This window comes from Acinetobacter sp. GW821-FHT09D10 (genome assembly GCF_059416285.1).
The window spans coordinates 57,672-115,342 of the sequence record NZ_JBWKOW010000008.1 but is presented as its reverse complement, the minus strand read 5'-3'; the positions used below and the strand labels follow the sequence as shown (position 1 = coordinate 115,342).

Below are 57,671 nucleotides of genomic sequence, written 5' to 3'. Positions count from 1 at the left end.
GCCATTAACACGATCGCTCCTCACTGGGATGGCAATCAGGTTTGGTTTATTACAGCAGGTGGTGCATTATTTGCTGCATGGCCAATGGTATATGCTGTAGCTTTCTCTGGTATGTATTGGGCATTACTACTGGTTTTATTCGCCCTTTTCTTGCGACCAGTCGGCTTTGATTATCGTTCCAAACTTGAAAACACTAAATGGCGTAATTCTTGGGACTGGGGCCTATGCATTGGCGGTGCTGTTCCAGCGCTTGTGTTCGGTGTAGCCTTTGGTAATTTGTTTCTAGGCTTACCTTTTGGTTTAGATGACACTTTACGCTCTGAATATACTGGCAGCTTTTTTGCTCTTTTAAATCCGTTTGCATTAGTTTGCGGTATTGTCAGTCTTTCAATGCTCTGTGCCCACGGCGGTGCATGGCTCATGTTGCGTACAGACGATGCTTTAAAGCAACGCTCTGCAAAAGCAACTCAGATTATGGCAATGATATTTCTAGCTTGTTTTCTTGTTATTGGAGCATGGCTGTATTTTGGTCAAATACCCGGTTATAGCTATGCAGTAGCCATTGATCCAAATGCTGCACTCAACCCTTTAGCAAAAGAGGTCGTTACCAATAGCAACCCAGGTTGGATGAACAATTACAGTACCTATCCAATTACTAAAGTTGCCCCAGTTCTTGCAATATTAGGCGCAATCATTGCAATTATTGCAGCTTCAAAAGCAAAAGCAGGCTTAAGTTTCACTGGTACAAGTTTAATGATTGTAGGAGCAATTTTAACCGCAGGTTTTGCACTATTCCCGTTCTTGCTTCCATCTAGTATTAATCCTAATTCTAGCTTGACGATGTGGGATGCTGTGTCAAGCCATCTTACTTTAGGCGTTATGACTGTAGCTGCTGGCATTTTTGTACCACTCATTTTGATCTATACCAGTTGGTCTTATTACAAAATGTGGGGAGTCATTACCAACAAACACATCGAGTCAAACTCGCATAGCTTGTATTAAGGAGAAGCAAATGTGGTATTTCGCATGGATCCTTGGCATTTTGATGGCATGTTTTGCAGGTGTACTCAGTGCACTTTATATCGAGCACCATCAAAACTTAGATGAGGAATAAATCATGGCAAAAGCAATGACAGCATCAAATCATCGAAAAGTTCAAGCATTCGCAATGGCCCTTTCATTTCTGTTGGCATTGCCTCTTGCTGCAATTTTGCTGGTTTACCCTTCACTCATGTTAGATGCAAACGGACACTATAATCATAGTCAACTCATGTTGGTGATGATCGGTATTTCTGGTGGCTTTATTTATGGAGTGGGTTTTGTACCAAACTTCTGGTTATGGAAATGGTTGTTTAGTCCATGGTTAGCATGGCCTCTCATGCTTTTAGGCTATTACATCTGGTTTCTAACCTAAATGAAAAAAGACCTCATTTGAGGTCTTTTTTCATTTCAATCAATTTAATAGGTACCATTGGTACCCCTACATTTGCTTCAACTGGATATGCCTGTTCATTACCCGTTTTCACATATCCACGTCTTTCATAATAAGCAATCAACTCTGAACGTACATCTAGCACATACATTACGGCATTGACCAGACAAGGAACTTCTTTCAATGCATATTGCTCCGCATATTCTAAAACAGAGCGACCCATTCTCATATTTTGAACATGAGGATCTATACAGAACGTCCCAACCTCAACCTGATTGTTTTCAAATGTAAGTCCAATGCATGCAACAATTTTGGAAGAGTTAGTTTCCCCTACCAATAATGTCGAATTCGAAAGTTGTAGCTGTTCTTCTAATTGGTGCTCTGTAATACGTTGCCCTTTTACAAATTCAAGCTCAGTTGTCCAACTTCTGCCTTGTTGTTCTCGATAAGACTTATTAATTAAATCTACGAGCTGTGGAATATCAGCGAATTGAGTTAAACGAAAATTTAAATTAATCATAAAATATACTTAGGCTATTTATAAAAATTCTAAAAATAAAGCTGATATTAAATCGGCTTTATTTTAAATAGCAATTGATTAATTTGATTGTTCAGCTAACCATGCCATAAATTTTTGACGCTCAGCTTTAGAAGCTTTCTGCCAAGTTTCTACCAAACGCTGATCATTGGTTTGTGCCACACCAGTTACTGGCATAGATGTTGGAGTGGGTACCACAACTTGAGTAGATGCAGGTTTGGCCGATGCATACACTGCTTCAGGCTGTGGTTTAGATGATTTAGTCGTGAAGTCAGTTACTTTACCCAACAAGCCAGTTGCAAACCATGGTTTTGCTTCATTGTTTGCGCCCGTTTGTTTCACAATTAATTCATTATTTGCACTGTACAAAGCAACTGTTGGTTGTTCAGCATATTTTTTCGCATTTTCAAAGTCCTTAGGGACATCTACCATTGAAAGTTTATAAGTTTTCCCATCTTGCAATGCAGGTGTTTGAATTGTGACTACACCAGATTTAACAATGTCATGCTCGCCATTTAAATGTTCAAAATATTCTTGATATCGTACGCTTAAGCTGGTTTCACCCGCATCGACTTTATAGTTATTTTTAGATGAACGAAATAACCCAGAATTGACTTCTTGACCATTTACCGCAAGGATTACAATTTCCTCTGGTGCTGTAATTGTAACTGCTGAAAATACTGAACCACTGAGTAATAAACCAATTGCAGCAACACCTAATCTTAAAGTCATCTGTTTCTTTCTCTGTATTTGATAAGCTATTAAATCATGAGCAATATGCAATATGATTGTGACTATTTTATGACAGTGCAGTTATTGGCTAATTTTCAGATTTATTATTTTTAAAATATATATTTGAATTTCATCAGTTTCCGTTTTATTTAGTCATTGCATTAATTCTCAAAACGTAAAAAAAGAGCACCTAAATAGGTGCTCTTTTTAACTTTCAATTAGTTGAAAGTTTTGAAACGATCAGCATCATTAATAAATGCTTTTTCGCCTGCTGGTGCTTCAACTGAACCAAATACTAATTGAGCACGTAATTTCCAAGTTGCAGGCACATCAAATGCTTCAGCTGCTTCAGCATCAACAATCGGGTTATAGTGCTGCAAAGATGCTCCTAAACCAAGCTCTGAAAGCGCAGTCCAAGTTGCAAATTGAGCAATCGCACTTGAATGTTCAGACCATACTGGGAAGTTATCTGCATATAATTCGAATTGCTCTTGTAAATTTTTAACAACAGCTTGGTCTTCATAAAATAAAACCGTACCAGCACCCGCTACAAAGCTATCAATTTTTGTGTTTGTACCAGCAAAAGCTTCTGCAGGAACAATTTTACGTAATGCTTCACGAACTAAATTCCAGAATTTAGCATGAGATTCACCATATAATGTCACCACACGTGAAGATTGCGAGTTAAAAGCTGAAGGGCTATGTTTAACCGCCTCACGAATTGTCTCTTCAATTTTAGTGCGATCTAATGCAACATTTTTACCAATTGCATAAATAGTACGACGGTTTTTAATTTTATCTAAGAAAGTAGACATTTTGTTATTTCCTACCTATTTGATTGACCATGGGCCGTTGTTTGGGAATGAATACAGTGTATTGAACTCATTTTTTATAATCAGCATTAAAAATATGACAGTTCGTTTTATTTTCGCAACAATAAAAAAAGATATAGATATAAAAAAGCTTCACCATTTAGTGAAGCTTTTTATTGCTGACAACCAATTATTTATCAGTTTCAAACAGCGCAGCGACAAATGATTTAGCCGAGAATGGTCTTAAATCATCAATTTTTTCACCAACACCAATAAAACGAATTGGCACATGAGTACGGCTTGCAATATTAAAGAGCACGCCCCCTTTCGCAGTTCCATCTAACTTGGTAATTGTAATACCAGTTAAACCCACAGTCTGGTCAAACTCTTGCACTTGGTTAATCGCGTTTTGCCCTGTACCAGCATCTACGACTAACATAATTTCATGAGGTGCAGTCGCATCAATTTTTTGCATAACGCGCTTAACTTTTTTAAGTTCTTCCATCAGGTTGCTTTTATTATGTAAACGACCTGCTGTATCTGCGATTAATACATCAATTCCCTTAGCACGAGCACTCTCAAAAGCATCAAAAATAACAGAGGCACTATCAGCTCCGTGACCTTGGGCTACAACTGCGATATCGTTACGTTCACCCCAGATTTGTAATTGCTCTGTCGCTGCAGCACGGAATGTATCACCAGCAGCCAACATCACTTTTTTACCTTCACCTTGCAAACGTTTCGCTAATTTACCAATAGTTGTGGTTTTACCAACACCATTTACCCCAACCATTAAAATCACATAGGGTGATTTGTTAGGGTCAATATGCAAAGGCTTAACACGTGGAGCCAACAAAGCAACCAACTCTTCTTGTAAAGCTTTATAAAGAGAGTGGGAATAGATCAAATCACCACGAGCAGTTCGCTCTGTTAAATTGGTAATGATCGTTTTAGTTGCCTCAACACCAATGTCTGCAACTAATAATTGCTCTTCGACTTCTTCGAGTAATTCATCGTCAATTTCCTTTCCACCGATCAGAATATTGACCATTCCATCAGCGAAATTACGACGAGTTTTGGTTAAGCCCTCTTTCATCCGGCCAAAAAAACCAGATTTTGGTTGTTCAACCGCTGTTTCTGTTGAAGCCGATTCAACTTTGGCTACTTGAATGTTTTCTTGTGATTTAATAGCAGATTCAACGATGGGAACATCGATAGCAGGTAAATTAGGTAATGTGACATCGTCATCACCGATCTCAGCATCTATCAAGAATTTATTTTGCATATTCGATTGTTGCTCCATGCGGATTCCTTGAAAAGCAGCGCGTTTAAAAAGAGAAAGTTTAGCATAAATTCAAAATTTTGCCTGCCACAATAGTGCTCAAAAAGCTTTGGAAACCAAGATTTAGCCTGATTAACCCAATTACTGAGTATCTTCCTGAGCGAGTGCCGGATATTGCTTAATATGAGCACCCTCAAATTGGTAAGCATGCATTAACTTTAAATACTCAGCTCGATGAATTTCTGACTGAGCTATAAGCAACTCAGCCATGTCTTGAGTTCTTGGATAAGTAGCCTGATGAGAAAGTTGTACAATTCGTTGATATTGATCCGGACTAATAGGCCGAAGTAATGCTAAATATGACAGCACAAAAATACAGCCAATGACAATAACCACAAACAGGTTAAAACATTGATCAACTTTTAACTCAGACTTTAATTTAAGAAAATTTTGTTTGAATATGAGCATGACCTACCTCGAATTAGTGTAGTGTAGGGTTCAATGCACATAAGCACAAGATCAAACATCCAGTAAGGTTAATAATCGTACCTTACTGGATAGTATGCTTAACTTATTAGTGAACGAATGACAGAAAAGTATAAAATTGCCGCAATAATCACTAAGACTAAAAACATAGCAAAAATACTTAACCCTTCTTCTGCATCTGCTGGATGCAACTCATCTTCATCAGCAATTTTTCGAAGCTCCCCATCATAAACTTGATAAAACCAGTTTTTTTGGGTGGGTTCTAAATGTCCTGCAAAATCAAATACCCTTTTGCGCTGCGCAAGACAATAATCCCCTAAATGGATTTCCTGATGAAAGATAGCTTCATCTAATAATTTACGGTGATAATGGGCCAGTTCTATGATTTGTTCCTCTTTAGGCGGAGTATCAAAAACAAAGCCATCGATTGTATTTGTCATATTTTATTCTCCTTGTCTTTTATTCTCATATTGATTTTAATCAAAATTATTTGTGAATAATGTTTAATCATGTATCCTAATAGTGAACTAAGCGATATGCACTAATAGTTGACAAATCCATCAATTTGTAATATTAGTTTAATAATTCTAAGTTAAATTAATTTAAAGGCAGTGGCCTTTAGAAAAAAGTAATCATAATTACAATAAGGAGTTTTCTATGATTCAACGTATCTCTCATCATGATTTAGAACATGCATATGCAACTGCAGTAAACACAATTCATTCTCAAATGAACTTTCAAGATGCAGTTACACAGTTAGAAGAAGTTGCTCGCGCTGGGCACGGTAAAGCTGCTCTATTCTTAGCAGAATTGTATTATCAAGGTTTCCGTGTTGAACGTGACTCACTTAAAGCACAATATTGGCAAAAGTTAGCCACAATGCAAGCATAAAGAAACGTCACTTAGGTGGCGTTTTTTTTATGCCTGTAAAAAGTCCAATACAAATTTTAATAAACTAGGCACTTTGTTTGCCTTACGCTTCGCCAAAGCTTTAGTCGCTTTGTCTGGCTCAGGTGGCCTTTTTTTAGCTGTGAATATTTGTTTACGATTTGATACCTGTTTAAACTGAAATGTCATCTATTTTTTCTATAATAAGCAAGACAAGTTAAGAACCATTAAATTGACAATGAATAGTTTAAGCAATCTACAACCGGTTTCAAAAGACTTGATGATTAAGATTTATATTTTAAGAACCATGATGTACTGCGGAGTTCTTTGGGGATTATTTCATCAAGGTTGGGCAATTAAATCGGATCAGGAAGATTTTATTTTTCCTTTCTGGCTCAATGGATTGCAAGCTCACCGCTACGCCAAAGAACATTGGCCACATTACAAACCAAGAAGAATCACCCCCAAAGATTTTCATGAATCTTTATTACCCACATTAACCAGACTCAACGTTACACCAGCTTTGTTTAATTCTTCTCACAGGAAGTTGAAATTATCTACTCAGCAAATGCATCATTTCTTTTTTAAACATCCGAACTGGCAAGAAGCCTAAAGTTTTCTTTAGGTTCTTAACCACTATATAGAATGCTTTTTGAACGCTTGAGTGTAAAACTTGTATTTGAATGACTATCAAGTCTTTGCATTTTTATAAAATCAAGCTAATTTAAAACAAAATGATAAAACACGGGATAGAAGAAATGACAATCGTTGCACAAGTAATCAAAAACAAATCAGAGCAAGATATTTTTACAATTTCTCCAGAAGCCACTGTCCTTGAAGCCATTAAAATCATGGCTGATAAAGGAATCGGTGCATTAGTCGTAGCCGATGGTGAAAAAGTTGTCGGAATTTTATCTGAACGTGACTACACGCGCAAAGTGACGCTTATGGAACGTTCTTCATATAGCACTACAGTCGCTGAAATTATGACATCTAAAGTACTTACTGTGAGTCTAAACAACACAGTTGAAGAGTGTTTACAGTTAATGACAGATCGCCACTTACGTCATTTACCAGTATTGGACAATGAAAAATTAGTTGGTTTTATCTCTATTGGTGACTTGGTAAAAGCAGCAATGGAAGATCAGAAAAACTTAATTGAACAGTTAAAGCAGTATATCTCTGGGTAATGCTTTGAAATAAAAATGGGCACATTAAGTGCCCATTTTTATACTAAAACTTAAAGATAACTATTAATCAAAGCAACTAAACGCTCTAACAAATCATCGGCCTGCGCTTGAGTCATATTAATAGGCGGTAATAGACGGACTACCGAACCTGCTGTAACGTTGATAATAAGCTTATGTTGATCACGAGCAATAGTAACGAGTTCAGCACAGTCTTTAGGTAATTGAATACCAATCATCATACCAAAACCACGCACTTGAACATTCTTGTTAGCTAACTTTGCACGAAGTTGATCAACGATATAGCGTCCTACTACCGCCGCATTTTCTACAGCATTCTCTTTTTGAATTGTATCAATGACTGTATAAACCACACGAGAACCTAGTACAGTACCGCCATAGGTAGAACCATGACTACCAGGTCCCAATAAACCAACAGCTTTACCTTGTGTCATTACAGCACCTACAGGGAAGCCATTTCCAAGTCCTTTCGCAGTCGTCAGGACATCAGGCACAATGTTGGTGTGCTGATATGCAAAATATTTACCAGTACGCCCGTTACCTGTTTGAATTTCATCTAGCATCATGAGCCAGTTATGCTGATTACAAATATTGCGAACTTCTTCAAGATAGCTAAAGCCTTGAGGAGCGGTATTAATACCACCCTCACCTTGAATTGGTTCAATCAAAATTGCAACAATATCTGGATGCTGCAATGCAGCTTCTTGAATTGCTTCTACATCACCAAATGGCACACGAATAAAATCATTCACTAAGGGAGCAAATCCATCTTGTACTTTTTTATTACCCGTTGCTGAAAGTGTTGCCAACGTACGACCATGAAATGATTGTTCTGCCACAATAATCTTTGGCAAACGTACACCTTGTTGGGTACCAAATTTACGAGCAATCTTAATCGCACCTTCATTTGACTCAGCACCACTGTTTGAAAAGAAGATCTCTTCCATGCCAGAAACCTCAGCAAGCTTCTGAGCAGCGGCAGTTTGCCAAGGGATTTCAAATAAATTACTTGTGTGCACAAGTGTTGCAGCTTGTTCAGCAATTGCTTCTGCAATGACTGGATGTGCATGACCTAAACCACATACAGCAATACCAGTTAAGGCATCTAGATATTCTGTACCATCTTCAGTATATAGATATGCCCCTCGGCCTCGTACAAAACTGATCGCTTGGCGACCATAAGTAGCCATTAAGTGTGATGGTTGATCAGGTTGTATTGGAGCTAGGGTAATATCAGTCATAACGAACTCTGTCTATATGAGGTTTTAAGAAGGGTTTATATAAACAAAAACTGGCTCTGATGAAAAGTCTCATCAATCATTTATCTAAAATTTCGTCCGCTTTTCGCTATCACTTCGGTTTATACAATAAAATATTGAAGATTCAATGCAACTTTAAGTAATCAGGTGGTTTGCAAAGCGATGTAAACACCCCCTATAATGCTGCTAGATTAGTTGAGGATCTATTTATGACTGAACAAGCACGTGATACTGAAGCGTTAATCCGCGATCAAATTGCGAAGCATCCCGTTTTACTTTACATGAAAGGCACTCCACAGTTTCCACAATGTGGTTTCTCTGCACGTGCTGTAGAGGCGCTCAGTCAAATTGGTCGTCCATTTGCATATGTAAATATTTTGGAAAATCCTGATATTCGTGCAATCTTACCAGCAATTGCGAATTGGCCTACATTCCCGCAACTTTGGGTAAATGGCGAACTTATTGGCGGTAGCGATATCATGCTTGAAATGTTCCAAAATGGTGAATTAAAACCATTAGTTGAACAATATAGCGCAGCGCCAGAAGCGTAAATAATAAAAAAGCCAATCAATAGATTGGCTTTTTTATGCTCTCAACTTTAAAAATCGCTCACTCCAACATAGCGGAATAAACCCTCCACACCCAAATCAGATTTTAAAACAATCAGATTCTCATAAGGTGTCGTAGTTAGAGCTTCAAAAATATTCATATTTGGATCTTCGTGTAACTCATCCACACTCTGATTCATGCACTCTTCAAATCGATCTGCAACAAATTCGAATCCCAAATCCATAGCAATAAATAAAGTATGTTCACATGGCTGAACGTATTGTTCTTGTGCCCAGTCAATTATCGCTTGTTTGCAAAATGGGCACTCAATATTCGTAGAGGCATCGTTAAGTTCTATCAATTGATAAGGCATTAGATTTGAAAAGTAGAGAAAAATATAGTGTAGAAGAAATTGATTAATAGTTCTATAGACAACCCACAAACCCAATTAAAACACACACATTAAAATTACAACGTAATTACAGTATAATTTCAAATTTATCTCCAGTAATTAGATAATGAATTTATCTCCTGCTTACAAAAAATTTAGTATAAGAATTATCGTTGCAAAAATAATAATGTAAAATCATGGTTGTTGCAGAAATAGGATATTTTAATGCTCACTGATCTTGATGATTTTTATTGTTTTGCTCTCGTTGTTGAGCATGGTGGCTTTAGTGCTGCTGAGCGTGTAACGGATATACCAAAATCAAAATTAAGTCGTCGTGTGTACAGCTTAGAAGAAAACTTAGGCGTTCGCTTAATCCAACGTAGCTCTCGTCATTTTGCCGTTACAGATATTGGAATGGATATTTATAGACACGCTCAAGTCATGATGAATGCTGCACAAGCTGCTCATGATTTGGTTGATCATTTAAGTATTCAACCTAGAGGTGTGGTGAAGGTTAGTGTGCCTGTAGATATTGCTCAAAATCAACTTCCTAAAATCCTACCTGCTTTCTTAAAAAAATATCCTGAAATTCGTTTGCAACTTATGGTCAGTAACCGCCGAGTGGATGTCATTAATGAAGGGATTGATATCGCTTTACGTGTTCGCTCAAAACTAGATGACGATCCGAGTTTAGTTCTTAGACAGTTTGCCCTTATAGAACAAAGTTTATTCGCAAGTCAGGCATATTTAAATGAGTTTGGGGATATAAAAAATCCAGAACAGCTCAGTGAACATCGCATTTTAAGTTTATCTGAAGAACATCTTGATCAACAATTCATTTTGCATGGACCTGACAATCAACAAAAGAAAATCAAAGTTAGCCCGATTGTAATGGGCACAAACATACACATGTTGGCTCAATTGTCTAGTCAGAACTGTGGTATCGCATTATTGCCAGAGAGTGCAGCAGAAGATTTCCTGAAATCTGGGCAACTTCTACAAATCTTACCAGACTGGAAAGCGCCTCATGGAATATTACATGCTGTATATCCATCACGCCGAGGATTACTACCTGCTGTTCGAGTATTCATTGACTATTTAGTAGAACATCTTTCTGAGCGTTAAAATAAAAAAGTTCGATGAATTATCGAACTTTTTTTATATTTTTTAAATTGCAGGATAATTTCCCACACCTTTGGGCCATGGTGTTAATAGTTCAAAGCCAGTATCTGTTACTGCAACCATATGTTCCCATTGAGCAGATAACGAAAGATCTTGAGTAATGACTGTCCATCCATCATTTAACTCTTTCACTTGCGGCCTACCTGCATTCACCATAGGCTCAATGGTAAAGACCATTCCTTTCTTCAACACCAAACCTTGCCCACGCTGCCCATAGTGCAAAACATTGGGTTGTTCATGATAGACCTTACCGATCCCATGCCCACAATATTCTCGAACAATACTATAGCCTTCTCGGTGAGCAACCGATTGAATAGCATAACCAATATCACCTAATGTAGCTCCAGGCTTAACAGTATGAATACCTGCAACCATCGCTTCATAAGTTGTATCAACAAGTTTTTTTGCTTGTGGATTTACATTACCCACAAAATACATGCGGCTCGTATCACCAAAATAACCATCTTTAATTATTGCGACATCAATATTAATAATATCGCCATCTTTTAAGATTTTATTCGGCGATGGTATTCCATGGCAAACAACTTCATTGACTGAAGTGCATATCGTTTTTGTAAAACCGTGATATCCCACATTAGCAGGAATAACTTTTAAATTATTTACAATATAATCATTACAGAGGTTATCTAAATATTCAGTAGATACGCCTGGTTTAATATAGGCCTCTATCATTTCTAAAACTTGCGCAGCCAAGCGTCCAGAAACTCTTAATTTTTCCAGATCTTGTTCAGTTTTAATGGTAACAGTAGAAGCTCTCATTCAATTCTATCCTCGCAGACAAGAAACATGCCCGTCCCTACAAAACCTAAGGTAATTCAAAATATTTTAGGATGAATATAAGTCAGACCAAAAGCCTAAAATGCTTAAATATCCAGCATTCACAGTAAAAATTTATCTTTTTATTCTTACATATTTTTTATAAAAAGTCAGAACTTAAAAAGAAGTTCTTTTGTCCTTTTAATGGCTTTTCAAGCACATACTTTAACCAAACAATCGCGTATAACACCTTATATCGTTTTAACCACCCGAAAAAAAGCTTTTTCACATAAATTAGCGCTTGAACATGATTACTTTTGCTCTAAAATTCCTTCTTTTTTATTCACTTTTAATTTATGCAACATCTTCGCACTGGAGATATTATTGCCTTAGGTTTTATGACCTTTGCCCTTTTTATTGGGGCTGGCAATATTATCTTTCCTCCCATCGTCGCTCAACAAGCTGGTGAACATGTCTGGTTAGCTGCACTAGGCTTCTTGATTACGGCTGTCGGCTTACCTGTAATTACCATTATGGCTCTCTCTCGTATGCAGGGATCCATTGAAATTATTAGTTCTCCCTTAGGGCGAGTAGCAAGCCTGATTTTAACTGTTGTTTGTTATCTATCAGTCGGACCTCTATTTGCTACCCCACGTACAGCTACTGTTTCTTATGAAATTGGTTTTTCCTCTTATTTTGGAAACTCAAGTAGCAGTCTTCTAATCTATAGTGCAATCTATTTTTCATTTGTAACTGTAGTTTCACTCTATCCAAACAAGCTTTTGGATACAGTTGGACATGTACTTGCACCACTAAAAATTATCGCTTTAGCAATTTTAGGAATTGCGGCGGTCATGATTCCTGCGGGTTACGTTCCTGCACCAATTAATCATTACGTTGCGTCTCCTGTTTCCGAAGGTTTCGTAAATGGCTATCTCACCATGGATACCTTAGGTGCTTTGGTATTTGGTATCGTTATTATTCAAGCGATTTATTCTCGTGGTGTAACCGACAAGAAGCTAGTAACTAAATATGCAATTATTGCCAGTCTTATTTCAGGTGTTGGTCTTACTTTAGTTTATTTAAGCTTGTTCAAATTAGGTTTAGGTAGCCATGAAGTAGCACCAAATGCAGCAAATGGCGCAGTAATTTTACATGCATATGTTCAACATGCTTTTGGAAATATGGGTTCATTATTCTTAACTGGCCTCATCTTTTTAGCATGTATGGTTACAGCAATTGGCTTAACTTGTGCGTGTGGTGAGTACTTTGCTCAGTTAACGAAATTACCATATAAGCTTTTAGTCTTTATTTTAGTTGGTTTCTCTTTCATTATTTCGAATCTTGGCTTAACTAAACTGATTGCTATTTCAGTACCTGTCTTAAGTGCAATCTACCCACCAGCAATTGTGGTGATTATGCTGAGCTTCTTTTGGAAATTTTGGCACAAACCTTCTTTTATTGTCGGTTCAGTAACGAGTATTGCTTTAATTTTCGGTATTATTGATGGTCTTAAAGTTGCAGGTTTCAGTGATTATTTACCTGAATTTCTTCAACATTTACCTCTAAATGAACAAAACTTAGCTTGGTTGATCCCATCTTTAGTTGTTCTTGTAATTACCGTAATTATCGACAAAGTTAAATTCAAAAACATTTAATTTAGTGGCTTTTTTGAAATCGAGTTTTATCCAAACATGATTTTATATATTGAATAAAATGCTGTGTTTACCCAACCAGCATTTTATTTCCACACTAACTTTTAATGACAAATCAACAATAGATATAATTAATTTTTACTGTAAAATTACACTAAAATAATTTTTAGCTTACTCAGGAAAGAAGAGCAACAATGAAAACTAAATATTACTTAACATTAGCAGATGCAGAGTTTTTAATGGAAGAAGCTCAAAAATACGCAATTGAACACAACTTTAAAGTCAGTATTGCAATTGTTGATGAAACAAGCTCTCTATTACTCATGAAACGTTTAGATGGCGCCTCTCCTTTAACTTCACATTTATGTTTAGAAAAAGCAAAATGCTCTTCAATATCAGGTAGACCCTCAAAATTTTACGAAGAACTTCTGCAAAGTGGACGTCTTGGTTTTTTAAGTATGCCCAGCGCTCAAGGGATGCTAGAAGGTGGAAAACCGATTATTTATGAAGGTGAAATTTTAGGTGCTATTGGTGTATCTGGTGTTCAATCTTTTGAAGATGCAGAAATTGCTCAACACGCAATTGACACATTTTTTAAAAAGCAAAATAGCTAAAATAAAATGATAGGAAAGAGAAATTATTACACTTTTCACTTAAGTAATCTCTCTTTCCTAAAAGAATAAGTATTTCATACAAAAATATTTAATATTTACTTTTTTAATACCTTAAGCTTTTATAAATATAGAGTTTTTTATAAAACTGCTCAAAAAAATTGCTATTCGCTATTGAATTGTATGAAAAATAGAAGTACAACATTAAACTTAAAACAAATTCTTGACTAAAACATTAGGTTTTAGTACCACCACAAGGAGGGATGGAGATGTTATCATTACATTTCAACAAACAAGTCTTCATTAACACTCTGAACAGCAAAGATTCAGTTGTGTATGGAGTAACGCCGCTTGCTCTTATGCTGACTTTACTGTTTCAAGGTATGATCAAAGGAAATTTAAAACCCGAATACTTTATGTATGCGATGGTTGTTTCTTTCATATTTTGTCTGTGGGCCTTTGTCGATCATAAGATGCGAAAATTAGCTAAACGACGTCTTAGTCAACAATAATTGTAAGATTAAAAAATGGATGAGTGATCATCCATTTTTATATACCTAAAAATAAAAAAATTGTTCCCATAACTAAAATAGCTGTAGCTAATAATTCAGTAATTATCAATCCAACCATCATTAAAGACATTAACCATGAAGGTAGGTTAAAACGACCTAACCGATGGGGTTGTTTAAATTGATTTGTCGTGTCCTGTAAGTACCCATGTACGATATAAACTAAAATTGAAAAACTAAAAAACAAGAGATTTGCTAACACACACCACAAAGTAATATTTTCAATTAAAACAGTAAAATAACTTAGCACAGCAAGAATTAAGCTAGCAGCTGCGTAAAGTAAGCTACTTCGATGAGCAATATCCACATAATAATGTGCACGACTTAATTCCGAACGGCGTATTTGCCAATATTTCCATACCCCCGTTACCATTCCTATCCATAAAAATATGCCACTAAACACAATCGCTAACTGTACGGCTTTCGGTAAATCCATCTTTTTCCCAATTATTCGTTTTATTAAAATTTAATGAGCTGTATAGCATAAATCCTGACTTTATAGTCACATTTTAATCAAGTATCATTTTAGAACTCATGTAAATTAAAGTCATCAACAAGCCAATTATTGCCTAATATTATGGATAACACTTTTGAATCATTTTGGATGACCTGCAAAGATGGTTATCAACTTGCTGCACAATTTTATCCAGCTCAATCAAAAAAGTCGGCCAATCCTGTTTTGATTTGCCCAGCCACAGGTATTACCAAAAATTTTTATCATCCTTTTGCTACATGGTTAAGCCAACAAGGTTATGAAGTATTAAGTTTTGATTTCCGTGGAATTGGAGACTCATTGCATGGACCTTTAAAGCAAAGTGAAGCAAGTATTAATGATTGGGGAACGCTTGATATTCCTTGTGCAATTGATGCTTTATTAGAAAAAACACAAGCAGAACAAGTTACTCTTCTTGGCCATAGTGCCGGTGGACAACTGTTAGGAATTGTGCCTAATTTTCGCAAAGTAGCAAAAGTTGTTGCGATAGCAGGTTCTACTGGCAACGTAAAAGGTCTTAAAGGTAAAACCAAGTTTCTGGCACCTGTCATGTTTAAGGTTATCTTTCCAATTTCTAGTACTTTAAAAGGTTATGGTGCTACTCAATTTATTGGGATGGGTGAAAACTTGCCTAAAAAAGTTGCTCAACAATGGAGAGAGTTTTGTAGTAACCCAGGCTATGTAAAAAATGCCATTGGTAAAACTGTCTTTCATGACTTTCATACTGAGATTATTTGCCCGATTACTTCGATTTGGGCAAGTGACGATGAAATTGCCACTCAACAGAACGTTGAAGAGTTATTAAGTTTATATCCTAATGCATCTACTAAAATGCTAGAGCTCAACCCTCTAAAACTCGGCTATAAATCAATCGGACACATGTTAATGTTTAAAAAATCACATCAAAAGATCTGGCCTCTTTTAGAGCAAGAAATTCAATACTAATTTTCAATTCATCATTTACTTTTTGCCTCTATACCAGTAATCCAGTTTAGAGGTTTTTTTTATTATTAAAACACCCTTCTCTTTTATAAAATAATCTTATTAAATTTATAGTTATCACAAGAAAGTAAAATATATTCAACATTCACTTCTTTGTATTAAAAACGAGCATTTTTTTACGTAAATACGTCGATATAGCTTTAAAGTTCTGCTATGGTAATTTATCTGAAGCTGTTGTTTAAAAACGGTTAAACTAACCTATTTTAATACAAACAGCTTCTTTTTTTCTGTTTTAGCTAAAGCCAAAGAAATTGTTCAAGGATAATTATGCTAGCACTAGAGCCTCAACATATTCATATGAATCAACATGCTGTTGATAAACAACATGCATTACAGTGTCTAGTAGATATATTAGTGAAAGATGGGTTGGTTACTCCTGACTATATAACAGGACTTATCAATCGTGAGCAGCAAAGTGCGACCTATTTAGGCCAAGGAATTGCAATCCCACATGGAACTCCTCAGTCACGAGAATTTATTTTAAAAACTGGTATTCGTTTAGCCCATTTTCCAGAAGGAATAATATGGGATGGGGAAAATACGATTTATTTAGCTGTTGTTATTGCAGCAAAATCCGATGAACATTTACAAGTATTACAAATATTAACTAGAGCGTTAATGCACGACGTAAGTGAACAAGTAAAAAATGCATCACAACCTGAACAAATTATTGAACTATTACAAGCTCAACCATTATCTTTAACACTACATGAAAATTTAATTCAAACTGAAATTGAAGCTCAAGATATTGAAGATTTGTTTTGGGCAGCAACTCAAGTACTAAAAAAACAGAATTTCGTAAAATGTGGGTTTTTAAGTTCTTTAGCTCCAGAGCAAGTCATTCAGTTGCAAGACCAGATCTGGTCTGTTTCTAGTAATCAGTTTGTTCAACAACCAGCTATTAGTATTGTAAAACCACGTCATCCTTTAGATGTAAACGGGCAGAAACTAAATACTTTAGTCTGTGTTGCTGCAAATGATCAGTTAGATAGCCAAAGATTTAATCGGCTGATTGATATTTTATTTAATCCAGAACAAGTTGCTCAATTAGATCAAACCCAAGCACCAAATGAAATTGCTAAAATTATTGGTGCGGAAGTGATTCCCGATTGGCCAAACCGTTCAGTTGTATTGGCCAATGCACATGGATTACATGCCAGACCCGCGACTCATTTAGTGAACTTAACAAAAACTTTTCAAGGCGATATTCAAGTCGCAGTAGGTGAAGGTAGTTTTGTTTCAGCTAAGAGTTTGACTCGCTTATTGGCTTTAGGATGTAAACGAGGTCAAACTTTACGTTTCATTGCAGAACCGGGAACAGATGCAGTAGAAGCTTTAGATAAAGTAATTTTGGCAGTACAACAAGGCTTAGGGGAAGAAATTGAACCGCTACTCTCTTCAGATACCAAAGAAGACCAAACACCTCAAACAGTAACATCATTACCAAAAACATTGAGTACAAATACAGGTATTCCAGCTTCTAGTGGTTTAGCTTTTGGCCCAGTACATGTCATTAAACCTAAAGTTTATCAATATGAACATATGGGTTTAAGTGTTAAAGCTGAGAAAGAGAAACTTGATATTGCTCTTCATGCAGTTAAAAACAATATTCACCAAGTGATTGCGAAATCTGAAGCTTCTGAAATTAAGCAAATATTCCAAGCACATTTAGAAATGTTGGATGACCCCGATCTCATTAATGGTGTTTATCAAAAGATTAACTTAAACCTTTCTGCCCCTGCTGCTTGGCATGAACATATTGAAGCAGCAGCTAAAGAGCAAGCGGCTTTACCAGACCGTTTACTGGCTGAGCGTGCTACAGACTTACGTGATATTGGTGATCGAGTTTTGGCTCAACTCTGTGGTGAAGTTATCATCGAAGAACCTAAAGAACCTTATATTCTAATTATGTATGATGTGGGACCAAGTGATGTGGCTCGCCTTAACAAAGATCGTGTTGCTGGTATTTTAACAGCTGTTGGCGGTGCTAGTGCCCATAGCGCTATTGTTGCTCGTGCTTTAGGTATTCCTGCAATTGTTGGTGCTGGGGATCAAGTATTGGACATTGAGCAGAAAAGCTCTCTTCTAATTAACGGAGACACGGGAGCTTTCGTTTTAGATCCAACTACTCAACAAATTGAACACGCAAAACAAGAACGTGAGCTTCAACAAAAAATTCGTGAAGAAGCTGAACGCCACTGCCAAGAACCTGCGATTACTCTAGATCAACATCAGATCGAAATTGCAGCCAATTTAGGAAAAGTTCAAGCCACAGCCCACGCAGTAGAATGTGGCGCGGAAGCAATTGGCCTGCTTAGAACAGAGCTGGTTTTTATGGCTCATAGTAGTGCCCCAAATGAAGCAGCCCAAGAAGCAGATTATCGGGTTGTCTTAGATGCACTTGCTGGTCGCCCTCTCGTAGTACGCACTTTAGATGTAGGAGGCGATAAACCTCTGCCTTACCTACCGATTGCAGAAGAAGAAAATCCGTTTTTAGGACTAAGAGGCATTCGCTTAACCTTAAGACGGCCAGAGCTATTACGTCAACAGCTTACTGCTTTGCTTAAAGCCGCAGATGATCGCCCTTTAAGAATCATGTTCCCAATGATTGGCCGTGTAGAAGAATGGCGTGCTGCTAAAGCAATTCTTGATGAAGTAAAAGCTGCATATACATGTGCGAACTTACAAGTTGGCATTATGATAGAAGTTCCTTCTGCCGCATTACTTGCTCCTATTCTTGCTCAAGAAGTGGACTTTTTCAGTATTGGAACAAATGACTTAACTCAATATACCTTAGCTATTGACCGTGGCCACCCTATCCTCTCTGCTGAAGCAGATGGTCTTCATCCAAGTATTTTGCAATTGATTGATCAAACAGTAAAAGCTGCACACAAATATGGCAAATGGGTAGGAATATGCGGTGAACTAGCAGCTGATCCAAAAGCTGTACCTATTCTTATGGGATTAGGGGTAGATGAACTCAGTATGTCACCAAATAGTATTGCCTTGGTAAAAGCCCAGATTCGTACACTAAACTACAGCCAAGCTCAAATACTTGCACAGCGTGCACTTGAATGTGATAGCGCCCCTGCTGTACGTCAGTTATCCGAACAAGAACTGTAAAGATTAGGAATGGTAATGGCTAAAATTTTAACAATTACTTTAAATCCTGCAATTGATGTCACGATACAACTCAATGAGTTGCGGATGGGTGAAGTAAATCGCCAAGAATCTGTAGAGATTCATGCTGCTGGAAAAGGGCTAAATGTTGCACAAGTTTTAAAAGACTTAGGGCACGATGTTATTGTTTCCGGTTTTCTAGGAATTAGTAATCGACAGATTTTTGATAAACATTTTGAGCAAGTTCAATTTCAATCTGAATTTATTTATATTGAGGGTGAAACGCGCCAAAATATAAAAATTGCTGAACATTCCGGCCGTATGACCGATTTAAATGGAAAAGGATTTTTAGTATCTGAATTGGATAAAAAGAACCTATTCCAAAAAATTGAAATGATTTTGCCGCAAGTAGAAGTCATTGCTATTGCTGGTAGTCTTCCACAAGGTTTTAGTATTGATGAGTTTCAAAAGCTTATTAAGCTCATTCAAAAACATGGTAAAAAAGTTGCCCTTGATACAAGTGGTAAAGCGTTAGTCGCTGCAATTGAATGCCAACCATGGATGATTAAACCAAACACCGATGAGTTAGTAGAAAGCTATCAGCTTCCTGCCACAACTTATGTCGAGCAAAAAAAGCTTTTTAAAAACTTAGCTAAAATTGAGCATGTCGTTATTTCGATGGGTGAAGACGGTGTAAACTGGCTACATGAAACACATCCACTACATGCCCAAGCCCCTAAAGTGATTGTTAAAAGTACCGTTGGTGCGGGCGACTCTCTTTTAGCTGGCATGATTCATGGCTTAATAAATAACTTCTCTGCCGAAGAAACATTGAAAACGGCTACGGCAATTGCGAGCCATGCTGTAACACAAATTGGCTTTCGTATTCCAAATGCTGAAATGCTAAACCAATTAAAAGCCCAAACTACAATCAATTCATTGAGTGAATCTGATGCCAACTGCTAAACATTTATTATTTGTCATTAATAGTCCGCAACAGCAAGTCAATGCTTTGATTTTAGCTCGAAAGCTTGCACAGGTAGCATCCCAACAGGGTTACGAAAATAACATAATTTCGCTCGATGAATTCGAAGAAAATCAAAACTTTGATCAAGTTATTGTTATTGGACAACGTCCGAAAAATCTTAATATTTTTGGTACACACCCTTTATCTTTAATTAGCATTGAAGAAATCAAAAATGATGCTCATTCAGCTTTCCAAACTGGCTTAGATCATTTAAAGCCAGCTCAAGATTGGCAGAGTGATAATACACCATCGCTAAATAAGGCGACTAAATTTGTTGCAATCACTGCGTGTCCTACAGGTGTTGCCCATACTTTTATGGCTGCTGAAGCATTACAACAAGGTGCAGAAAAACTTGGTTATGAGATTGAAGTAGAAACACAAGGTTCCGTGGGTGCAAAAAATATTTTATCAGCTCAAGCTATTGCTGAAGCGGACATCGTGATTCTTGCTACTGATATTGAAGTTAATACAGACCGTTTTGTGGGCAAGCGTGTTTACCGATGCGGTACTGGTTTTGCATTAAAGCAAACAGATAAAGCCTTTGCTGACGCGATTAGTAATGCACAAGTTTTAGATCAAGGTAAGCAACAAACATCAGCAGAGAACAAGGATAAAACCGAAAAAGTTGGCGTATATAAACATCTCTTAACAGGTGTGTCTTATATGTTACCTATGGTGGTGGCTGGTGGTCTTCTAATTGCCCTATCCCTATGCTTTGGCTTAAATGCTGCTGAGCAAGCAGGCAGTTTACCAGCCATATTAAAACAAATTGGGGCCGCTGCATTTATGCTTATGGTCCCGATGTTATCAGGTTATATTGCCTACTCTATTGCTGATCGCCCTGGCCTCGCACCTGGTTTAATTGGCGGCTTACTCGCCTCTCAATTACAAGCAGGCTTTTTAGGCGGGATTGTTTCAGGTTTTCTTGCGGGTTATATCGCCCTTTTTATTGCAAAAAAACTCAAACTTCCTACTAGTTTAGAAGCACTTAAACCGATTTTAATTATTCCTTTATTAGGTACATTATTTGTTGGCCTTATTATGTTCTATGTGGTTGGACAGCCTGTAGCACATATTTTCGAGCTCATGAAAGACTTCCTAAATAATATGGGCACAACAAATGCTGTGTTAATGGGAATTATATTAGCAAGCATGATGTGTATCGATTTAGGTGGCCCAATCAATAAGGCAGCCTACGCTTTTACTGTCGGATTGCTTACAACAAATACCTATATGCCTATGGCAGCAACAATGGCGGGCGGTATGGTCCCTGCTATTGGTATGGCTATTGCGACTTTCGTGGCTAAAAATAAATTTAGTACAGGAGAGAAAGATGCCGGAAAAGCCGCTTTTGTACTAGGTTTATGTTTTATTTCAGAAGGTGCAATCCCTTTTGCAGCAAAAGACCCAATGCGCGTTATTCCGACTTGTATTTTAGGTGGTGCAGTAACTGGCGCACTTGTTGCACTATTCCACTGCGAGTTAGTTACTCCTCACGGCGGTGTATTTGTTCTTTTAATTCCCAATGCAATTAATCATGCTTGGTTATATCTTGCTGCAATTGCTGCCGGTAGTATTGTTACAGGAATAAGCTATGCAATCGTTAAGAAAAAAGTAGAAGAAAAGACTGCGACCACTGCATAATAAAAAAGGGAGAATATTAATTCTCCCTTTTTTAAATTAAATACTATTCAACAATCTGTTTTAGTAGTGCTTATATCACTTAATCTGAGTAGCTCTTACTATAATCTGTGCTGGCACTTCTTCTACCAACATTACAGTTAAGCTGGTTCTTTTTTGGGGATTTAGTAGATGAGCTACATATTGCATAAGTAAAAATTGTTAAAAATATAATTTATAGACAAAAAAGCTAAATTTATAACGCTAATCATTCAACTAGTTTTTTAATTTTATATAAAATAATCAATAAGTTGTTAAATAAACCCATTTTATTTTGCTAAATAATAGATGATTCATGTTAAATGTATGGTAAATTTCATCAACAATAAAGCAAATTAAGGCACTGATATTTATAAATATTTTTTACTTAAATATCTTGATTTTTCATAGTTATGACTTTAGAGACAAAAACTATCTCGTTCAATGCCACGGTCAAAACATAATTTTTTTTCTACGATGCGTTTGCAAGCCAATATCGTTTAATTAACGATCAAGTAAGCCTAGATGCAATCTTGTATATCTGTTCAAAGATTTTAAGGAATTAATGGCTATGACTTATGAAGTCACATTAATTTTCAACAAACTTTGACTATAGAAGAAAAGTATTTGTAGTTTGTGCAAAGTATAGGGATGTTTATCAAGACAAGGATAACTAAACCATGTCATTGTTAAATTTAGCTATATAAATTTTGCTCAGCAAGTAAAGTCCTGATATAACTTGCTTGATGAAACTATATTTTTCAACTATTAAAGATAGTTCACCAGAAATGCGATCCACCAAGGTATGGGGAAAAGTCAATGACAAAGAAGTATGCGCGTTTTTTACCTACAACAGAATCTTTTACTCTTGAAGATTTTCCATATTATTGGATTACTCAAGTACATGCTCAGTATGTACAAAATATTGATAATGCTTTAAAAAAATATGGTTTAGATAACTCACGTAGACGCATTATGTTGGCTTTAAGCAGCAAGCCCCATGCGAGTGTTTCTGAACTTTCAGACATGATTATTTCAAAAATGTCGACGACGACTAAAATTGTCTATCGCTTAAAAGATGAAGGTTTGGTTGAAACTTATTCTTGTCAGACCGATGGTCGAATCACCCGCGTCGTACTTACAGAAAAAGGTACTGAAATGATCAATAAGATTAATGACCTAACCAGTGTAGTACTTGAGCAATCATTCGAAGGTATCACCCCATTGCAATTAGAAAAAATGATGGAAAGTTTAAAATTACTTTTAAAAAATCTTTCTCGTTAAAAATGGAATAGATCTTTTACTCCTCAGTAAGAACTAAGCTCTCTGTCAGGAGAGCTTTTTCTATTTTAATGCCTCGTCTAAGCATTGATAGAAACAATACCCCACATAAAATAATCAATTAACTTCTCATCTGTTGACTTGAGCTCTTAACTCCAGTAGAAATTCTCTTTCAATAACTGAATAGCAAATTTTTGAAAATGGCTAAAAGAAAGTACAAAAGTGACAAGTTTCAAGTGCGCCGTATTAACCGTCAATGGTGGGTACTTGAAAAAGACCTCGAATCAAACTGCTATTTAAAACATGAACAAGTGGCAACGAAAACCTTAGCAAACAACTATGCAGATGATTATATTGAACAATACTATATGAATCTTTATATTCAACAAGAGTTGAAAAAACCTGAAACTGTATAAAAAAGCCATTTGGCTTTTTTTTATTTTTAATAGTTTAAAATTATAAAATCAAAAATTAGGAATAAAAAAAACCTACATCTTGGGGAAAATGTAGGCTATAAAATGCACAAAAAGGAAATATATATCCTTCTTGATGAAAAGAATTTTACGATAATATAAGCCTTTATTTTATATTACTTTTGTAAACTTAATGGTGGTTATTGTATTTATCTAGAATTTTTTAAACCTGCCCCTCTTTATATATTGTGGTTAAAATTTGTTTTATTAAAATTTTAACCACAACAATTTACTTTGCATCATTTTTATAATTTATTTTCATTAGTTTTATTAAGATAGGTTTCTAAAGACAATTATAAGTTTCTGTTTTAATAAGTTTTTTACAAAAATAAGCATAAATCTTTTTTTTAACTTAACACAGATAAAAATCAATAAATAACAAAAACATAAATTAAATATTAAGTATATAATATATTTAACACCTCAATTTTAGTTCAAAAAAAAGACAGGTGAAAATTATTTATTGCTGTTTTGATTACTACAGAAAGATTACAATAATGACTTATAAATAGATTAACCCCATACAATCTTTCTAGGCATGTTATGACTTCAATGTCGAACAACACCCAAAAGCATTTTATTGTTGAGCAAATTCCACTACCGACTTGGGTGAGTGATGAAAATGGCTTGATATTATATTGTAATGTAGAGTGTACAGAATATTGGCAGGATACTTTTTCTCCATTACCTCAGCAATGGTTAGATTTTATATCTCCTGTCGATTTAGATGAAGTCAAAAATAGATGGCTCGAAGCAATTCGCCTGCAAAAAAGAATAGAATTAAAATGTCGACTTTTACAAAGTGGTAATCAATATAGATGGTGCAAACTTTCTATTCAAGCCTCCAAATATCGCGGCTCTTCTTTAGCCAGTGAATGGTATGTCAGCTTTTTAGATATTGATCACGATATTCAAGAACAACAAAACTTGCAAAAGAATATTGAAATACAAAATCAAATGTTAGACATCAGTGTTGATTGCATTAAAGTATTAAATGTTGATGGCACAGTTTCTCATATGAATAAATCAGGATGCCTCGCTTTAGGCGTTCCTGTTGATGAAACAGAATTTGGAATGAAATGGCTTGAGCTTTTGCCACCTCATATTCGTAAACGTGGACGCGTCGCTTTAAAAAAAGCCCTTCAAGGCAAAGTTGCCAGATTTGCTGGAATGAGCTGTTTACCAGATCAGGACCCCGAATATTGGGATAATATGCTGACCCCGATTCATCGGGAAAATGGTGAAATCGGACAAATACTTTGTGTATCTCGTAACGTTACTCAACAGCATTTGACAGAAAATCAGCTTAGAAATATGAGTGAAAGAGATGACCTAACCGGATTATGTAATCGGCGCTCATTTAAATTTCAACTTAAACGTACCCTTACATCTTCAAAAGATAGTCAAACAAGTGTGGGTTTACTATTAATTGATCTTGATCATTTTAAGCATATTAATGACACTTTAGGGCATAGCGCAGGCGATCATCTTTTAAAAGTTTTATCCAAACGCTTTAGTCATTGTGTTGATGATGAAAGATGCTTTGTCGCAAGACTGGGTGGAGATGAGTTTGCGGTTATTATTAATAATCTCAAATCTGAAAATGATGTACGTGATCTTGCAGCCATTTTACTTCAGCAATTAAATCAACCTATTACCTATTTAGGCAATGTTCTAAATGGTGGTATGAGTATTGGTTGTGCCATTTATCCTCAAGATGCCGTCGACCAATCAGGTTTACTCAGTTGTGCAGATATGGCATTGCATGACTTAAAAGCACGTGGCCGTGGTGGTATTCGCATGTATGATCCATGCATGATGCAAATGACCGAAACAGTCGCTTCTCAGCTTAATTTAGCACGGCAGCTTATTCGCCATCATACCATCCAGCCCTACTACCAACCCAAAGTAGATTTAATAACTCATCGTGTTGTAGGTTTTGAAGCTTTATTACGATGGCATACTACTTCAGCTCAAAGAGGTTACCCTGCACAAATTGCAGAGGCTTTTAAAGATTATAATTTAGCGAGCAAGATCGGTGAAACTATGCAACATCAAGTTTTACGTGACATCGCAAAATGGATAGATCTTGGTATTAAACCTCTTCCTGTTTCGCTCAATGCTGCACCAGTTGAGTTCTTAAGAGACAACTATGCTGAAAAGCTTTTGAAAAAGATCAATCAATTTCAAATACCGACACATTATATTGAAGTAGAAGTCACCGAACATATGCTTGGCGACCGAGGTTCAGAATATGTGATCCGGGCACTTAATAAATTAAAACAGCATGGAGTCCACATTGCACTAGACGACTTTGGTACTGGTTTTTCATCGCTAACCCATATTCGCGATTATCCAATTGACAGTTTAAAAGTAGATTGTAGTTTTATACAAAAGATGCAACATGACCCATCAATTTATGCGATTGTCCAAGCAATTGGTTTACTTGCTCCAAATTTATCATTGGGGCTCATCGCAGAAGGAATTGAAACTCCGGAACAAGAAGAGTTACTTCGACAATTTGGATATAGTATAGGTCAAGGATTCTTGTTTGAGTCCGCTATAGATGCCAATCAAGTCATTTCAATACTCAAACAGAATCAACCCTACTTAGAAAGTCATTACAATGCTTTAAGATAAAATCTTTAATAAACTTTCTCGCTTCTATTCATACTAAAAATAAACAATAAATTTTTAAAAATTGTTCATAATATAAGCATAAAGATAATAAGTCGGTGTTTTAACACCATACATTGTCATAGGACAATAAGGAGCAATATATGAGTTATCACCATATCTTGGTTCCAGTCGATGGTTCTCCTACTTCACTCATTGCTGTTAATCATGCAGCAGCACTTGCTAAAGCCTTCGGTAGTAAAGTGACTCTAGTATATGCGCTTACTATAGATCCTTTCATTTCTGTAGAATTCATTGATAGTACAGAATTAGCACAGGATTATTTTAATAAAGCTAGAGCATCGATTCAGGGTATTTTAGACCAAGCGAAAGAACAATTTAGCCAACATGGAATTTATGTTGAGACAAAAATTGTTGAGGGTCAAACAATCCACACAGAAATTATTAAAGCAGCTACCGAGCTCAAAGCAGACTTGTTAGTCATTGGTTCTCATGGTCGAAAAGGGTTTAAAAAGTTCTTCTTAGGAAGTGTGACTCAAGCTCTTTTAGGAGAAATTCATTTACCGGTATTAGTCGTAACTGAATAGTTTTTCTGAAGCTGAAAAAAAACCGATCTTATGTAGATCGGTTTTTTAATAGCCTGTTTTACTGAGCTTTATATGTAAATCTAATCAAAGATCCTGGGTTTTCTAATGTATTCGTTACAGAGCCATCATCTTTTTGGACATTTCCAGAAGTATCAGTCAATACATATAGAACATTCCCATCTGGACTTGCAATCACGTCACGATAACGGTTATTGCTCTTAAACATCGGCACAGCATCATCATAAGTAGCACTGTAAGTTGGATCTAACTTAATACGGAAAATAACACCGCGCTTTAAAGATGGAACCAATAATGTATTTTCCCAACCAGAAATTGCTTTTTTGCCTCCCTTATAGACATAAGCAGATGATGGCGCAACTGTTGGCCAGCAAATGTAGGTCATATCCCCACAGGTTGGGTCATTATAGTTATAGGTATCTTGGACGGTATATAAAGTTTTTAACGGCGGTACAAAGTTTTTACCAGTCCATTCAGACTCTTTCATCACAGGTACACCTGCCGCTACTTTTACTCCATTTTGCCCTAAATCTTTAATTTGTGACTTATTGGTTGCTGCCGAATAATTTGCATACGCATAACCACTATCATCTTTATAACCCGCTACATTTGGCCAGCCATAGTTACCACCTTTAACAATGAGATTAATTTCATCGTCAGAGTTTGGACCTTGTTCAGATTGCAACAGTTTACCATTTGGAGTGAATGCTAAGCCCTGTGGATTACGATGACCGAGCGTATAAATATGACTAATTACACCGTTAAAGCTTGGATTATCTTTTGGAATACTTCCATCCAGATTTAAGCGTAATACTTTACCCATATAGGTATGATAGTCTTTGCCGCTCAATTCCTGTTGAGTCGGCGTATGTTGTGCCTGATTTGGTAAGAATAAATAAGCAAGCTGGTTACGTCCCTGATCACCAATCGTATAGTAAATCTTTTGGTCTGGACCAATGACAAGACGACCCGACTGATGGTCTTTCGATGAAGGTAAACCTGCTAATAAATCTACTGATTTCTCAAGAGTATCTGTTGCTTTGTTATAGGTATATCGACGGATAATAGTTTGATTTGGTAATTCTTTATCTGTAGATTTCGGATTTTTAAATGTACCTGAAACATAGATATAAGGATTATTTTTAAAGTCAGGATGAAAGGCAAAACCCAATAAACCATTTTGTCCATCAGCATCATTTACAATCTCAGGAACCTGAAAAACTGTTTTTACACTGCCTGATTCAGGATTAACTCTTAGAATCTTACCTGTTGCCCGCTCCGTTAACCAAATTTGATTATCAGGTCCCCACAACAAAGCATGTGGCTTATTTAAATTAGATAGAAGAACTTTCTTGTCAAAGCTTTCTGTTTTCGCTTTAGCAAATTGAGATGAAGTAAGAGGGACATCAGCAAATGCCGAATTGAGCGTAAATAGCTGAGCAGCGCCTAATAAAGTAATTTTAGCCAATAAATGTTTATTCATGTGTCCACCTTATAAATTGTCAAAATTTTCCGAGAATTTTTAAACCGTTAATAAAGGGTTTGTAGGAGTTCTCTATATGATTTGTATTATGATGAATAACGAATCTATTAAAATCTAAATTTCTGAAAGGCTCTGTTGCATAAAAGTAGCTATTAAAAATGGATGAACACTCTCACAAAGTCTTTTTAAGATGAGTAACTTAAAGCTAAGTTTGATCTATTTTTATACATGTTAAATTAATTTCATATCTTAATGTTTTTTGAAATGCTCTTCTAAAGTTAGCACAATATCGCTATTAACCATGAATGCAGATCAGTATCCTTTCTTAAAACAATTTCATAAACCCAATGATGAAAAGCATTCAATTATAAGGTTTTTGCTATGCAAATTTCCTAAGCTCAAGTTAGTCAACCTTAAAAACTTATGCTATTCTTCGGCCACTTTTAAAGCCTCAAATTCTCTATTACCATGACACTTACGCCACCTTAAGTTTATTTACCCTTACCCATTGTAAATAACTCATCACTGTTTAGTGATGTGGTGTAGTCGTTTGTGTTGATATATCACATCACTAGCCTTTTCAAAATTTAGAACTATAGGCTATCCCCCTCATGTTAACGAATGTCCGAGAACAATGGTTCTCTAATGTCCGTGCAGATATTCTTTCTGGTCTTGTTGTTGGTCTTGCTTTAATTCCTGAAGCAATTGCATTTTCAATTATTGCAGGTGTAGACCCGAAAGTTGGGTTATATGCGTCTTTTTGTATTGCAGTCATTATTTCATTTGTAGGCGGTCGCCCCGCTATGATTTCGGCAGCTACGGGTGCCATGGCTCTAGTCATGACTACACTTGTAAAGGACCATGGGCTTCAATACCTATTTGCAGCAACTATTTTAACTGGTGCCATACAGATCTTAGCTGGATATTTCAAACTCGCCAAACTCATGCGTTTTGTTTCCAAATCAGTCGTTATTGGGTTTGTTAATGCTCTAGCCATACTCATTTTTATGGCTCAACTACCAGAATTGGTAAACGTGACGTGGCATGTCTACTTATTAGTAGTGATAGGCTTAGGAATTATCTATCTATTCCCCTATATACCCAAAATTGGAAAGTTTTTTCCTTCCCCTCTTATTTGTATTGTCGTCATTACACTACTCGCCATTTTTTTAGGTATTAATGTTCGAACAGTGGGTGATATGGGATCATTACCAGATACCTTACCTATATTTTTGATTCCAGATATTCCTTTTAATTTAGAAACACTGCTTATTCTTCTTCCCTATTCATTAGCCCTTGCTGCTGTTGGTTTACTTGAGTCAATGATGACAGCAACAATTGTTGATGAAATGACGGACACCCCAAGCGATAAGTTTCAAGAGTGTAAAGGTCAAGGGATTGCCAATATTGCCTCAGGCTTTATGGGAGGAATGGCTGGTTGTGCCATGATTGGTCAATCCATGATTAATGTAAAATCTGGTGGTCGCACACGTTTATCTACTTTTTGTGCAGGAATATTTTTACTCATTTTAGTTGTATTTTTAAGTGATTGGCTAAAAGTGATTCCAATGGCCGCTCTTGTTGCTGTCATGATTATGGTGTCAATCAGTACTTTTGAGTGGAAATCGCTTATTCACTTTAAATCGAATCCTAAAAGTAGCAATGTTGTTATGATTGCAACTGTCATTGTTGTTGTAGCTACCCATAACCTAGCACTAGGCGTATTAACCGGTGTTTTACTTTCCGCGTTGTTCTTAGCCAATAAACTTGAAAATGATATTCATGTAAATACATCCTTTGAAGGTGAAATGCGTGTGTATGATTTAAGAGGACAAATATTTTTTAGTTCTTCTGAAAAGTTCATGCAAGGATTTAACTTTAAGGAAGATATAAAAGAAGTCATTATAGATCTTACACACTCACATATTTGGGATGTAACTTCAGTAGCAATGCTTGATTCCGCTATCAATAAATTTCAAAAAAATAGCATAAAAGTTACTGTACGGGGTTTAAATGAAGCCAGTTCAATCATGATTGATAAATATGGTACTCACGCTAAAATTTAAAAAAGGTCCTTCGGGACCTTTTTACGATCTACAGATTACATTTTTTATTAAGGAGATTTATACAACAAACGATTTGGGCTACCAGATGGATTTTTTACCACATTGCTACTTGCTTGATTTAAAAGATTAGTAGAGATAGTTTGTGGTGTCGCAGTGGGGGTACTTTGCAGCATTTCAGCAACGACACCTGCAACATGTGGCGTAGCCATCGATGTTCCATTTAGAACTTTAGTAGCCGTATTACTGCCTATCCAAGAAGAATTAATTTGGCTTCCTGGTGCAAAGATATCAACACAGCTTCCATAATTAGAATAACTTGCACGCGTATCAGTACTATCTGTAGCAGCAACTGTAAGTGCTTTACTTACTCTTGCTGGTGAGGCACTGCAAGCATCAGTATTTGAGTTTCCAGCAGCCACCACCATGACATAGCCATTATTAAATAAATTTTCAACTGCACTATCTAAAGAGGTACTCGCATCCCCACCTAATGACATATTCACAACTGCTGGTTTTTTACCATTTTTTAATATCCAATCTAAACCAGCAATCACATTACTAGATGCACCAGAGCCATCACATCCTAAAATCCGAATTGGAACCAAATTTACATTCTTAGCCACACCATAAGTACTTCCGCCAACCGTTCCTGCGACATGTGTACCATGCCCATTACAGTCAGTTGTACCATTCCCATCCGATATTGCAGTATACCCACTTAATACCCGCCCAGAAAATTGTTGATGGCTAGATAATATACCTGTGTCAACAATATAAGCTGTCGTGCCAGAACCCGTCTGTAAATATGAATAAGCAGAATTTAAAGGTAAAGCTTTTTGGTCAATGCGATCTAGCCCCCAATCCGGATTACTCTGCGTAGTGGCATCAATTTTCATGACTGTATCGTTTTCTATAGAAAGTATTTGCGGATTTTTTTTCATTGCTTCGACAAAAGCAGTAGCCGCTGTATCGGGTAAATAAATTGCGAAACCCTGAAGTATAGTGTCATATGACTGTAGAATCTTACCTCCATGTTGCTTAGCAATATTCTGGGCAAAATCTATAGATGGTCCAGCATCTTTATTAAGAATAACAATATATTGGTTTTTAATAATTCCCTTTGCTTGAGAAGAATCTAGTAAAGAACTTGTTGTGTTTGGGGCTGCATGGACTAGATTGACGGCGGCCAATGTTAAGAAAGCAGCCGATACTTGGCAAAACTTCATGAAAAATCTCCATATCTTTTATTCATACATCGTTGTTATGATTTGTACTGTCGTTATATTTAAGAATTAAAACATTTTTGGAAAGAAATTTTGATTGGCCTCCCCCACATCAAAACTAAATCATATTTTCATAAAACTTTGTTTTGTACAACGCTAGTATCTTTTTTAGATCAAAAATGTGAACCAATTCTAAAAATTAGAGAATTATAGGTTTGGGTTTAAAGATTAATTATTATTCTTGCCTATAAATTTTCAAGAAGGATCTATAATATAAAAATATATAATCATTACCAATAATATAAAAGTAGAAAGTGCAAGATAGGTACCAACTGTATTAAAACTTCGCAAAAATTTCCAGATATCCATAAAAACATAACAAAACAATTATTTATAAAAATTATTTCAGACTTTAAATAAGTCAGCAATCAGAAGAGATTTACAATTTTTTTAACTATAAATGTTCAGTATCAAATACGTAAAAAAATATTACTTAAAAAAATAAAAATAATAAAATAAATATATTATACAATTATAAATTATTCGTGATTTTTAGTTCAGGCAATTCCAATTTTTGTCCCGCTAAATGATGTTTACAATTAAGAGAATATTCAATAAAACCTTCTTCTATAAAATAATGACAACGCCCAATGATACTTATGCTCGGATTAAATGTTGGTTTTTCAAGGCTACCGTTAAAGAACCACTGATTCCCATTAGAAAAGGGGTGCTCTACCGGAATATAGTGGAAATGCCCACAAGCCGGACACATATGTACATACATTCCACCTTCAAAATATTGTACTTTCATAAAGGCTCCTTTTTAAATAAAAAAGCCAACCCATATGAGCCGACTAAATCTATCCACGTAAGAACACTACCTATAATTTAATTATCCGTTATAGTTTTCTCTTTTTTGTTTTTCTGCTTTTACTTTAACCAAGAGATATTACAGATTGATGAAGATTTTTTTAAATTATTTTTTACATAAATTTTATTATGAAATGATTTTATAAGCATATATTTAAAACTCATAGATTCTAAATAAGTTCTAAAATCATAATAAATAACTATTATATTTTACTTTTAATTAAAAAATAAAAAAGTCCGTATCTTGGGAAGCTACGGACTTAAAAACTCCCCTAAACAACAGCTAAACATTTTGTCGCTTAGTGAGAAAGCACTATCTTTTTAATCTAATTAAGTTCTATATTCAGGTCAAGAACAACTCGCACTTTCTGTAAAAATCAGGGTAAGTTGTGATTTATCTCACATTTATCTTATGATCGTCTTAGGTTAAGAATTTTATAAAACAATATGGCATATATTATTTTTCAAATACTTAACTTAATATATGCCTAAAATAATACTCTAAAATCGTATAGTGATTAATGTGAGGAATAAGTGTAAAAGATACTAACCCCTGTTCTTGATCTTTTTTACTTTCAAAATAGTTTTGGCTTTGCCATTTCAATTCTTCGAGTTCAAGTTCTCCACATAAAATTGTGCACGGGATATCAATCCGCTCTTTATGATGAATTAGGCTATATTTCAAAATATCTTCTTTTGTCAAATTCAGTGCATGATTTAAATGAGTCTTTTGTATTGGCTCTAAATCATAAACTCCACTTAATAAGACCATCTCAGATATGAGCGGATGGCCTACAACTAATGCGCCGAGATGTGCTCCAGCTGAGTGACCAACCAACACAACTTCATCAGTTATCCACTCTTGCTCTGCAATGAAATCGAGAGCTTGATGAACTTGAGTCACAATAGCTGCAATTTTACTCTGTGGTGCTAAATCATATTCCAACAAAATACATTGGACACCTTGCGCTAAAACATGTGGTACGACAAATGCAAAATCTGATTTATCACACCACTGCCAATATCCGCCATGGATAAAAATAATGGTTTTATTCGCCTGTTCTACAGGAAATAAATCCAACGTTGATCTGGGGTGAACACCATATTGAATATCTCGGATATGTCTATATTTTTGATAGCTCACCAAGCTTCTTATCCGAAAGTCAGTCAGTATCTCATCCTCATTAGGCACTGTCGTCGCATTATCATATTGTCTCATGCTTTTCTCACTTTAATGATTCTTCATGAGTACTTAAAGAGAGCTTGGCTGATGAGCGTTTTAAATAGTAGAAAAAGGTAAGAACGATAATTAGAGGAACACCAAATTGTAAAGTTGACTTAAATTCGTTAGTAAACCAAGTCGTAACCGTGATACTTAAAATTGCAATTAATCCCAACAGAGAAATTAACCGACTAGCAGGAACTTTAAACTTTAACTGCAAGCCTTGTTGCGCCATATTTCTTCTAAAAAACATGTGGGTAACAAAGATGCTGCCCCACGTAAATAATGCTCCAAACATGGATAGCGCAATCATGATCGGGAAAGCCGAAACAGGATTAATCGTATAAACAATGCTCGCAATACCAATACCAACTGCAGACAAGAGTAGTGCGTTAACTGGCACCCCATTACTACTAATACGCCCAAAGAGTTTTGGTGCATCACCAGCTCGTGACAAGCTAAACAACATACGTGTTGAGATATAGAGCATACTGTTCATCGCCGATAGAGCTGCGACAATTACAATGAAGTTTAAAATACTGTCTGCATATGGAATGCCTACAATCTTCATTACCATTACAAAAGGACTAGTCGCCTCAGAACCAATTAAATCTGTCCATGGAACAAGCGCCACAATTAAAAATAAAGATAATAAGTAAAACAGGATTAACCGAATAGCCGTACTCTTAAAGGCTGTTTTAACGGCTTGTTCTGGATCTTTAGCTTCACCTGCCGCAACAGCAATCATTTCGATACTTAAATAGCTAAATATTGAAATAATGACTCCAATCCAGACCCCACTAAAGCCGTGGGGAAAAAAGCCACCATGTTCTGTTAAATTGGAAATGACTTGCCCCGTTCCTTCATGACTTTGAGTCAAGATACCAATAGACAAAAGAATAAATACAATAATGGCAAAAACTTTAATGGTCGAAAACCAATATTCAACCAATCCAAAAGCCTTAACACTATATGCATTTACTACCAGCAAGGTCATTGAAAAAAAAGCAATCCAGATCCAAGAACCGACATGTGGGAACCATAATTTCATATAGTCAGCAACTGCTGTGATTTCTGTACCCACGGCTAATACAATGCATGCCCAATAGCAATAACGGACTAAAAACCCGGCAAGTGGACTAATATAATGTTCTGCATAGGCACCGAAGGAACCTGAAGTAGGATGCTGAACTGTCATTTCAGCTAAACAAGCCATGATAGCAAATGCAATTAAACCACCAATGGCATAACTCACAATGACGGCTGGGCCAGCAAAGCTGATGGCAAACTTGCTTCCCATAAACAGCCCTGTACCAATCGCTCCACCAATTGCAATCATTCCCATTTGCTTTGCGGATAATTTCTTATGTAAGCCCGCTTCTCTATTTTGTATTTCATCAAAGCTACTCATAGGCCCTCCTAGCCTTTTGCTGATTTTGATTCCTGAATATCAGGTCACTTCGCCTCTAACCAGATAACGATCATTTTTCCATTCGTTATTCAGCATAATCTGCTTAAGATGCTGTACAGCATTCCAAACATCTTCAAAACCTAGATATAGGGGAGTAATTCCAAAACGTAATACTTCTGGCTCTCGATAATCACCGATCACACCTCGGGCAATGAGTGCCTGAATAATTTCATAGCCATATTCATGGCGATAACTCACATGGCTACCACGATATTGATGATTTGAAGGTGTAATGAGTTCAAAACCAAACTGACCACATTCCTGATGGACGAGTTGAATAAATAAATCGGTCAATTTAAGAGATTTCTCGCGTATTTTTTGCATATCCACTTGCAAAAAAATATCGACACCACATTCAATCAAACTCATAGAAATGATGGGCTGAGTTCCACATAGGTAACGACGGATACTATTGGCTGGCTCATAATGCTGTGCCATATCGAATGGCTTCTTGTGACTCCACCAACCCGATAAAGGTTGCCAAAACTGGTCACGATGCTTTTGATTTACCCATAACAAAGCAGGAGAACCTGGGCCACCATTTAAATATTTATAAGTACATCCAATCGCAAAATCACTATTACTCTGGTTTAGATCCATAGGAACTGCACCAACTGAGTGGCATAAATCCCAAATAATCAAAGCATCTTTAGAGTGAATTTGTTGATTAATAGATGCCATATCATAGAAATATCCGGTCCGATAATTCACATGAGAAAGTACAACTACTGCTACGTGCTTTTCTAATACCCGTGATAAATCATCTACGCCATCAATCAATTCAACTTGATAACCTTGGTGAATTAAATCAATGAAACCCTCAATAATATAAATGTCTGTTGGGAAAGCATCTTTTTCCGCCACAATAATTTTACGTTCTGGAAATTTTTCGGCTTGAATTTTTACCGCAGCTGATAGAACTTTAAATAAGTTCAGAGTAGTAGAGTCAGAAATAACAACTTCACCCTGCTCTGCACCAACAAGTTTAGCTACTTTATCGCCAAGTCGAGTAGGTAAACCCCACCAATCTGCTTTGTTCCAGCTATTAATTAAGTCCTCTCCCCATTCTTGGGAAATAATATGCTGAGCGACATCTAATGATTTCTTCGGTCTCGCACCTAAAGAATTACCATCTAAATAAATCACTTCTTTTGGAAGCGCAAATTCCTCTTTAAATTTTTTGAGTTCATCTTCCTGATCCCAATAGAGACACTGTTCATGAGTAATCATTGTTATTTCACCTATTTCAACATTTCCTTTGTTTTTGAATTTTATCATGGCAATTCTTATGATTTATTCGATAATATTTGATTAAAATCTTTAATTTTCGTATAAAATTCTAAATATAATTAAAAAATACGGATGAAATTCTAAAATGAATGTAGATGCAATCGATCTAAAAATCTTAAAGCATTTGCAAGATAACGCGCGGTTAAGTAACCAGGAACTCGCCGATCTCGTTAATCTTTCAGCATCGGCTTGTCATCGACGCGTTAAAATTTTAGAGGCAAATGGAGTAATTGAAAAATATCAGGCAAAAGTTAATTATGAAAAATTAGGCATAAAAATTGAGGCAATTGTCGAAATTAAACTTGCACAATTAACCGAAAACGATCACAACTTTTTTTTAAGTCAGATCAAAAATTTTGATGAAGTCATTAATGCTTATATTATTACAGGCGAATCTAATTATGTTTTGCACGTTGCGACTAAAGATTTAAATTCGTTTTCCCATTTTGTCATTAATACCTTAAACAAAATTAAAGGTGTCGTCAGTATTAATTCCAAAATCATTTTACAGAAGATTGTGCAGAAACCGCTTTAACCTTCTTATGAAAAAGTTATCGTTTATTAAAGAGTTATTCTATGATTGAAACTGAACGTCTAATCCTAAGACAATGGAAAGAAAGTGACTTTGAACCTTTTATCAAAATGGGCCTAGATCAAGACGTCATGCAATTTTTCCCAAGCCTTCTAACACCTCAAGAAAGTCTTAACTTAATCCAAAAAATTTCACGTCTCATTGATGAAAATGGTTGGGGCTTTTGGGCAGTAGAATTAAAAGAAAGCCATCAATTTATCGGGTTTATTGGTTTACACAACCAACCTGAGCAATTTGATTTTTCTCCATGTGTCGAAATTGGTTGGAGACTTGCAAAAGAATTCTGGAAACAAGGTTATGCTACCGAAGGAGCAAAAGCCGTTTTAGACTATGGTTTTAATATACTTAATTTAGATAAGATCGTTTCGTTCACAGCCATTATTAATACACCTTCTCAAGCTGTAATGGAGCGGATAGGAATGCAAAAAGTTAAAAACTTTGATCATCCCAAAGTACCCCTCCATCATGAATTAAGAGCGCATGTGCTATATGAAATCACTAACTATTCATTCAATTTATGATTAAAGTTAAAACTTACGCCTTTAGACAACTAAAAATTTAAAAATGCTTACTCATCGAAATCATACCCAACAGAAGTAGACTGTTCCCAATATTCATGGATTTTATTTGCTATTTCTTCTTTTTCCATTGTAGTCAGTACGTAAAAGAGTTTGGCCTCTTTATTTTTTCTTAGAATTAATAAGTTGTAATAATCATACTCGGGTCCACTAAGCCCTAGTGTAGGTTGCGATTCACAGTGTTTTTCTGCTTTGTAGTGCCATTCAAGCTTATAAGTATCGAGGCCATCGGCAGCATTGATTACGATACCGTCATTGGTTCCACCAATAAATCCAATTTTCATTGCTTTCTCTAAATTCTTATTAGGATAATTTTCAATATAGCGCTAATTGAGTACTCTTCAATTTATATATTGTTTATCAAAAAGTATCGTATGTAACTATAATCAGAGAAAACGATTAGATAATCATTTGGATTTCTAATTTAGAAGATGCTGACTATTGTTTTACTTTAAATAAAGGAAGAATTTTCTACTAAACTGTTTCATTATTATTTTTTGTTTTGCAAACTTCCGCGTTATAATTTCAAACCATTTATCTTCCCTATCCATACCATTAATCTATACAATTTTTAGAAAAATTAATGGATGGAGCTTTGAATTAATTTATGATTTTAAAAGGATATATGGTAGATGTGTCTTAGAAAGTTTGCTTTGAATGATTTTGGAGATATTTAAAAATATGTCTAAAATCATAATGTTTGACATGGATGGTACGCTATTAGACTTAGCTTTTGATGACTTCATTTGGAATGAATGTCTCCCGATGAGACATGCGCAAATACATCAAATTCCCCTCGCCGAGAGTAAAAAAAAGCTATATCAGTTTTATCAATCACATCGGCACACTCTTGTTTGGTATTCATCAACCTATTGGACTAAAACAGTAGGCGTTGATGTACTCAAATTACAACAAGAATTTCAATCTAAAATCCAAGCTCGCTCGGACTGTTTTGAGCTTCTACAACAACTTAAAGAACTGGAATACACCTGTTGGCTAGTGACTAATGCTGACCGCGCTAGCTTACGCTTAAAACTCGATAATATTGCAATCGAACATTTTTTTGACGTAATCATATCAAGCGAACAAGTTGGTTATGCCAAAGAAAATATTAATTTTTGGAAAGAACTCCAGCGACTACACCCCTTCAATTCAGATGAAACAATTTTTATTGACGATACGACCCCGGTATTAAAAACAGCAGAAAAATTTGGTATTAAACACTTGTTTACTATCTCACAGCCCTCAAGTCTAAAGGGTATAAGACAGCATCAGGAACTAGAATATAAAGCACTAGATCGACTTACAGAGTTGCTGTCTATATTGAATCAAATTGATAGAAAGGATAACGATGTCAAAATTGCGTGAAGACGATGCTGTAGAGACCATGCGTGTTGACAAATGGCTATGGGTTGCTCGTTTTTTTAAAACTCGTTCAATTGCTAAAGCAGCAATCGAAGGAGGTAAAGTACATCACAACAATGAACGTGTAAAAGTTTCCAAAGAAATTCGAGTGGGAATAGAGCTTATTATTCAGCAAGGGTTTGATAAAAAAACTATTGTGATAAAAGCGCTTTCCAATACACGTGGCCCAGCGCCAGTTGCACAGCAACTTTATGAAGAAACCGAAGTGAGTATTGCTAGACGGGAGTTGATTGCATCCCAACGAAAATTGCATAATCTAGCTCGACCTGACCATAGACCGGGTAAAAAGGATCGTCGACAAATTATTCGGTTTAAACAGGAGAATGATCAAAATTGGTCATACGATGATGAATAAAAACGTCGAGTTGTGTCGCACACACACATACAACACATAGAAGCTATAGAAAAAATCTGTCACTATTAACCTAGTGAAACAAGTTGAGATTCAATGCATCCACTTGGGTTAAACGTGATGAACATAGAGTATTGAGGTTTTTGAGATGGATGAGAATAAAAGCAAAGCATTACAAGCCGCGCTAAGTCAAATTGAGAAACAATTTGGCAAAAATACGGTGATGCGTCTCGGTGACAACACTGTTCAAGCTGTTGAAGCTGTATCTACAGGCTCTTTGACTTTAGATATTGCATTGGGGATTGGCGGTTTACCAAAAGGCCGTATTGTCGAGATTTATGGTCCAGAATCTTCTGGTAAAACCACAATGACTCTACAAGCGATTGCACAATGTCAAAAAGCTGGCGGTACTTGTGCATTTATCGATGCAGAGCATGCATTAGATCCACAATATGCGCGTAAACTCGGTGTAGACATTGATAACCTGCTTGTATCACAGCCTGATAACGGTGAACAAGCTCTCGAAATTGCGGATATGCTAGTTCGTTCTGGCGCAATTGATATGATTGTTGTCGACTCAGTCGCTGCTCTTACCCCTAAAGCAGAAATTGAAGGTGAGATGGGTGACTCTCATATGGGCTTACAAGCTCGCTTAATGAGTCAGGCACTTCGTAAAATTACTGGTAATGCTAAACGCTCAAACTGTATGGTTATTTTCATTAACCAGATTCGTATGAAGATTGGGGTAATGTTTGGTAGCCCTGAAACCACGACTGGTGGTAATGCGTTGAAGTTCTACGCTTCTGTACGTTTAGATATCCGCCGTATTGGTCAAGTAAAAGAAGGCGATGAAATCGTCGGCTCTGAAACTCGAGTTAAAGTTGTTAAAAACAAAATGGCTCCTCCTTTCAGAGAGGCTCTTTTCCAAATTCTCTATGGTAAAGGCACAAACCAGCTAGGCGAACTTGTAGATTTAGCTGTACAGCAAGATATCGTACAAAAAGCAGGTGCTTGGTATTCATATCAGGGTAATAAAATTGGTCAAGGTAAGAACAATGTTATTCGCCACTTTGAAGAGAACCCTCAAATGGCTGGAGAGATTGAACGTAATATCCGTGAACAACTGTTAACAACAGGTACTAATACTGCTCAAGTTGAAGATGAGGAAGAAGCTGATCTTTTATTAGAATCTTAATTGCTCATTCTTCATAAAACGCCCTTCGGGGCGTTTTTTTACAAGGGAATCCTAATATGTTCAAAAGAACTGAAGAACAGTCTCAACAACGAACTCCGCTTACTGGCCAGCGTTTACGCTCTTATGCATTTGCTTTACTAACTCGCCGAGACTATTCAAAAGCAGAACTTACTGAAAAATTGACTCGTTATGCTCAGAACCCAGAAGAGGTTAAGCAACTCGTTGAAGAGCTGTCTGAACAAAATTATCAAAGTGATCAACGTGTTGCTGAACAAATGCTTGCTAGCCAAATTCGTAAAGGTAGAGGACCAAAACGCATTCAACAAGCTTTAAAAACCAAACAGCTTGAAAATGATTTAATTGCAGATGAAATTCATGATATTGATTGGGTAGAGCAAGCATATGAGCTCAAAGTGAAAAAATTTGGTGAAGAAGTAGAAAAAGATCCAAAGCTTAAAGCAAAACAAATTAGATTTTTACAATATAGAGGATTTGATTTAGATGTAATTATTAAAGCAGTCCAACGGAGAGTGGACTAATAGAAATGGTGGCAGCCCCACTAGCAAAACTTCGGCACATCATAGATCTGCTACCGTTGCTACCTTCCGGTCCTGGCGGGGTTCACAGAGTACAATTGCGAAGCCACCAGCAGGGCTACCATTGCCAGACAAAGTATAGAGATTTTTAAAAGAGTTGCAAGCCTTCTTCCCAGTTTTAAGCAAGTTTATGTTTCGATTGATTAATTCATCAGCAAAAATACATAACTTTTTATACTTCCCTCTCCCTTATTCTTTTTTGTATCTTATTTTGGATAAAATATGCTTGAAGATTGTAAACTATTCTTGCATTTATATTGTTAGCTGTTTTAATTGCATTAACCAATTAAAACCTTAGATAGTTAAGTGAATAGTTTATATATTCCTTTCTCAAGTTGGCTTTTACATAAAATTATGGACCTATACTCATGCGATTGATGAAGCATTCTTTATTATTTATTGCCTTAATGAGCACTACCTCTCTCTATGCCAACATTCCAATTGAGTCTCGCGGTTTAAGCCAAAGCGGTGGCAATCCAAGTAACACGTCTTCTAATAATGTTTCGGTACCTAGTAATTTAAACTGGGAGTTAATGCAAAAAAACCAACAATTAGAGAATGATGTACGTGCCTTACGTGGACAATTAGAAGAGCAATCAAACGATATTGAACAATTAAAAAAAGATTTATCCAATCGTTATACTGACCTAGATCAACGTTTAGAACTACTTAATCAGAAAGTTGATCCGGAAAGTGCACCATCAGATAATCCTGCAAATAGTGATACTCCAGCTACGGCAAGCACAGAAACCTCCACAGCAGATAATAAAGTAGTAAATGCTACTCCAACAAGCAGCCCTTCTACCACTCCTCCACCACAACCAGAAGCACAAAATCAATCAAACCCAGTAGAGCTTGAAAAAGCTGCTTACACTGTAGCTTTAGATGCCTATAAGCAAGGTGGTGCAAAAAAAGCCATCGCTCCAATGCAAAACTTTATTAAAAATCACCCAAATAGTGTTTATACGGGAAATGCTTACTTTTGGTTAGCTGAATTTAATTTAGCAACTGATCCAGTAAACTACAATGAGGCAAAAAAGAACTACAATGTAGTAGCAACTCGATATCCAAATTCTAGTAAAGCTCCTCGTGCTCTTTATCAACTCTATAGCATTGCTAAAGATGTCGATAAGAATACAGCTTCAGCAAACCAATATAAAACTAAGATTTTAAGTCAGTATCCAAAATCCGAAGAGGCCAAATTTTTTAATAAATAATAATTTTAAGAAAAAAAAAGACACTGCAATATGCAGTGTCTTTTTTTAATATATTGTCTTAGCGCACAATACCACGTTCTGACTGTTCAACAGAGTCTATTAATAATTGAGCTTCAGGAACATTCGGAAGAATATCATTTTTAATCTGCTCAACAGCTTGAACAGAGGTAAGCCCTGATTTAAAAATTAACTTATAAGCCTCTCTGAGACCTTGAATTGTATTTTTAGACCAACCCTTTCTACGCATTCCTTCGATATTAATACCAAATGCATGGGCCGGGTTACCAGAAGCCATAACGTAAGCTGGTACATCCTTTAAAATTAGTGATGCTCCACCCACCATACTGTAAGAATCGATTTTACAGAATTGATGAATGCCAGAATTACCACCAATAATGATGTGATCACCTATATGTACGTGCCCGGCAACACCAACATTATTCGCGAAAATATTATGATCACCAACAATACAATCATGTGCAATATGTGTGTTAACCATCAATAGGTTATGACTTCCTATTTTAGTTAAAGCATTATCTTGCACAGTTCCTCTATGTAAACTGCAATGCTCACGAATTAAATTATGATCACCAATCTCTAACCAAGTTTCTTCACCTTGATATTTCAAGTCCTGGCAAACTTCACCAACACTTGCGAACTGGAAAATCTCATTATTTTGACCAATTTTGGTAAAACCACCCACTACTACATGTGAATGTAGCTTAGTACCCGCACCAATCGTCACATTTGGACCGATAACGCAATAAGGTCCTATCTGGACATCTGGAGCAATCACTGCAGATGGATCAATAATGGCCGTAGAATGAATTAAGTCGTGATTGCTCATGCCTGCTCTGTTTTTTGGTGTGAAATCATAATTTCAGCGGTTGTTGCTACAATACCGTCAACGGTAGCCGTACAGTTATATTTGTATATACCACGTTTTTGCATTACTAATTCAGATTTTAATACAAGTTGGTCACCGGCAACTACTTGTTTTTTAAATCTAACCCTTTCCGCACCAGCAAAGAGGAATAAAGAACCAGGTTTTGGCGTTTCATTGTTCATGATAAACCCTAGAACACCTGAAACTTGAGCTAATGCTTCTACAATTAGAACACCAGGCATAATTGGATATTCTGGGAAATGTCCCTGTAGGAACTCTTCATTGATAGAAACATTTTTATAACCAACAATACTATTGTCAGTAACTTCAGTCACACGATCAACCAATAAGAATGGGTAACGATGCGGCAAATATTGACGAATCGTTTGAATCTGCATTGGTAATTCAGGGATGGCAAATTTAGGTGTAGTTGACTCGGTCATAATATTCTATTTACGCAAATTAAAGGTTGATTCAAGAGACTCTATTTGAGCTTGTATATGATCAAGTCGTTTAGTGATTTGGGTCAATGGCACATCTGCTAATTGTCGCAAGCGTACAATTGTCTTTTTCCAATGACTATTTTCAAACAATCCAATTCCTGAAGAGTAAGTTCCAGCTTCAGAAATATTTTTTGTGACCATTGACATTCCTGTCAAAGTCACATTATCGGTAATAGAAAGGTGCCCTGATACACCGCAAGCCCCTGCCAGAATACAGTTTTTGCCAATTTTAACACTACCAGCAATTCCGCATTTAGCAGCGATAGCTGTATTTGAACCAATATGAACGTTATGCGCGATTTGCACAAGGTTATCAATAATTACCCCATCTTCCAAAATTGTGTTGTCGAGTGCACCTCGATCAATACTACAATTTGAACCGATGCGAACATCATTACCAATAATAACCGAACCCAATTGAGCAATGCGATGCCACTTTCCTTGATATGGCGCAAAGCCAAAACCTTCACTACCAATTACAGTACTTGCATGAACTCGCACACGATCAGATAACTTAGATCCACCAGTAATGGTGACATGAGCATCAATAAAACAATCTTTTCCAATTTCCACATTATCATCCAGTCGAGTATGAGACTGAATAATCGTGTTATCACCGACCACACAATTTTCGCCAATGACGACGTAATGACCAATATATGCTGTTTCGGAAATGATCGCAGAAGGATGAATTTGAGCCGTACTTTCTATACCTACCGATGTGATTTTTTTATCAAAAACATGAGTAAGTATGGCAAAAGCTAAGTAAGGATTATCAACAATAATAAAATTTTGTTTGTCAGTAAGCTGTTCTTTAATAAGGCTTGTAACAATGTACGCACCCGCACGGCTAGCCTTTGCTTGATCGATATACTTTTCGCCATTCACGAAAGCAATCTGATGAAATTCAGCATTTTCTAAACTTGCTAAGTTTATAAACTGAAGACTACCTGTACCTACTAGCTCACCATTTACGAGGTGAGCTAGTTCATCTAAACGATAATGTTGCACTTTCATTAATTTATTTCATTGAATTAACCTTTTGTATCATTTTATCAGTTAAATCATATTTAGCGTCATAGGCAACGGTTGAATTTTTATTCAAAATGAAGTCAAGATTATTTTCTTTTCGTAATTGTTCAGCTGCTTGCTTCACACGATTCTCAAAAGTTGAATTCATTCCTTGCAAACTAGTTTGAACTTTTGACTGCAAACCTTGTTGAGTAGAATTAAATTCATTGAGTTTTGTCTGATATTGCGCTTGGAGCTTTTTAATATCATCTTCTTTCATTTTTTGCCCTTGAGTTTGGGCTTGACGTTGAAGACCTTCTAATTCTTTACCTAACTGCTCAAGACGAGTTGTGGTTGGCTTAACTGATTGATTCAAACTTGCGTTTTGTTGTTTCAAATAAGCACTGCTTTCGACAACTTTAGCAAGATCAATAACACCATAACCAGCAGCGTTAGTCATAGCAGAAACTGTTAGACCTAGTCCTAACATTAATATATTTAATTTTTTCATTTAAGTTTGTGTCCTTATTTCATGTTTAGTCAAGTCGTACTTAGAAAGTACGACCGATTTCAAACTGGATCTCTTTAGTTTCATCACCAGGCTTATCATTTAGAGGGAATGCATAGCTAAGAGATAATGGTCCTATCATAGTGATCCATGTGAAGCCAACACCTACGCTATAACGCATATTACCTAAGTCGAAGCCATAGTTATCTTCACAGTATTTTTTAGCATCTGCAATTTGCTGACCATTCATAATCATAGAATATGAACCAACGTCACACTTGGTATCAAATACCTGACCACCTTCAGCAAAAAGAACTGGGCGTACTTGGCGAGCCCAATCTCCTTTGAAAGGTAACGGTAAAGCTAACTCAGTACCAAATTGTACTAAAGCATTACCCCCAACTTCTTCTGGAGAACCGTCATTTTGCTTGGTTTCTTGTAAATTTACACTTGAATATTTCGGACCCAAGGTACTGCTATCATAACCGCGAACCGAGCCATAACCGCCCGCATAGAAGTTTTTATAGAATGGCAAATCATTACCATAGCCAAGCTTACCGTATCCTCGCAACACAAAACCAGTGTTACTAATTGGCCAAAATGCCTGAGCATCATAAGTTGCTTTTTGATAGTCAACATCACTACCTGGCAAACCAATTTCAAGACCTACACGATGTGACATACCTGAAGTAGGAAAAATAGGACGGTTTAATGTATTGTATGACCAGCCTAAATTTAAGTTATATGTAAAGAACTCACCCTCAAATGCATTATTATATGGAGTTGGTGTAACAAGGCATTTACCTGTATATGTAACCGCTCCTGTAACTGGATCTGTAGTTGTTTCCAACTGATCTGGTGGGCAGTAAGTATCTTGACCAGTTGCCTTACCTCCATTTGCCAATAAATAATCACGAACATAGGTAGAGACATAAGGGCCAGTCGTTACTTTAGTATTATCAATACCAACCGAAGCACTTAAACTTTGGTTTTCATCAATTGGATAACCAAAACTTAAGCTACCACCGAAACTATCGGTAACATAGTTGTTAACGTTATAGTCGTCATTTAATTTCGTTTTACGATAGTAAACGTTATAACCGCGGCTTACCCCATCAATCGTGAAGTAAGGATCGGTAACACTTAAGTTATAGTAATCTTGAGTTTCAGAACGAGATAAATCGATCGAAACACGATTACCTGTTCCCATAAAGTTAGTTTGACTTAAACCTGCCTGGAATGTGATACCACCACTTTGTGAGTAACCTACAGCTAATGTTGTAGTTCCCGAGTGCTGTTCTTCAACATTTACGTTTAAATCTACCTGATCTGGTGAGTTTGGAATACGCGCTGGTTTAATATCAACAGTTTTAAAAAATCCTGTACGTTCTAAACGAACCTTGGACAAATCAATTTTTTCATTACTCGCTAAAGCGCCTTCCATTTGACGCATTTCACGACGTAATACTTCATCGGCAGTTTTACTATTACCTGTAAAGTTAATACGACGTACAGTAACTTGCTGACCTGGATTTACATAGTAATTTAAGTCAACAACACCTGTGTCATTATTAATTTGCGGAACAATATTCACATCTGCAAAGTAATAACCAGCATTACCGTATTTACGCAATAATAATTGCTTAACAGCATTCACTTTTTCTTGTGAATAAGTATCGCCATCTTTATAGATTTTTAAAGCTTGTAACTCTTCAGGTTTATAAAGTGCATCACCTAAAAACTTGGTTTGACCAAATTTAAATTGACTGCCTTCCTCTACAGCAACTTCAATAAAGATGTTCTTTTTATCTTCACTAATATTCAGTTGCGAATTATTGATATGAAAATTGATATAACCTTTATTGAGATACATAGCGCGCAAAGCTTCAAGGCTCGCTGCCATTTTCTCTCTCGCATAACGGTCATTACGCGTTACAACAGAAGCCCAACCACTTTCTTTAACTGCAAAGGCTTGTTTAATTTCGCTGTCTTTAAAAACAGTATTACCAATAATATTGATATTAAAAACTTTAGCGGCTGTACCTTCATTAAAATTTAATTTAAGTTCAACACGATTATTTGGACGAGCGATCGTATCAACGGTTACATCAGCATCGTAACGACCTTGCTGGGTATATTGCTGCTCTAGTTCAGTTTCAATTGTTTGTAAAGCCGATTTCTTGAAAACTTCGCCTTCAGCAATTCCCATTTTTTTGAGGCCTTGTTCCAATGCCTCTTTAGGAATAAGTTTATTACCCTTAAATTCAAGCTTTGAAATAATTGGGCGCTCTACGACATTAAAAACTAAAGTATCGTTATCTCTTGATGCTTTAATATCGTCAAAAAGTCCAGTGGCATACAATGTTCGAATTGCTTCTGCGATCATCGGTTCATTAACGCGATCGCCACTGTTGATTGGCAACATAGTATAAACATTTGCAGGTGTAAGACGGACCAACCCATCTACGCGAATATCTCGAACAACGAAATCATCAGCTGCATATGCTTGTTGTACCGCCGCCATAGCGCTAACAAGTGCCAAAGGCATTAAAAAATGTGTGTGCCGCATGCCAGTTTTTTCCAGTAAGTTATAAGTCCATATACGTTTACAAACGCATAAAATCATTAAATAAAGCCAAAAGCATCATACTACCGAGCAGTACCATACCAATTTTTAGACCAAACATTTGTATTTGTTCAGAAACAGGCTTCCCTCGAATAGCTTCAATAACGTAATAAACCAGATGTCCACCATCTAGCATTGGAATTGGTAATAAATTTAAAATTCCAAGACTTACACTCATTAAAGCCATAAATGAGATAAAAGTCTGCCATCCCATTTCTGCACTTTGTCCCGCTACTTTCGCGATTGTAATTGGCCCAGAAAGATTCTCTAATCCAATTAAACCCTTAACCATTTTTACTATTGAACTCAATATCATGCTAGAGATCTGACCAGTTTTATCTAGTGACATCTCGAAAGCTTGTATTGGAGTATATTGAATTGTTTGCTTATATTCGTCAGGAATTGTAATTTTTCCTGCATCACTTTTCACGCCCAAAACACCGCTCACTTGCCCCATGTTATCCCGTTTTTCTTGAGGCATGACTTGCAAATGAACTAATTGACCATTACGCAAAACATCAATATTAAGTAATTTTTCTGGAGAATGTTGTACTACCTCTACAACATCAAACCAGTCTTTCATTGCTTGACCATTAATTGAAGCAATACGGTCACCTACTTTCATTCCTTGACGAATTGCAGCTCCATCTTGAGTCAATTCAGTGACAACAGCTGGAATAACCGGACGATATGGTAAAAAACCTAACACATCTAAAGCTGATTCATTCTGATCTTTCAAGAAGTCTTTAATCGGTAAAACAATATTTTTCTCAGTACCGGCACGGTCTACATCAACATTTACACTACCCGTTTCACCTACACGATCAATCAAAGCAAAGTTAAGTTTTTCCCAAGTTTGCGTTTCTTTTCCATCAACCGCAATAATCTTGTCACCTACTTGCATTTGTGCAGTAGCTGCTGGTGAGTTTGGTATGACTTTACCAACTCTAGTGTTTAGTTGTTCTTGTGCTGGTAAAAATAAGATCCAGAAAAGTAAGACAGCAAAAATCAAGTTAATTAAGGGACCAGCTGCAACAATTGCTATACGTTTCCATGGTTTTTGGCGGTTAAATGCATAAGGTAAATCCTGCTCTGCAACATTACCTTCACGCTCATCGAGCATTTTGACATAGCCGCCTAATGGTAAAGCTGAAAGCTGGTATTTGATTCCAGATTTTTTTGATGTCCATTTGAGTAAGGTAGGTCCAAAACCAATCGAATATACTAAAACCTTAACACCTAGTTTTCGTGCCACCCAGTAATGGCCGAACTCATGAATTGCAATTAAAGGACCAAGTAAAAGAGCTGCTGCTGCAATCATAAATAATGCGCTCATTTCAGCCTCCTATACTTGATATATATTGCTGTGCTACGTGTCGTGCTATTTCATCTTTATCTAAAATGCACTCAATATTTTCAGCAACTGAATTTTCCAATTTTTGCAAAGTATGTTCTACCACTTGTGGAATATTTGTAAATCCAATTTGTTCCTTTAAAAATGCAGCAACAGCAACTTCATTTGCGGCATTCAAAATAGTAGGTGCCAAACCTCCCTCACGCATTGCTTGACGTGCCAAATCAAGTGCTGGGAATTTTTGAATATCTGGCGCTTGAAAATTAAGCTGAGAATACTCAAATAAATTTAAAGCAGGAACATTAGTCTGTAAACGCTCAGGCCATGCTAGAGCATGCGCAATTGGCGTACACATATCTGGATTACCCATTTGTGCTAATGTTGAACCATCAACATATTGCACCATAGAATGAATAATACTTTGTGGGTGAACAACAACTGTAACAAAATGTTCGGATATTGAAAACAGATGGCACGCCTCAATCAACTCTAACCCTTTATTCATAAGAGTAGCCGAGTCAACTGAGATTTTCTGCCCCATAGACCAATTAGGATGCTTACAAGCTTGCTGAGGAGTAACTTCTTTTAATTGCTCTAAAGAATGGTTTAAAAAAGGGCCGCCAGAGGCTGTTAATAATATTCTAGATACACCCTGCTGTGGCTGCCCATTTCTTTCGGCTTCTAAATAATTATGAGGTAATGACTGAAAAATAGCGTTGTGTTCGGAATCTACTGGCAATAACAACGCCTGATGATCACGTGCTGCTTGCATCATGATTTCACCAGACATAACCAAAGCTTCTTTATTCGCTAATAATACCCGCTTGCCAGCTTTTACAGCAGCCAAAGTGGGCAACAAACCTGCGGCACCAACAATTGCAGCCATAACCACATCAACATCTGGATGAGAAGCAATGCTTACCAGACCTTGCTGGCCAACCAGAATTTCAATATTTTGTAATTTATTATCCGCAAATAATGCTGTTAATTCGACAACTTTTTGCTCTGGAACAACCACAACTTTTGGTTGGAACTGTTTACAAATTTCAACCAACTCAAAAATTCGGCTATGAGCTGAAACTGCAAACACTGAATACTTATCAGGATGTTGATTTAAAATTTTTAAGGTACTTTGACCAATGGAACCGGTTACACCTAATATGCAAACAGATTGTGTCATCTATAAATCTACACCAATAAGTTTTAATATATACATTCCCGTTGCAAAGATCGGGGCTGCAGCAAGTAAAGAATCAATACGATCTAAAACACCACCATGACCAGGTAGAACACGGCCAGAATCTTTAATACCGGCACGACGTTTAATCATTGATTCAAATAAGTCACCCAAAACTGAACCAAATACTGTAATTAATGACAATATAAGAAACAGAATTTGCTGAATTAAAGTTAAATTTAGATAATGATATTGCACAACCAACATTATTACTACGGTCGTAATAATACCACCGTACAAACCTTCCACTGATTTGTTAGGGCTTACAGTCGGAGCTAGTTTTCTTTTCCCAAATTTGCGACCAACAAAGTAAGCACCACTATCTGCGCCCCATACGAGCAAGAACAGATACATTAACCACCATGGTGAGCTCTGCCATACTACAAAAATTGAGGTTACCGCAGCACAGACTAAAATTATGCCAATCACATACAAAGTCGCGTTATACCAGCCATCAAATTCAGGAAATGACTTAACCCAATATACACTTACAATCCAAGTCAAAATTGAAGCAGACCACAAAAGTAATGCAATATCATGGAAAAATAGGGCAACACCTGAAACAAATGCAACAAGCAGACCGTAGCACCAAGCTTTAGGTTTAACAGCATTTGCAGTTTCGCGAGGCATTAATTTATACCATTCATACCCCGCAACCCCTGCTGCAACAATCATAAGAACCAACATTGGATAATGTGATTGCGTAGCAAACATACAGCCTAAAACAACTGCAACAAGTACCAATGCGGTAACAATCCGCTCTAACATTATAAATTCTCTATTTTCTCTTGCTGAATTTGTTCAGATGTTTTGCCAAAACGACGTTCACGCCCAGAAAAAACATTCAAGGCATGATCGAACTCTTTTACTGTAAATTCTGGCCATAAAGTATCCGTAAAATACAGTTCCGCATAAGCTGCTTGCCATAACAAGAAATTAGATATGCGATAATCTCCGCCTGTACGGATTAATAAGTCCACAGCCGGCAGATCGTTTAGACTGACATATTTTTCGAACAAATCAACATTTATTTGATCAGCACCAAATTCACCACGGGAAACTGCTTGAGCAACCTGTTTTGCTGCATTTGCAATGTCCCACATCCCACCATAGCTGATTGCAATAGTTAAAGTCATAGTGTCATGGTGTGCTGTCTGTTGCTCTGCATCTTCCATTAAGGCAACTAAGTGTGAGGATAATCGAGAACGATCACCGATAAAACGCAAAGCAATATTAAATTTCTTCATGCGAGGTATTTGCTCATGAATACTTTCTTCCAGAAGCTTCATAAGCAGATCGACCTCATACTGCGGTCGATTCCAATTTTCACTTGAAAATGCAAAAACAGTTAAAGCACGAATACCAGTTTTTTTGCAATGTTCAACGATAGGATCAAGAACATTTTTACCCTCCCGATGCCCATCACCTTTTTGCATTTGATGTTTTTTTGCAAAGCGGTTGTTGCCATCCATAATGATGGCAACATGCTTGGGAAGATGATACTCTTCAGAATCGGTCATAAAAATTAGACCTTCATCAATTCTGCTTCTTTCGCTGCAAGACGCTTGTCTACTTCTGCAACATATTTATCAGTGATTTTCTGGATATCATCACCTGCACGGCGCTCATCATCTTCAGAAATTTCTTTTTCTTTTAGCAATGCTTTGATATCACCCAATACATCACGGCGAATATTACGAATCGCAACTTTTGCATTTTCAGCTTCATTACGCGCAACTTTTTGCATATCACGACGCGTTTCTTCAGTTAATGCTGGTAAAGGTACACGAATTGCATCTGCTGTAATCGGGTTTAAACCAAGATCACTTTCACGGATTGCCTTATCAATAGCTGAAACCATTGTACGCTCAAATGGCTGAACAACAAGTGTACGTGAGTCTTCGATACCCACGTTTGCTACTTGATTTAAAGGCACATCAGAACCGTAGTAAGGAACCATCACACCATTTAAGATTGATGGGTGTGCACGGCCGGTACGAACTTTAGCAAACCCTAGTTCCAAAGACTCTAGAGTTTTTAACATACGCTGTTCGCTGTCTTTTTTCAGATCGTTAATCATATGATCTACCTTACTTATTTATTCAAAGATATATTTAACAAATTTAATTTAGCGCTAGTATAAAGAGCTTTAGGTAACACGTACATTATTTAGTAACGCGCGTTCCTTCTTTTTCACCCATTACTACTGACAATAACGCACCTGATTTATTCATATCAAAAACTTGCAATGGCACATTATGGTCTCGACATAAACAAATAGCGGTTAAATCCATAACACCAAGTTTTTCATCTAACACCTGATCAAAGGTTAAATGATCGTATTTAACAGCATCTTCAAATTTACTTGGATCTTTATTATAAACGCCATCTACTTTAGTCGCTTTTAAAATCAAATTCGCTTCAATTTCAATTCCGCGTAAACATGCCGCTGTATCCGTTGTAAAAAATGGATTTCCTGTACCTGCAACGAAAACACAAACTTCACCTTGGCTCAAATGACGGATAGCATCACGACTTGAATAAGACTCTACTACCGTACCAATTGGCAATGCAGACATAAGACGAGTTCTGATATTACGACGAACTAGAGCATCACGCATAGCTAAGCCATTCATTACAGTTGCAAGCATACCCATTTGATCGCCTGTTACACGACCAACTAGGCCATCTTTTTGCAACTGACTACCACGGTACAAATTACCGCCACCCACAACGATGCCCACTTGTACACCTAAGCCAACCAAGTGTGCAATTGAAAGGGACATATGATCTAAAACTTGGGCATCAATACCCATGTCTTTATTACCTGACAATGCCTCACCAGATAATTTTAATAGAATACGTGAATAACGAGGGCTAATTGTTTCCGCCATGACTTTGCTCCAAAACCTCTTAAACTGAATGCTCTTTAATATATTTCGATTAAACCGATTTAATTTTAATTAACTTTGCAAATAAATCGTATTCATCCGCATCGGTAATTTCGACTTCCAACATATCGCCCGGTTGAATAGTGTTCTTATCGATATCTTCTACAAACACATTACCGTCAATTTCCGGAGCATCAGCATAAGAACGTGCAACGGCAACAGGATATTCATCTTCTAAACTATCGACCAAAACAGTCATCGTTTGGCCAATACGTTTTTGCAATCTAGCAGCAGAAATTTCTTGCTGGACTTGCATAAAGCGCTCGTAACGATCTTGTTTAATTTCTTCTGGTACATGATCTGGCAAATCATTTGCCGTTGCACCTTCTACTGGCGAATAGGTAAAACAACCCACACGATCAAGTTGAGCTTCTACGAGCCAATCAAGCAACAGCTGGAAATCTTCTTCAGTTTCACCCGGGAAACCGACCACGAAAGTAGAGCGGATCACAAGATCAGGACATTTTTCACGCCACAACTTAATTTTTTCTAGTGTATTTTCACTGTGAGCCGGACGCTTCATTAATTTAAGAATACGTGGGCTTGCGTGTTGGAATGGAATATCTAGATATGGCAGGATTTTACCTTGTGCCATTAAATCAATTACCGCATCCACATGTGGATATGGATAAACATAGTGTAAACGCACCCAGATGCCAAGTTGGCCTAGTGCTTCACACATGTCGAAGAATTTTGTCTTAACAGGCTGACCATTCCAGAAGTCAAGTTTGTACTTGGTGTCTACGCCATAAGCTGATGTATCTTGAGAAATAACCAAGATTTCTTTAACACCCGCTCTTTTAAGTGCAGCAGCTTCTTCTAATACACTACCGATTGGACGAGAAACCAAGTCACCACGCATACTTGGAATAATACAGAAGGTACAACGATGGTTACATCCTTCAGATATTTTTAAGTAGGCATAATGCTTTGGTGTTAAGCGAATTCCCTGTTCAGGAACCAAATCAATAAACGGATTATGTTTAGGTGGTGCTGGTACATATTCATGCACAGCTTCCATCACATCTTGATAAGCTGCTGCACCAGTAACCTTTAAAACGTTTGGATGCATTTGACGAATTTTATCTTCATCTTTACCTAAGCATCCAGTAACGATCACTCGACCATTTTCACTCATGGCCTCGCCAATTGCATCTAGCGACTCTTGTACCGCAGATTCAATAAAACCACAGGTATTAACAACTACTAAATCAGCACCATCATAATCTGATGCAACTTGATAACCTTCAGTCTTTAACTGAGTTAAAATTCGTTCAGAATCTACCAATGCCTTAGGACAACCTAAAGAAACAAAACCGACTTTGGGGGTCTTCATGAATCTGCGCTCCACTTGAATGCGCGTATTGTATGTCTTTTCTTGTCTCAAGCATAGGTGGAAAGCCTACTCTTTGTGTAATGCACCAAAATACAACCAACATTTGCACCAAAACTCACCTTTGCACCAATTTAGATCATGTTATTATCTAAACTTGAGCTATCCGCTTTGATCAAAAGATATAAAGAACGATTTCAGCGCGTTTTTAAGCACCTTAAAACTTTAAAAGAACCCATAAACAAAGTTGGCGTATATTTTGCATCGTTCATGTTCTATAACGGTGAAAATCCGATAACCAATGAAGATGCCATTGCGCTATTTTAAGACAGGAACGATTCGCTAATGGATCAACACAACCCTATCGACTATCGCCTATTGGTAGACAATTTAACTACTGCGATTTTATTAATCGATAGTAACTTGAACATTTTTTATTTAAATTCAGCCTGTGAAGCCCTATTTGACATTAGTTTGCTCCGTGCTTCAGGACAGCCCGTTTTAAACTTGCTTCATGCCCCTGACGATACTTTTAATACGCATGAAGCTTTATTGAACACCATAAAAACCGGACAACCCTATACGCGTCGAGAAGCTGTCATTAATGTCAACTTTAAAGACCTTCATGTGGATTACACAGTTTCTCAATTAAATGCAGGTAAAAGCTACCATCCATTACTGTTGATCGAACTTAATCCAATCGATCGCATGTTAAAGATTTCAAAAGAAGAAAATCTGGTTCAACAGCATCAGGTAGCTAGGCAGCTCGTACGTGGTGTTGCACATGAAATTAAAAACCCACTTGCAGGTATTCGGGGAGCAACCCAGTTACTCGCTCGTAGTTTAAATGATAAGACTTATGCTGAATTTACAGACGTCATCATTAATGAAGTAGATCGTTTAACTAACTTGGCTGATACCATGTTAGGTTCTAGACAACTACCAAGTTATGAAAATGTTAACGTACACGAACCCTTAGAACGGGTACGTTCTCTTATTGCAAACCAGACAAAGAAGAAAATTAAAATTATACGTGACTATGATTTGTCATTACCTGATGTTAATGCCGATCGAGATCAGTTAATACAGGTTATGCTCAACATTAGTGTAAATGCAATTCAAGCCATAACAGAGAACAAAGCATTTTTTATAGATCAGGAACCGGAGTTAATTCTACGTACGCGAATACAGCGTCTTGTTACGATTAATGGTGTATTGAATCGATCCACCGTTCGGGTCGACATTGAAGATAATGGACCAGGCATTCCTGAAAATATTTTAGAGTCTGTGTTTTATCCGTTGGTTACTGGACGAGCAAAAGGTACTGGGCTTGGCCTGAGTATTGCACAGAATATTATGCATCAACATAACGGAATGATTGAATGCCAATCTGTTCCTGGAAAAACAATTTTTAGCTTATATTTACCTTGGGAGTCAGACCGTGTCGCGAAATAAAATATGGGTTATTGATGATGATCGCGCCATGCGATGGGTATTGGAAAAGACCTTTAAAGAAGAAGGTTTTGATGTTACCAATTTTGAAGAAGCTCAAACTGCGCTTGAACGTTTGCATCATGACGCTCCCGATGTCATTTTAACTGACATCCGCATGCCTGGGATTGATGGGTTAACTTTCTTATCTAAAGTCAAAAACACTCATCCAGATTTACCTGTCATTATTATGACTGCACACTCCGATTTAGAGTCTGCTGTTTCAAGCTACCAAACAGGTGCATTTGAATATTTACCAAAGCCATTTGATATTGATGAAGCTTTAGCCTTAGTCAATCGTGCAATTCTGCATATCAACAAGCTACAACAGCAAGAAGCTACAAAAACAGCTTTACCTGTTCAATCAACAGAAATTATTGGTGAATCTCCGGCAATGCAGGAGGTTTTCCGCGCCATTGGCCGTTTATCTCAATCTCATATTACCGTTTTAATTAATGGTGAATCAGGTACAGGTAAAGAATTAGTTGCGCATGCTTTACACAAGCACTCCCCACGCCGTGCTAAGCCTTTTATTGCTTTAAATATGGCTGCAATTCCAAAAGACTTGATTGAAACCGAGTTATTTGGTCATGAAAAAGGCGCTTTTACAGGTGCAAACACCCAGCATCAAGGCCGCTTTGAACAAGCAAATGGCGGAACACTATTTCTTGATGAAATTGGTGACATGCCATTTGAAACACAGACTCGACTACTTCGTGTACTCGCTGACGGTGAGTTCTATCGTGTAGGTGGACATATCCCAGTTAAAGTTGATGTTCGAATCGTTGCGGCAACGCATCAGGATTTAGAAAAGCTGGTGAATGAAGGTCGCTTCCGTGAAGACTTATATCATCGCTTAAATGTGATCCGCATTCACATTCCTAAACTTGCCCATCGCAGTGAAGATATACCAATGCTGGCTCAGCATTTTCTTGCACGTGCTGGTAAAGAACTTGGCGTAAGTCCAAAAATCTTACGTACCGAGACAACAGACTATATGCAACAGTTGCCATGGCCCGGCAATGTTCGACAACTTGAAAACACGTGTCGCTGGTTAACGGTAATGATCACTGGACGTGAAGTTTATCCAGAAGATTTACCTTCTGAGCTTAAACAAGTTCCACTACAAAAAAATAGTGAATCAGGGCAACCTGCACCTTCATTTGACCGCATTTCACTACATCATTGGGATGAACTACTAAATCAATGGGCAATTCAAAAACTTAAAAATGGTGAAATGAAAATTCTGGATATTGCGACACCAATGTTTGAGCGTACCTTAATTAATGCAGCCTTACTGCAAACTCGCGGGCGTAAACGCCACGCAGCAGAATTACTGGGTTGGGGCCGCAACACCCTAACTCGCAAGTTAAAAGAACTTGGAATGGATTCTGCTGACGATGATGAAGAAGATGAACATAAGGTTACCCAAACTGAAGCCTAAAAAGCTTATTACCTAAATTAAAAGCGGCTAAGGATGTCTTAGCCGCTTTATTTTTTATTAAATTTGAAAATGAACATCA

General features: G+C 36.7%; 59 protein-coding genes, 1 other RNA gene and 1 pseudogene (1 of these 61 only partly in view). 30 read left to right on the top strand and 31 right to left on the bottom strand.

The genetic code is table 11. The annotated features are described in order from the left end of the window. The 3 genes in view from cydB to AC07M3_RS16515 are tightly spaced (at most 10 nt apart) and all read left to right on the top strand, a layout consistent with a single transcriptional unit that may run on beyond the window. Window positions 1-1,002 carry the 3' portion of a cytochrome d ubiquinol oxidase subunit II gene (gene cydB / locus AC07M3_RS16525; RefSeq protein ID WP_133746746.1) on the top strand. The gene continues 144 nt to the left of window position 1, outside the view, so only the last 1,002 of its 1,146 coding nucleotides appear in the window; its start codon lies beyond the left edge, outside the window; it ends in the stop codon at window positions 1,000-1,002. A 10-nt stretch (window positions 1,003-1,012) separates the two neighbouring features. Further along, the gene (gene cydX / locus AC07M3_RS16520; RefSeq protein WP_000270276.1) at window positions 1,013-1,114 is read left to right on the top strand and encodes a cytochrome bd-I oxidase subunit CydX; all 102 of its coding nucleotides are present in this window, start codon (window positions 1,013-1,015) and stop codon (window positions 1,112-1,114) included. Further along, window positions 1,115-1,414, top strand: coding sequence for a cyd operon YbgE family protein (locus tag AC07M3_RS16515; protein ID WP_307011168.1), 300 nt, complete (start codon window positions 1,115-1,117; stop codon window positions 1,412-1,414). A 13-nt stretch (window positions 1,415-1,427) separates the two neighbouring features. Here AC07M3_RS16515 and AC07M3_RS16510 read toward each other — a convergent pair whose 3' ends face one another. From AC07M3_RS16510 to AC07M3_RS16485, 6 genes are all read right to left on the bottom strand, one after another. Next, window positions 1,428-1,952 carry a GNAT family N-acetyltransferase gene (locus AC07M3_RS16510; protein ID WP_494567759.1) on the bottom strand — a complete coding sequence of 175 codons (525 nt, stop codon included), beginning with the start codon at window positions 1,950-1,952 and terminating at the stop codon, window positions 1,428-1,430. A 78-nt stretch (window positions 1,953-2,030) separates the two neighbouring features. Continuing rightward, window positions 2,031-2,702 (bottom strand): YccT family protein, encoded by a 672-nt coding sequence (locus tag AC07M3_RS16505; protein WP_494567760.1) that lies wholly within the window; start codon window positions 2,700-2,702, stop codon window positions 2,031-2,033. A gap of 218 nt (window positions 2,703-2,920) precedes the next feature. Beyond that, on the bottom strand, window positions 2,921-3,517 hold the full coding sequence (locus tag AC07M3_RS16500) for a nitroreductase family protein (protein ID WP_004643073.1): 597 nt from the start codon (window positions 3,515-3,517) through the stop codon (window positions 2,921-2,923). Between the two features lie 187 nt (window positions 3,518-3,704). Then, window positions 3,705-4,817: a signal recognition particle-docking protein FtsY gene (gene ftsY / locus AC07M3_RS16495; protein WP_494567761.1), complete on the bottom strand. Its 1,113-nt coding sequence runs from the start codon at window positions 4,815-4,817 to the stop codon at window positions 3,705-3,707. A 120-nt stretch (window positions 4,818-4,937) separates the two neighbouring features. Beyond that, the gene (locus AC07M3_RS16490; RefSeq protein WP_004643075.1) at window positions 4,938-5,264 is read right to left on the bottom strand and encodes a hypothetical protein; all 327 of its coding nucleotides are present in this window, start codon (window positions 5,262-5,264) and stop codon (window positions 4,938-4,940) included. 98 nt (window positions 5,265-5,362) lie between these two features. Next, window positions 5,363-5,722 (bottom strand): hypothetical protein, encoded by a 360-nt coding sequence (locus AC07M3_RS16485; protein ID WP_005046658.1) that lies wholly within the window; start codon window positions 5,720-5,722, stop codon window positions 5,363-5,365. 217 nt (window positions 5,723-5,939) lie between these two features. On the opposite strand from AC07M3_RS16485, the gene AC07M3_RS16480 reads away from it, so the two are divergent. The 3 genes from AC07M3_RS16480 (at window position 5,940) to AC07M3_RS16470 (ending at window position 7,360) form a co-directional block, all read left to right on the top strand. Further along, the gene (locus tag AC07M3_RS16480) at window positions 5,940-6,173 is read left to right on the top strand and encodes a hypothetical protein (RefSeq protein ID WP_494567762.1); all 234 of its coding nucleotides are present in this window, start codon (window positions 5,940-5,942) and stop codon (window positions 6,171-6,173) included. 235 nt (window positions 6,174-6,408) lie between these two features. Continuing rightward, entirely contained in the window at window positions 6,409-6,783 is a 375-nt protein-coding gene (locus tag AC07M3_RS16475; protein WP_056480557.1) for a DUF2750 domain-containing protein, read from the top strand. A gap of 145 nt (window positions 6,784-6,928) precedes the next feature. Next, window positions 6,929-7,360 (top strand): CBS domain-containing protein, encoded by a 432-nt coding sequence (locus tag AC07M3_RS16470; protein WP_003652114.1) that lies wholly within the window; start codon window positions 6,929-6,931, stop codon window positions 7,358-7,360. Between the two features lie 50 nt (window positions 7,361-7,410). Here the strand turns inward: AC07M3_RS16470 and AC07M3_RS16465 are convergent, their stop codons facing one another. Then, on the bottom strand, window positions 7,411-8,619 hold the full coding sequence (locus AC07M3_RS16465) for an aspartate aminotransferase family protein (RefSeq protein ID WP_494567763.1): 1,209 nt from the start codon (window positions 8,617-8,619) through the stop codon (window positions 7,411-7,413). 227 nt (window positions 8,620-8,846) lie between these two features. Here AC07M3_RS16465 and grxD point away from each other — a divergent pair, with 227 nt between their 5' ends. Next, window positions 8,847-9,188, top strand: a complete 342-nt coding sequence (grxD, locus tag AC07M3_RS16460) for a Grx4 family monothiol glutaredoxin (protein WP_004643080.1) — start codon at window positions 8,847-8,849, stop codon at window positions 9,186-9,188. Window positions 9,189-9,235: 47 nt separating this feature from the next. On the opposite strand, the gene AC07M3_RS16455 is transcribed toward grxD, so the two are convergent. Continuing rightward, window positions 9,236-9,559, bottom strand: coding sequence for a hypothetical protein (locus AC07M3_RS16455; RefSeq protein WP_005040058.1), 324 nt, complete (start codon window positions 9,557-9,559; stop codon window positions 9,236-9,238). Between the two features lie 243 nt (window positions 9,560-9,802). On the opposite strand from AC07M3_RS16455, the gene AC07M3_RS16450 reads away from it, so the two are divergent. Next, on the top strand, window positions 9,803-10,702 hold the full coding sequence (locus AC07M3_RS16450) for a LysR family transcriptional regulator (protein WP_494567764.1): 900 nt from the start codon (window positions 9,803-9,805) through the stop codon (window positions 10,700-10,702). A gap of 42 nt (window positions 10,703-10,744) precedes the next feature. On the opposite strand, the gene map is transcribed toward AC07M3_RS16450, so the two are convergent. Then, entirely contained in the window at window positions 10,745-11,539 is a 795-nt protein-coding gene (gene map / locus AC07M3_RS16445) for a type I methionyl aminopeptidase (protein ID WP_494567765.1), read from the bottom strand. 353 nt (window positions 11,540-11,892) lie between these two features. Here map and brnQ point away from each other — a divergent pair, with 353 nt between their 5' ends. The 3 genes from brnQ to AC07M3_RS16430 all read left to right on the top strand — a co-directional run bounded on the left by brnQ (window position 11,893) and on the right by AC07M3_RS16430 (window position 14,314). Then, window positions 11,893-13,194 (top strand): branched-chain amino acid transport system II carrier protein, encoded by a 1,302-nt coding sequence (gene brnQ, locus AC07M3_RS16440; RefSeq protein ID WP_199989643.1) that lies wholly within the window; start codon window positions 11,893-11,895, stop codon window positions 13,192-13,194. A gap of 191 nt (window positions 13,195-13,385) precedes the next feature. Continuing rightward, window positions 13,386-13,805 carry a GlcG/HbpS family heme-binding protein gene (locus AC07M3_RS16435; protein ID WP_494567766.1) on the top strand — a complete coding sequence of 140 codons (420 nt, stop codon included), beginning with the start codon at window positions 13,386-13,388 and terminating at the stop codon, window positions 13,803-13,805. Between the two features lie 266 nt (window positions 13,806-14,071). Then, on the top strand, window positions 14,072-14,314 hold the full coding sequence (locus AC07M3_RS16430; RefSeq protein WP_004643085.1) for a hypothetical protein: 243 nt from the start codon (window positions 14,072-14,074) through the stop codon (window positions 14,312-14,314). A 37-nt stretch (window positions 14,315-14,351) separates the two neighbouring features. Here the strand turns inward: AC07M3_RS16430 and AC07M3_RS16425 are convergent, their stop codons facing one another. Then, complete coding sequence (locus AC07M3_RS16425) at window positions 14,352-14,807, bottom strand: hypothetical protein (protein WP_494567767.1); 456 nt, start codon at window positions 14,805-14,807, stop codon at window positions 14,352-14,354. 141 nt (window positions 14,808-14,948) lie between these two features. Between AC07M3_RS16425 and AC07M3_RS16420 the strand changes: the two genes are divergently transcribed. The 8 genes from AC07M3_RS16420 (at window position 14,949) to AC07M3_RS16385 (ending at window position 26,650) form a co-directional block, all read left to right on the top strand. Next, window positions 14,949-15,809 carry an alpha/beta hydrolase family protein gene (locus AC07M3_RS16420; RefSeq protein WP_494567768.1) on the top strand — a complete coding sequence of 287 codons (861 nt, stop codon included), beginning with the start codon at window positions 14,949-14,951 and terminating at the stop codon, window positions 15,807-15,809. 324 nt (window positions 15,810-16,133) lie between these two features. Beyond that, entirely contained in the window at window positions 16,134-18,989 is a 2,856-nt protein-coding gene (gene ptsP, locus AC07M3_RS16415) for a phosphoenolpyruvate--protein phosphotransferase (RefSeq protein ID WP_494567769.1), read from the top strand. A gap of 15 nt (window positions 18,990-19,004) precedes the next feature. After that, window positions 19,005-19,952: a 1-phosphofructokinase gene (gene pfkB, locus AC07M3_RS16410; RefSeq protein WP_494567770.1), complete on the top strand. Its 948-nt coding sequence runs from the start codon at window positions 19,005-19,007 to the stop codon at window positions 19,950-19,952. Next, the gene (locus tag AC07M3_RS16405) at window positions 19,939-21,657 is read left to right on the top strand and encodes a fructose-specific PTS transporter subunit EIIC (RefSeq protein WP_494567771.1); all 1,719 of its coding nucleotides are present in this window, start codon (window positions 19,939-19,941) and stop codon (window positions 21,655-21,657) included. Before pfkB ends, AC07M3_RS16405 begins: the two co-directional genes overlap by 14 nt. 834 nt (window positions 21,658-22,491) lie before the next feature. Further along, window positions 22,492-22,956, top strand: coding sequence for a MarR family winged helix-turn-helix transcriptional regulator (locus AC07M3_RS16400; RefSeq protein WP_002121027.1), 465 nt, complete (start codon window positions 22,492-22,494; stop codon window positions 22,954-22,956). A 197-nt stretch (window positions 22,957-23,153) separates the two neighbouring features. Further along, window positions 23,154-23,369 carry a hypothetical protein gene (locus tag AC07M3_RS16395; protein WP_003652142.1) on the top strand — a complete coding sequence of 72 codons (216 nt, stop codon included), beginning with the start codon at window positions 23,154-23,156 and terminating at the stop codon, window positions 23,367-23,369. 600 nt (window positions 23,370-23,969) lie between these two features. Beyond that, on the top strand, window positions 23,970-26,066 hold the full coding sequence (locus AC07M3_RS16390; protein ID WP_494567772.1) for a sensor domain-containing protein: 2,097 nt from the start codon (window positions 23,970-23,972) through the stop codon (window positions 26,064-26,066). 140 nt (window positions 26,067-26,206) lie between these two features. Continuing rightward, complete coding sequence (locus AC07M3_RS16385) at window positions 26,207-26,650, top strand: universal stress protein (protein ID WP_005040033.1); 444 nt, start codon at window positions 26,207-26,209, stop codon at window positions 26,648-26,650. A 58-nt stretch (window positions 26,651-26,708) separates the two neighbouring features. On the opposite strand, the gene AC07M3_RS16380 is transcribed toward AC07M3_RS16385, so the two are convergent. Continuing rightward, window positions 26,709-28,151, bottom strand: a complete 1,443-nt coding sequence (locus AC07M3_RS16380) for a glucose/sorbosone family PQQ-dependent dehydrogenase (RefSeq protein ID WP_494567773.1) — start codon at window positions 28,149-28,151, stop codon at window positions 26,709-26,711. 274 nt (window positions 28,152-28,425) lie between these two features. Between AC07M3_RS16380 and AC07M3_RS16375 the strand changes: the two are divergent. Then, window positions 28,426-28,521: pseudogene (locus AC07M3_RS16375) on the top strand (SOS response-associated peptidase); the annotation flags it as partial. Between the two features lie 241 nt (window positions 28,522-28,762). Beyond that, on the top strand, window positions 28,763-30,217 hold the full coding sequence (locus AC07M3_RS16370) for a SulP family inorganic anion transporter (RefSeq protein ID WP_494567774.1): 1,455 nt from the start codon (window positions 28,763-28,765) through the stop codon (window positions 30,215-30,217). Window positions 30,218-30,264: 47 nt separating this feature from the next. Here the strand turns inward: AC07M3_RS16370 and AC07M3_RS16365 are convergent, their stop codons facing one another. The 6 genes from AC07M3_RS16365 to kynU form a co-directional block, all read right to left on the bottom strand. Further along, entirely contained in the window at window positions 30,265-31,443 is a 1,179-nt protein-coding gene (locus AC07M3_RS16365) for a S8 family peptidase (RefSeq protein ID WP_494567775.1), read from the bottom strand. Window positions 31,444-31,695: 252 nt separating this feature from the next. Then, entirely contained in the window at window positions 31,696-31,809 is a 114-nt protein-coding gene (locus AC07M3_RS16360; protein WP_227560373.1) for a hypothetical protein, read from the bottom strand. A 163-nt stretch (window positions 31,810-31,972) separates the two neighbouring features. Beyond that, window positions 31,973-32,251 carry a ubiquitination-like system serine protease family protein gene (locus AC07M3_RS16355; protein ID WP_416658054.1) on the bottom strand — a complete coding sequence of 93 codons (279 nt, stop codon included), beginning with the start codon at window positions 32,249-32,251 and terminating at the stop codon, window positions 31,973-31,975. Between the two features lie 531 nt (window positions 32,252-32,782). Continuing rightward, the gene (locus AC07M3_RS16350) at window positions 32,783-33,529 is read right to left on the bottom strand and encodes an alpha/beta hydrolase (RefSeq protein ID WP_494567776.1); all 747 of its coding nucleotides are present in this window, start codon (window positions 33,527-33,529) and stop codon (window positions 32,783-32,785) included. A 7-nt stretch (window positions 33,530-33,536) separates the two neighbouring features. After that, complete coding sequence (locus tag AC07M3_RS16345) at window positions 33,537-34,943, bottom strand: amino acid permease (RefSeq protein WP_494567777.1); 1,407 nt, start codon at window positions 34,941-34,943, stop codon at window positions 33,537-33,539. A gap of 39 nt (window positions 34,944-34,982) precedes the next feature. After that, window positions 34,983-36,233 (bottom strand): kynureninase, encoded by a 1,251-nt coding sequence (gene kynU, locus AC07M3_RS16340; RefSeq protein ID WP_494567778.1) that lies wholly within the window; start codon window positions 36,231-36,233, stop codon window positions 34,983-34,985. Between the two features lie 145 nt (window positions 36,234-36,378). Between kynU and gigD the strand changes: the two genes are divergently transcribed. Further along, window positions 36,379-36,828 (top strand): Lrp/AsnC family transcriptional regulator GigD, encoded by a 450-nt coding sequence (gigD, locus tag AC07M3_RS16335; RefSeq protein ID WP_017392227.1) that lies wholly within the window; start codon window positions 36,379-36,381, stop codon window positions 36,826-36,828. A 41-nt stretch (window positions 36,829-36,869) separates the two neighbouring features. Beyond that, entirely contained in the window at window positions 36,870-37,406 is a 537-nt protein-coding gene (locus tag AC07M3_RS16330; protein ID WP_494567779.1) for a GNAT family N-acetyltransferase, read from the top strand. A 47-nt stretch (window positions 37,407-37,453) separates the two neighbouring features. Here the strand turns inward: AC07M3_RS16330 and AC07M3_RS16325 are convergent, their stop codons facing one another. After that, the gene (locus AC07M3_RS16325) at window positions 37,454-37,747 is read right to left on the bottom strand and encodes a hypothetical protein (RefSeq protein WP_045431062.1); all 294 of its coding nucleotides are present in this window, start codon (window positions 37,745-37,747) and stop codon (window positions 37,454-37,456) included. 397 nt (window positions 37,748-38,144) lie between these two features. On the opposite strand from AC07M3_RS16325, the gene AC07M3_RS16320 reads away from it, so the two are divergent. From AC07M3_RS16320 to AC07M3_RS16305, 4 genes are all read left to right on the top strand, one after another. After that, window positions 38,145-38,831 (top strand): HAD-IA family hydrolase, encoded by a 687-nt coding sequence (locus tag AC07M3_RS16320; RefSeq protein WP_209733807.1) that lies wholly within the window; start codon window positions 38,145-38,147, stop codon window positions 38,829-38,831. Then, window positions 38,815-39,243, top strand: a complete 429-nt coding sequence (locus tag AC07M3_RS16315; protein WP_494567780.1) for an RNA-binding S4 domain-containing protein — start codon at window positions 38,815-38,817, stop codon at window positions 39,241-39,243. Before AC07M3_RS16320 ends, AC07M3_RS16315 begins: the two co-directional genes overlap by 17 nt. Before the next feature lie 145 nt (window positions 39,244-39,388). Then, window positions 39,389-40,435, top strand: a complete 1,047-nt coding sequence (recA, locus tag AC07M3_RS16310; RefSeq protein WP_005040004.1) for a recombinase RecA — start codon at window positions 39,389-39,391, stop codon at window positions 40,433-40,435. A gap of 56 nt (window positions 40,436-40,491) precedes the next feature. Next, on the top strand, window positions 40,492-40,974 hold the full coding sequence (locus AC07M3_RS16305) for a regulatory protein RecX (protein ID WP_133746769.1): 483 nt from the start codon (window positions 40,492-40,494) through the stop codon (window positions 40,972-40,974). A 15-nt stretch (window positions 40,975-40,989) separates the two neighbouring features. Here AC07M3_RS16305 and ffs read toward each other — a convergent pair. Beyond that, window positions 40,990-41,086: signal recognition particle sRNA small type (gene ffs, locus AC07M3_RS16300), an RNA gene on the bottom strand. Window positions 41,087-41,399: 313 nt separating this feature from the next. Between ffs and AC07M3_RS16295 the strand changes: the two genes are divergently transcribed. Further along, a complete protein-coding gene (locus AC07M3_RS16295; protein ID WP_494567781.1) occupies window positions 41,400-42,248 on the top strand; it encodes a YbgF trimerization domain-containing protein in 849 nt (282 codons plus the stop codon). 58 nt (window positions 42,249-42,306) lie between these two features. Here the strand turns inward: AC07M3_RS16295 and lpxA are convergent, their stop codons facing one another. The 12 genes from lpxA to rimO all read right to left on the bottom strand — a co-directional run bounded on the left by lpxA (window position 42,307) and on the right by rimO (window position 54,660). Next, a complete protein-coding gene (gene lpxA, locus AC07M3_RS16290) occupies window positions 42,307-43,095 on the bottom strand; it encodes an acyl-ACP--UDP-N-acetylglucosamine O-acyltransferase (RefSeq protein ID WP_003652175.1) in 789 nt (262 codons plus the stop codon). After that, on the bottom strand, window positions 43,092-43,577 hold the full coding sequence (gene fabZ / locus AC07M3_RS16285) for a 3-hydroxyacyl-ACP dehydratase FabZ (protein ID WP_003652176.1): 486 nt from the start codon (window positions 43,575-43,577) through the stop codon (window positions 43,092-43,094). The genes lpxA and fabZ overlap by 4 nt, the downstream gene beginning before the upstream one ends. Window positions 43,578-43,583: 6 nt before the next feature. Next, the gene (lpxD, locus tag AC07M3_RS16280; protein WP_307009261.1) at window positions 43,584-44,654 is read right to left on the bottom strand and encodes a UDP-3-O-(3-hydroxymyristoyl)glucosamine N-acyltransferase; all 1,071 of its coding nucleotides are present in this window, start codon (window positions 44,652-44,654) and stop codon (window positions 43,584-43,586) included. 4 nt (window positions 44,655-44,658) lie between these two features. Then, window positions 44,659-45,159, bottom strand: a complete 501-nt coding sequence (locus tag AC07M3_RS16275) for an OmpH/Skp family outer membrane protein (RefSeq protein ID WP_080027278.1) — start codon at window positions 45,157-45,159, stop codon at window positions 44,659-44,661. Between the two features lie 40 nt (window positions 45,160-45,199). Beyond that, window positions 45,200-47,725: an outer membrane protein assembly factor BamA gene (gene bamA, locus AC07M3_RS16270; protein ID WP_373456834.1), complete on the bottom strand. Its 2,526-nt coding sequence runs from the start codon at window positions 47,723-47,725 to the stop codon at window positions 45,200-45,202. 37 nt (window positions 47,726-47,762) lie between these two features. Next, on the bottom strand, window positions 47,763-49,118 hold the full coding sequence (gene rseP, locus AC07M3_RS16265; protein ID WP_307009258.1) for an RIP metalloprotease RseP: 1,356 nt from the start codon (window positions 49,116-49,118) through the stop codon (window positions 47,763-47,765). A 1-nt stretch (window position 49,119) separates the two neighbouring features. Beyond that, window positions 49,120-50,316 (bottom strand): 1-deoxy-D-xylulose-5-phosphate reductoisomerase, encoded by a 1,197-nt coding sequence (gene ispC / locus AC07M3_RS16260; RefSeq protein WP_494567782.1) that lies wholly within the window; start codon window positions 50,314-50,316, stop codon window positions 49,120-49,122. Continuing rightward, complete coding sequence (locus tag AC07M3_RS16255) at window positions 50,317-51,141, bottom strand: phosphatidate cytidylyltransferase (RefSeq protein ID WP_003652182.1); 825 nt, start codon at window positions 51,139-51,141, stop codon at window positions 50,317-50,319. Then, window positions 51,141-51,893: a polyprenyl diphosphate synthase gene (gene uppS, locus AC07M3_RS16250; RefSeq protein WP_494567783.1), complete on the bottom strand. Its 753-nt coding sequence runs from the start codon at window positions 51,891-51,893 to the stop codon at window positions 51,141-51,143. The genes AC07M3_RS16255 and uppS overlap by 1 nt, the downstream gene beginning before the upstream one ends. A gap of 5 nt (window positions 51,894-51,898) precedes the next feature. Then, window positions 51,899-52,453, bottom strand: coding sequence for a ribosome recycling factor (gene frr / locus AC07M3_RS16245; RefSeq protein WP_003652184.1), 555 nt, complete (start codon window positions 52,451-52,453; stop codon window positions 51,899-51,901). An 85-nt stretch (window positions 52,454-52,538) separates the two neighbouring features. Then, window positions 52,539-53,267, bottom strand: a complete 729-nt coding sequence (pyrH, locus tag AC07M3_RS16240) for a UMP kinase (RefSeq protein ID WP_003652185.1) — start codon at window positions 53,265-53,267, stop codon at window positions 52,539-52,541. Between the two features lie 49 nt (window positions 53,268-53,316). Continuing rightward, a complete protein-coding gene (gene rimO / locus AC07M3_RS16235; protein WP_494567784.1) occupies window positions 53,317-54,660 on the bottom strand; it encodes a 30S ribosomal protein S12 methylthiotransferase RimO in 1,344 nt (447 codons plus the stop codon). Between the two features lie 342 nt (window positions 54,661-55,002). Between rimO and glnL the strand changes: the two genes are divergently transcribed. Continuing rightward, window positions 55,003-56,112 carry a nitrogen regulation protein NR(II) gene (gene glnL / locus AC07M3_RS16230; protein WP_017392218.1) on the top strand — a complete coding sequence of 370 codons (1,110 nt, stop codon included), beginning with the start codon at window positions 55,003-55,005 and terminating at the stop codon, window positions 56,110-56,112. Beyond that, window positions 56,099-57,592 carry a nitrogen regulation protein NR(I) gene (glnG, locus tag AC07M3_RS16225; protein ID WP_017392217.1) on the top strand — a complete coding sequence of 498 codons (1,494 nt, stop codon included), beginning with the start codon at window positions 56,099-56,101 and terminating at the stop codon, window positions 57,590-57,592. The genes glnL and glnG overlap by 14 nt, the downstream gene beginning before the upstream one ends. The last annotated feature ends 79 nt before the right edge of the window (window positions 57,593-57,671 follow it).

Excerpts from the sequence above, each read along its gene's own strand:
- AC07M3_RS16350 (WP_494567776.1), bottom strand. The coding sequence starts at position 33,529 with ATGAGACAATATGATAATGCGACGACAGTGCCTAATGAGGATGAGATA.
- AC07M3_RS16255 (WP_003652182.1), bottom strand. The coding sequence starts at position 51,141 with ATGTTAGAGCGGATTGTTACCGCATTGGTACTTGTTGCAGTTGTTTTA.
- grxD (WP_004643080.1), top strand. The coding sequence starts at position 8,847 with ATGACTGAACAAGCACGTGATACTGAAGCGTTAATCCGCGATCAAATT.
- bamA (WP_373456834.1), bottom strand. The coding sequence starts at position 47,725 with ATGCGGCACACACATTTTTTAATGCCTTTGGCACTTGTTAGCGCTATG.
- AC07M3_RS16435 (WP_494567766.1), top strand. The coding sequence starts at position 13,386 with ATGAAAACTAAATATTACTTAACATTAGCAGATGCAGAGTTTTTAATG.
- AC07M3_RS16400 (WP_002121027.1), top strand. The coding sequence starts at position 22,492 with ATGACAAAGAAGTATGCGCGTTTTTTACCTACAACAGAATCTTTTACT.
- ftsY (WP_494567761.1), bottom strand. The coding sequence starts at position 4,817 with ATGGAGCAACAATCGAATATGCAAAATAAATTCTTGATAGATGCTGAG.
- AC07M3_RS16455 (WP_005040058.1), bottom strand. The coding sequence starts at position 9,559 with ATGCCTTATCAATTGATAGAACTTAACGATGCCTCTACGAATATTGAG.
- AC07M3_RS16405 (WP_494567771.1), top strand. The coding sequence starts at position 19,939 with ATGCCAACTGCTAAACATTTATTATTTGTCATTAATAGTCCGCAACAG.
- kynU (WP_494567778.1), bottom strand. The coding sequence starts at position 36,233 with ATGATTACTCATGAACAGTGTCTCTATTGGGATCAGGAAGATGAACTC.
- AC07M3_RS16505 (WP_494567760.1), bottom strand. The coding sequence starts at position 2,702 with ATGACTTTAAGATTAGGTGTTGCTGCAATTGGTTTATTACTCAGTGGT.
- ispC (WP_494567782.1), bottom strand. The coding sequence starts at position 50,316 with ATGACACAATCTGTTTGCATATTAGGTGTAACCGGTTCCATTGGTCAA.
- AC07M3_RS16510 (WP_494567759.1), bottom strand. The coding sequence starts at position 1,952 with ATGATTAATTTAAATTTTCGTTTAACTCAATTCGCTGATATTCCACAG.
- rseP (WP_307009258.1), bottom strand. The coding sequence starts at position 49,118 with ATGAGCGCATTATTTATGATTGCAGCAGCAGCTCTTTTACTTGGTCCT.
- AC07M3_RS16465 (WP_494567763.1), bottom strand. The coding sequence starts at position 8,619 with ATGACTGATATTACCCTAGCTCCAATACAACCTGATCAACCATCACAC.
- AC07M3_RS16325 (WP_045431062.1), bottom strand. The coding sequence starts at position 37,747 with ATGAAAATTGGATTTATTGGTGGAACCAATGACGGTATCGTAATCAAT.
- uppS (WP_494567783.1), bottom strand. The coding sequence starts at position 51,893 with ATGACCGATTCTGAAGAGTATCATCTTCCCAAGCATGTTGCCATCATT.
- AC07M3_RS16380 (WP_494567773.1), bottom strand. The coding sequence starts at position 28,151 with ATGAATAAACATTTATTGGCTAAAATTACTTTATTAGGCGCTGCTCAG.
- AC07M3_RS16370 (WP_494567774.1), top strand. The coding sequence starts at position 28,763 with ATGTTAACGAATGTCCGAGAACAATGGTTCTCTAATGTCCGTGCAGAT.
- AC07M3_RS16355 (WP_416658054.1), bottom strand. The coding sequence starts at position 32,251 with ATGAAAGTACAATATTTTGAAGGTGGAATGTATGTACATATGTGTCCG.
- map (WP_494567765.1), bottom strand. The coding sequence starts at position 11,539 with ATGAGAGCTTCTACTGTTACCATTAAAACTGAACAAGATCTGGAAAAA.
- AC07M3_RS16500 (WP_004643073.1), bottom strand. The coding sequence starts at position 3,517 with ATGTCTACTTTCTTAGATAAAATTAAAAACCGTCGTACTATTTATGCA.
- ptsP (WP_494567769.1), top strand. The coding sequence starts at position 16,134 with ATGCTAGCACTAGAGCCTCAACATATTCATATGAATCAACATGCTGTT.
- AC07M3_RS16390 (WP_494567772.1), top strand. The coding sequence starts at position 23,970 with ATGACTTCAATGTCGAACAACACCCAAAAGCATTTTATTGTTGAGCAA.
- pfkB (WP_494567770.1), top strand. The coding sequence starts at position 19,005 with ATGGCTAAAATTTTAACAATTACTTTAAATCCTGCAATTGATGTCACG.
- AC07M3_RS16275 (WP_080027278.1), bottom strand. The coding sequence starts at position 45,159 with ATGAAAAAATTAAATATATTAATGTTAGGACTAGGTCTAACAGTTTCT.
- AC07M3_RS16365 (WP_494567775.1), bottom strand. The coding sequence starts at position 31,443 with ATGAAGTTTTGCCAAGTATCGGCTGCTTTCTTAACATTGGCCGCCGTC.
- AC07M3_RS16470 (WP_003652114.1), top strand. The coding sequence starts at position 6,929 with ATGACAATCGTTGCACAAGTAATCAAAAACAAATCAGAGCAAGATATT.
- AC07M3_RS16315 (WP_494567780.1), top strand. The coding sequence starts at position 38,815 with ATGTCAAAATTGCGTGAAGACGATGCTGTAGAGACCATGCGTGTTGAC.
- AC07M3_RS16480 (WP_494567762.1), top strand. The coding sequence starts at position 5,940 with ATGATTCAACGTATCTCTCATCATGATTTAGAACATGCATATGCAACT.
- AC07M3_RS16320 (WP_209733807.1), top strand. The coding sequence starts at position 38,145 with ATGTCTAAAATCATAATGTTTGACATGGATGGTACGCTATTAGACTTA.
- AC07M3_RS16330 (WP_494567779.1), top strand. The coding sequence starts at position 36,870 with ATGATTGAAACTGAACGTCTAATCCTAAGACAATGGAAAGAAAGTGAC.
- AC07M3_RS16430 (WP_004643085.1), top strand. The coding sequence starts at position 14,072 with ATGTTATCATTACATTTCAACAAACAAGTCTTCATTAACACTCTGAAC.
- lpxD (WP_307009261.1), bottom strand. The coding sequence starts at position 44,654 with ATGAAAGTGCAACATTATCGTTTAGATGAACTAGCTCACCTCGTAAAT.
- AC07M3_RS16295 (WP_494567781.1), top strand. The coding sequence starts at position 41,400 with ATGCGATTGATGAAGCATTCTTTATTATTTATTGCCTTAATGAGCACT.
- lpxA (WP_003652175.1), bottom strand. The coding sequence starts at position 43,095 with ATGAGCAATCACGACTTAATTCATTCTACGGCCATTATTGATCCATCT.
- AC07M3_RS16475 (WP_056480557.1), top strand. The coding sequence starts at position 6,409 with ATGAATAGTTTAAGCAATCTACAACCGGTTTCAAAAGACTTGATGATT.
- AC07M3_RS16425 (WP_494567767.1), bottom strand. The coding sequence starts at position 14,807 with ATGGATTTACCGAAAGCCGTACAGTTAGCGATTGTGTTTAGTGGCATA.
- AC07M3_RS16395 (WP_003652142.1), top strand. The coding sequence starts at position 23,154 with ATGGCTAAAAGAAAGTACAAAAGTGACAAGTTTCAAGTGCGCCGTATT.
- fabZ (WP_003652176.1), bottom strand. The coding sequence starts at position 43,577 with ATGACCGAGTCAACTACACCTAAATTTGCCATCCCTGAATTACCAATG.
- rimO (WP_494567784.1), bottom strand. The coding sequence starts at position 54,660 with ATGAAGACCCCCAAAGTCGGTTTTGTTTCTTTAGGTTGTCCTAAGGCA.
- AC07M3_RS16305 (WP_133746769.1), top strand. The coding sequence starts at position 40,492 with ATGTTCAAAAGAACTGAAGAACAGTCTCAACAACGAACTCCGCTTACT.
- AC07M3_RS16420 (WP_494567768.1), top strand. The coding sequence starts at position 14,949 with ATGGATAACACTTTTGAATCATTTTGGATGACCTGCAAAGATGGTTAT.
- glnL (WP_017392218.1), top strand. The coding sequence starts at position 55,003 with ATGGATCAACACAACCCTATCGACTATCGCCTATTGGTAGACAATTTA.
- AC07M3_RS16385 (WP_005040033.1), top strand. The coding sequence starts at position 26,207 with ATGAGTTATCACCATATCTTGGTTCCAGTCGATGGTTCTCCTACTTCA.
- pyrH (WP_003652185.1), bottom strand. The coding sequence starts at position 53,267 with ATGGCGGAAACAATTAGCCCTCGTTATTCACGTATTCTATTAAAATTA.
- brnQ (WP_199989643.1), top strand. The coding sequence starts at position 11,893 with ATGCAACATCTTCGCACTGGAGATATTATTGCCTTAGGTTTTATGACC.
- AC07M3_RS16485 (WP_005046658.1), bottom strand. The coding sequence starts at position 5,722 with ATGACAAATACAATCGATGGCTTTGTTTTTGATACTCCGCCTAAAGAG.
- AC07M3_RS16360 (WP_227560373.1), bottom strand. The coding sequence starts at position 31,809 with ATGGATATCTGGAAATTTTTGCGAAGTTTTAATACAGTTGGTACCTAT.
- recA (WP_005040004.1), top strand. The coding sequence starts at position 39,389 with ATGGATGAGAATAAAAGCAAAGCATTACAAGCCGCGCTAAGTCAAATT.
- gigD (WP_017392227.1), top strand. The coding sequence starts at position 36,379 with ATGAATGTAGATGCAATCGATCTAAAAATCTTAAAGCATTTGCAAGAT.
- AC07M3_RS16345 (WP_494567777.1), bottom strand. The coding sequence starts at position 34,943 with ATGAGTAGCTTTGATGAAATACAAAATAGAGAAGCGGGCTTACATAAG.
- AC07M3_RS16490 (WP_004643075.1), bottom strand. The coding sequence starts at position 5,264 with ATGCTCATATTCAAACAAAATTTTCTTAAATTAAAGTCTGAGTTAAAA.
- frr (WP_003652184.1), bottom strand. The coding sequence starts at position 52,453 with ATGATTAACGATCTGAAAAAAGACAGCGAACAGCGTATGTTAAAAACT.
- cydX (WP_000270276.1), top strand. The coding sequence starts at position 1,013 with ATGTGGTATTTCGCATGGATCCTTGGCATTTTGATGGCATGTTTTGCA.
- AC07M3_RS16450 (WP_494567764.1), top strand. The coding sequence starts at position 9,803 with ATGCTCACTGATCTTGATGATTTTTATTGTTTTGCTCTCGTTGTTGAG.